This is a genomic window from Agrobacterium sp. 22-221-1, assembly GCF_053522445.1.
On the sequence record NZ_JBNWCL010000017.1, the window covers coordinates 1 to 57,671 of the forward strand.

Below are 57,671 nucleotides of genomic sequence, written 5' to 3' on the forward strand. Positions count from 1 at the left end.
TCGCAAACGCCATGCTCAGGGATAAAACCACATTCAGGACACCCTGAGAATAATATCCGCCAATACAGTTGCCAGCCGACGCGCGTCTGCGCGGCGAGACGACTCATTTCAGCCCAAGGACTTGGGCTGGCTGGATACCGGCTCAAGGCCGGTATGACGGCCGGGGGATGGAGGCCAGCCTTTACGCTTTCGGAGCCGGCCCCGTCGAGGCGCGCACCACAAGTTCCGCCTTCCAGAGTTCCTGATGCGGTTCCGTCTGGTTCAGCTTGATCCGGTTGATCAGGCGCTGGCCCACGCGCACCCCCGCCGCCCGGAGTGATGAGCGGGTGGTGGTGAGCGGCACGGAGAAATTATCGGGCTTCAAAAGCGGCAGCACGTCGTCATGGGCGATCAGCGAAATATCCTTGCCGGGTTTCAGCCCGCGCTGGTTGAGCGAGCGGATCGCGCCGAGCGCAAGCGCGGTACTGGCGCAGAGGATGGCGGTCGGCTTTTCCGGGCGTGACAGCAAGGCTTCCATGCCGAGATAACCTTCCTCATCGGTCATGCTGCTGTGTCTCTTGTTGTTCGCATGCAATGTCAGGCCATTTGCCGAAAGCGCCTTTTCCACCCCGAGACAGCGCCGATAGGTGAAATCATAACCCTCCGGGCCGTTCAGAAGTCCGATCCGCGTGTGGCCAAGCTGGAGGAGAAGCTGGGTCGCATCGCGGAAGGCGCCCTCGTTGTCCACGTCGAGATAGGGATAATCCTCCTCCACGCCGACGGAGCGGCCATGCACGAGGAAGGGCAGGGAGAGCGACTGCATCATGGCGATGCGCGGGTCGTTCTTCTTCATATAGGCGAGATAGATGCCATCGACGCTGCCGCTTGCGGCAAGCCCCCGCAGGGCTTCGCGTTCCTTTTCCGGCTCGGTCGGCATGATGACGAGATGAAAGCCGCTGCGCGATGCCTCCTCACCGAGGCCGCTCAGGAATTCGCCGAAATGCACGTCGGAACGGTGATGCTCGCCAATCGGCATGACAAGCCCGATGGAGCCGACCTTGCCCGTCGCCAGCCGCTGTGCCGCGGCATTCGGGCGGTATCCCGTCTTTTCGGCAGCCTCCATGACGCGGCGGCGCGTTTCGGCGCTGACTTCCGGATAGCCGTTGAGCGCCCTGCTGATGGTCGTCTGCGAAATGCCCAGCAGTTGCGACAACTGTTTCAGGTTCATGTCTCTCATTTCCTCCATGCGCGCGCCCGAGAATACGGCAAAGCCTCTCCTCAATTCCCAAAGCGCTTTAGATTTTTACCAGCCTCCACCGCATTTCTCAATCGAAAAGGATAGCCGCCTTCCGAATTAAATATGATTATTCATCAGGCACTGCAACGTTTCCGCAGAAAGAGCCTCTTGACTCCGTCTTGATGACAATGAGATGAATAGGCAGCCAAAGCGCTTTGATTGGAGAGGACGCTTTGAGCCTTTTATGTGATGGGAGGTAAATCACATGCAGAAGACTCTTTTGGCGACGGCTGCCGTCATGGCTTTGCTGTCCGGTGCGGCCTTTGCCGCCGACCTGAAGTTTGCACCCGGCGGCGACGCCAAGTTCAACTGGAAAAGCTACGAGGACTTCAAGACGGCTCATGCCGATCTGAAAGGCCAGACGCTGACGATTTTCGGCCCGTGGCGCGGCGAAGACGAGGCCCTGTTCCAGTCGGTGCTCGCCTATTTCGCCGATGCGACCGGCGTGAATGTCCGTTATTCCTCGTCGGAAAACTACGAGCAGCAGATCGTCATCGACACGCAGGCGGGCTCGCCGCCCAATATCGCCATTCTGCCGCAGCCCGGCCTTCTGGCCGATCTGGCCGCCAAGGGCTTCCTCGTGCCGCTCGGCGACAAGACCGCCGACTGGGTCAAGGAAAACTACGGCGCGGGCCAGTCCTGGGTCGATCTCGGCAGCTACAAGGGCAAGGACGGCAACAAGGCCTATTTCGCTTTCCCCTTCAAGGCGGACGTGAAGTCGCTCGTCTGGTACGTGCCTGAGAACTTCGAGGAAGCGGGCTATAAGGTGCCCGAGAGCATGGAAGACCTGTTCAAGCTGACGGACCAGATCGTTGCCGATGGCGGCACGCCCTGGTGCATCGGTCTCGGTTCCGGCGGGGCAACCGGCTGGCCGGCAACGGACTGGGTGGAAGACCTGATGCTGCGCACGCAGCCGCTCGACGTCTACCAGAAATGGACGACCAACGAGGTCAAATTCACCGATCCGGCCGTGGTCGAGGCGATCAACGAATTCGGCAAATTCGCCAAGAACGAAAAATATGTCAGCGGCGGCGTCGCGGCCGTGGCCTCCACCGACTTCCGCGACAGCCCCAAGGGCCTCTTCGACATTCCGCCGAAGTGCTACCTGCACCATCAGGCGTCGTTCATTCCGTCCTTCTTCCCGGAAGGCACCAAAGTGGGTACGGATGCGGATTTCTTCTACATGCCGACTTACGCGTCCAAGCCTGATCTCGGCAAGCCGGTTCTCGGTGCCGGCACGCTGGTCACCATCACCAAGGAAGCGCCTGCCGCCAAGGCTTTCGTCGAATTCCTGCAAACGCCGATCGCCCATGAAGTCTGGATGGCTCAGTCCAGCTTCCTGACCCCCTATAAGGGAGTGAATGTCGATGCCTATGCCAATGAGCAGATGAAGCGACAGGGCGAAATCCTGACGACCGCGACAAGCTTCGGCTTCGATGGTTCCGACCTGATGCCCGGCAAGATCGGCGCCGGCGCATTCTGGACCGGCATGATCGATTTCGTCGGTGGCAAGTCCGCCGATCAGGTCGCGAGCGATATCCAGAAGGCCTGGGACGGCCTGAAGTAAAGATATCGGATCAGGCCCGGCGGTTCGCTGTCGGGCCTTTACCAACGGCGCTGCCCCGACGACCGCATAAATCAGCGCGGCGCGGAGAGGATCAAGGGAGGGAACATGGCTCAACAACTCGTTTCGGCCATCGGCGTGATGGTGGCGGGGGTCTTTGCCTGCGCTGCCTATTACTGGCTATCCGACAAGGCGCTTCAGGCGATCTTTCCGGTCCGCGCGGGAGACGTTCTGCAGGCATCCCGCAACCTCAATCGCCGCGCGGCGGTCCGGCCTTGGCTGTTCATCGGCCCGGCTTTGATCCTCCTGCTGGTCTATCTGGTCTACCCCGTCATCGCCACGCTGATCCTGTCTTTCTATGACCGGACCGGCAGCGAATTCGTCGGCCTCGCCAATTATCGCTGGGCGTTTTTCGATGCCGGTTTCCGCCAGTCGATCTTCAACAATATCCTCTGGCTCGCCGTCGTGCCGGCCGCCTGCACCTTCTTCGGCCTCGTCATCGCCGTCATGACCGATCGCATCTGGTGGGGCAACATCGCCAAATCCATCGTCTTCATGCCGATGGCGATCTCCTTCGTCGGCGCCTCCGTCATCTGGAAATTCATCTATGAATACCGCGCCGAAGGCCAGGTGCAGATAGGCCTCTTGAACGCCATCGTCGAGTTTTTCGGCGGCAATCCCGAGGTCTGGATTTCCATGCCCTTCTGGAACAATTTCTTCCTGATGATCATCCTCATCTGGATCCAGACCGGTTTTGCCATGGTCATCCTGTCGGCAGCGCTGCGCGGTATCCCGGAAGAGACCATCGAAGCGGCCGTCATCGATGGCGCCAATGGCTGGCAGATCTTCTGGAAGATCATGGTTCCGCAGATCTGGGGCACCATCGCCGTCGTCTGGACGACGATCACCATTCTCGTGCTCAAGGTCTTCGACATCGTGCTGACCATGACCAACGGTCAATGGAACACCATGGTTCTCGCCAATCTCATGTTCGACTGGATGTTCCGCGGCGGCGGCGACAGCGGCCGAAGTGCGGTCATCGCGCTCATCATCATGGCGGCCGTCACCCCGATAATGGTCTGGAACATCCGCCAGGCGAACCGCGAGATGGAGGGCCGCTGAGATGAATATTTTCAAACGCCTTCGCCGTGTCGGCCTGCCGCGCCTCATCGTCCATGCCAGCGTTCTGGTCGTCGTGTTGCTGTGGCTCCTGCCAACCCTCGGCATTCTCGTCAGCTCGCTGCGCGACAAGGACCAGATCACGGTCTCCGGCTGGTGGACGGCCTTCTCCAGTTCCGAACAGACCTCGGCAGTGCGCCTCGCCGATGCTTCGGTGCAGAAGCAGGATGGCAGCCGCTACGTGATATCGGGCAATGTTTTCGAAAGCGGGCAGGGCGGCAAGGTTGCGGCCTTTGGCGTTCGCGTACAGGAACCCACGGCGTTCAAAGCCGGCGAGGCGGCCGATATCGGTGACGGCGAAACGCTGCTCGTCAATACGGACGGCACCTATGAATACAGCAAGGCCGCGAGCTTTGAAGGCTCTCGCGGCAAGCGCGTTTACATCTCCGTCGCGACGCCGCCCGTCTTCACGCTCGACAATTACCGGACGGTCCTGACCTCGGAAGGCATCGGCCAGTCCTTCGTCAACTCGCTGACCGTCGCCGTGCCGGCAACCGTCATCCCCATCCTCATTGCCGCCTTTGCCGCCTATGCGCTGTCATGGATGAGCTTTTCCGGACGCAATCTGCTGATTGCCATGGTGGTGGGCCTGATCGTTGTGCCGTTGCAGATGTCGCTCATTCCACTCCTGCGGCTCTATAATGAAATCGGCACCATCTTCGGCGTGCCGTCCAAGACCTATGCCGGTATCTGGCTGGCGCACACCGCCTTCGGCCTGCCGCTCGCCATCTATCTGCTGCGTAACTATATTTCCGGCCTGCCGAAGGAGATCATCGAAAGTGCCCGCGTCGATGGCGCGAGCGATTTCGAAATCTTCGTCAAGATCATTCTGCCGCTGTCTTTTCCGGCGCTCGCCTCCTTCGCCATCTTCCAGTTCCTGTGGACCTGGAACGACCTGCTCGTCGCCATGGTTTTCCTTGGTACGCAGAAGGACGAGCTGGTGCTGACCGGCGCGCTCAATGCGCTGCTCGGTTCGCGCGGCGGCAATTGGGAAATCCTCACCGCCTCGGCCTTCGTCACCATCGTTGTGCCGCTCTGCGTTTTCTTCGCCCTTCAACGTTATCTCGTGCGTGGCCTGCTCGCAGGCTCCGTCAAGGGAGGCTGATCATTCCATGAACGCCCATACCAGACAGGACACTTCCATGACCGCTTCGGTGACTTCCGCTTTGACGCCCAACAAGGACTGGTGGCGCGGCGCTGTTATCTATCAGATTTACCCGCGCTCCTATCAGGACTCCAATGGCGACGGCATCGGCGACCTCAAGGGCATCACCGACCGTCTGGCGCATATTGCCAATCTGGGTGCCGACGCGATCTGGATTTCGCCCTTCTTCACCTCGCCGATGAAGGATTTCGGTTACGACGTCTCGAATTATGTCGATGTCGATCCGATGTTCGGCACGCTTGCCGATTTCGACGGGCTGATCGCGGAGGCCCATCGCCTCGGTATCCGGGTCATGATCGACCTCGTCATGTCGCATACGTCAGACCAGCATCCGTGGTTCGTGGAAAGCCGTGCGAGCCGCAGCAATCCGAAATCGAACTGGTATGTCTGGTCGGACAGCAAGCCGGACGGCACCCCGCCCAATAACTGGCTGTCGATCTTCGGCGGTTCCGCCTGGCAGTGGGATCCGACCCGCATGCAATATTACATGCACAACTTCCTGACCTCGCAGCCGGACCTCAACCTGCATAACCCTGAAGTTCAGGAAGAGCTGCTGAACATCACCCGTTTCTGGCTGAAGCGCGGCGTCGATGGTTTCCGCCTCGACACCATCAACTTCTATTTCCACGACCTTGAGCTGCGCGACAACCCGGCGCTGGCGCCGGAGCGCCGCAACGCCTCGACGGCCCCGGCGGTCAACCCTTACAATTTCCAGGAGCATCTCTACGACAAGAACCGCCCGGAAAACATCGCCTTCCTGAAGCGCTTCCGCGCGGTGTTGGACGAGTTTCCGGACATCGCCGCCGTCGGCGAAGTCGGCGATAGCCAGCGCGGTCTCGAAATCGTCGGTGAATATACCTCCGGCGATGACAAGATGCAGATGTGCTACGCCTTCGAGTTCCTCGCACCCGATGCGCTCACCCCGCAGCGCGTCGCTGATGTGCAGGCGGATTTTGCGAAAGCCGCGCCGGAAGGCTGGGCCTGCTGGGCCTTCTCCAACCACGATGTCGTGCGCCATGTCAGCCGCTGGGGTGAGCATGTCGAGGACAAGGGCGCCTTCGCCAAGGTGCTTTCGGCGCTGCTGATGACACAGCGCGGCTCCGTCTGCATCTATGAGGGTGAAGAACTCGGCCTCACCGAAGCGGATATTGCTTTTGAAGATTTGCAGGATCCCTACGGCATCCAGTTCTGGCCGGAATTCAAGGGCCGCGACGGTTGCCGCACGCCGATGGTGTGGGATGCCGGACATGCGCAGGCCGGTTTCTCGACTGCCGACAAGACGTGGCTGCCCATCCCGACCGAGCACAAGCAGCGCGCCGTCAGCGCCCAGCAGGGCAACGAGGCGTCGGTGCTGGAACACTACCGCCGTTTCCTGAGCTTCCGCAAAAAGCATCCCGCTTTTGCCAAGGGCGGCATCGAATTCCAGCCGGTTGAGGGCGAAGTGCTGAGCTACACCCGCACACTCGGCAACGAAACCGTGCTTTGCCTCTTCAATCTGTCCGCAACGCCGGCAAAGGCGACGCTGCCGGAAGGGAACTGGGAGGTTCTCGAAGGCCACGGCTTTGCAGGCGGCCTTGAAGGCAGAAGCGTAGAACTTCCGGCATGGGGCGCATTCTTCGCCCGTTACGCCTGACAGATGAGGGAGGAACACCCATGACAAGTCTCGTTCTCAAGGATATCCGCAAATCATACGGGCAGGTGAAGGTCCTGCATGGCATCGATCTTCAGATCGAACAGGGCGAATTCATCGTTTTCGTCGGTCCCTCCGGATGCGGAAAATCGACGCTGCTGCGCATGATCGCCGGTCTGGAGGAAATCACCGGCGGCGAGATGTATATTGACGGCCAGCTCGTCAATGAAATCCCGCCCTCGCGGCGGGGTATCGCCATGGTGTTCCAGTCCTATGCGCTTTATCCGCATATGACGGTTTACGACAACATGGCCTTCGGGATGAAGATCGCGAAAGAGAACAAGCAGGAGATCGACCGCCGCGTTCGCGCTGCCGCTGAAATCCTGCAACTGACGCAATATCTGGAGCGTCTGCCCAAGGCGCTCTCTGGCGGCCAGCGCCAGCGCGTCGCCATCGGCCGCGCCATCTGCCGCAATCCGAAAGTCTTCCTGTTCGATGAGCCCTTGTCGAACCTCGATGCGGCGCTGCGCGTCGCCACCCGCATCGAGATCGCCAAGCTCAACGAGCAGATGGCCGATACCACGATGATCTACGTCACCCACGACCAGGTGGAGGCGATGACGCTGGCGGATCGTATCGTCGTTCTGAATGCGGGCCGTGTGGAACAGGTGGGTGCGCCGCTCGAACTTTACGAAAGACCGGCCAATCTCTTCGTGGCGCGCTTCATCGGCTCGCCGGCCATGAACATCATCGCTGCAAAGATCACCGGAACCGGCGAACGGACCTCCATCGAACTTGCCGGCGGCAAGGCGCTTGCCGTTTATGTTCCCACGCCCGCAACCGAAAAGGGCAAGGCGGCAAGCTTCGGTGTGCGGCCGGAAGATCTGAGCATCGTTACCGGGGAAGATTATCTTTTCGAGGGAAAAGTCGCGATCGTCGAAGCGCTCGGCGAAGTGACGCTGCTTTATCTCGAAGCGCCCAAGGGGCAGGAACCGATCATCGTCAAGGTGCCGGGCATCGTTTCCGTTGGCAAGGGCGAAACTCTGCGTTTTGCCGCACCGCAGGAAAAGCTTCATCTCTTCGACGCAGAGGGCAAGACTTATCGCAGCTAATCGCCGTCGATACCGAAACCGTGCCCCGGAACCTCCTCGTTCCGGGGTTTTTCCTGACCTTTTTGCCGCTGTGGAAAAATGTCGGAAATGTCCCGCTTCCGGTCTGTTTAAGCCTGCGCTGATATGAATTGTTAAAGACTATGACCTAGTCTCAATCCATTGATCGAGCATGGGAGTCTGGGCGTGCAGAGCGGTACGGGTGTCATCAGGAACCATTACCTGAGCAAGGAAGAATCCTTCATGTATGACCGCGAAAGCCGGTTTCGCATGGAAGATACCATGAACGCCGCGCGCATCGAATATACCGAAAAGGCCGTGATGCACATGGCGGCGCGCCGCTGCGATGTCATCCGCATCTCCCAGACCGAAGCGGTGCTGGCGCTGCTGACGAAATATAACCTGCCGAACCAGTTCTATCTCGATATTCCCGACGCCCGCATCACCAAGATCGGCTGCGTGATGTTGCGCGTCAACGCTAACAACACCATCCACGTCCGCTTCCTGCGCATGCTGACGCAGAAGGAACTGGACCGCATCTTCGTGTTCAGCACGCATCCGGCGCATAGAGACCGGAAGCTCGATATCCGGTCTTTCTGAAGTCCTCCCGATCATTGGCAAAAATGGTCTGACCGGTTGTTTTAACGGTTTGCGTTGTCGTGGCTGTCTCCTGTCGTTGCTAACTATTATCATCGGATGGTATAGGTGGAGGCAGAGAGGATATCGGCATGGCAAGCAGTGCAAATCTCGGCCGTCACCTTGAAGGCTATGTTTCCGATCTTGTGAAGTCGGGACGTTACAACTCGCGCAGTGAAGTACTGCGGGAGGGCGTTCGGCTGGTTGAAGAGCGTGAAAAGAGGCTGGCGGCTCTCGATTTAGCGATTGCGCGCGGTATCGCCGATGCAGATGCCGGACGGACTACACCAATAGACGATGTTGCCTCTCAACTCAGCGCCAAATACCGGAAGATGGCGGAAGAACGCGGACTGTGATCGTTGTTCTGACCAACGAAGCCAAGGCAGACCTGGAGCGTATCGGTGATTTTATCGCGGCCGATAATCCGCGACGGGCGGAAACATTCATCGCCGAACTGCTGGACCGCTGTCTGAGACTGGCGGAAATGCCGCAAGCCTATCCCCTGGTACCCCGTTATGAGCAAAGCGGCATTCGCCGTCGTCCCTATGAAAACTATCTTGTTTTCTATCGCGTCACCCAAACGCGCGTGGAGATTTTGCACATTCTGAATGGTGCTCAGGACTACGAATCCATTCTCTTCCCGCAGTCCTAATTCGTGCCGTACCCCCAAATCGTGGCATAACCGCGCGCGGCAATGAATCAGTCGTCTGTGGAACAGTGAAGAGGACTGCTACCGCCTGCGGCATATGCGACCTTAAGAAAGCCCGCCCAAAACCGTCTGCTTTAGCTTCACATCAGGCACTTCGGTGAACGCAAGGTCGCTGCGGCCGAAATAGGATTTCTGGTTGGTGGCGGACCAGTCGTTGCAGACCAGCTTGTAGCGCTCTTTGTTTTCCGGCTTTTCCGGCATGGCGTAGAGATAGTCGCCGGTGCGTGCGGCGAGCGGAATGTCGCCGTCCTGATTGCAGCGCTTGAGGATTTGGGCGAGAGCCTCGCTATCCACTTCCGCCACCATCAGCTTGCCGTCGAAACGCAGCGAGGCGTTGAAATCGTAGCGGCGAATATCGCCCTCGGGCAGGCCGGCACCAAACGAAGTGTGGCCGATGAAGCCGACATCCGCGCCGGTTTTTGCGGCGATGAGTTGCGCCACGCGGCGGCCGGCCTCATCGACGGTCATTGCCTTCGCCGATTTTCCGACGATTGCCTTTTCTTCGGCTGTGAGGTGCCTTTCAAGCGTCTGTTCGATCAGGGTCTTGAGAGCGGGGGAGGCGGGAGCGCTGCGATCGATCGTGACGGTCTCTATGGCCGCAGCCTTGCCGGGAGCCGCAATCGTCGCGACCGTCATGGAGGTGCACCATGAGCCGGTATGGACATAGCGGGTAGCGCCCTGTTCGTGCACAAAGTTCAGATGGTCATGGCCGCCGACCAAGAGGGTGCCATCCGGCAGCAGCGGCAGTATATCGCGGTCGGCGACGACGCCGGCGTGGCTGAGAACGATGTTGATCGCATCCGCTTTGACGATCCCCGGCAAATTGGCCTTCGCCCATTCGACCGGCTGCGGAATGTCCAGCATTTCGCGCGTAGCCTTCGGATAGGTGTTGATCGCATTGGTGGCGAGACCCGCCACAACGACCTTCCGCCCGCCGACGCTTACTTCGGCGCTGGCGGCCGCATAGGGTTTGCCGTTGCGCTTGTCGATGATGTTGGAAAGCACGGTGATGCCGAGCGCCTGCGCGCGGCTGACGAAATTGGCAAGGTCGTTGTCGATGTCGGACTCATGATTACCGATATTGACGACGGTGGGGGCGAGCTTTGCGAGCGCCGCCAGGAAGGTCCATTCGATCTCGCCGGCCGAACGGGCGGCCACCGCATTGCCGATCTCGAACAGGTCGCCGTTCAGCAAGATGATATGGGGCGCCTTGTCGGCGGCGATGCGGGTTTCGATGGCCGCGAGAAGCTGGCCGATACGCTCATAGGCCGAATGCAGGTCGGAGATGACGATTGCACGCAGCGCCACGTCCTGCGCCATAGCCGGCGTTGTCGCCGCCATCAGCGGCAGCAGGGCGGTGCCCGCCATGAGCTTCAGCACATCGCGGCGTTTGCTTGAGAATATCGTCATGTCAGGCCCCATCATCCGAAACTGCACCGCCGTCCCGCGGCCGGCTGAGAAGGCCCTAAAGGGCGATCATCACAGCCGCATGACAAGTCTGACGTTTAAGACATGGGAAATAAAGCGGTTTCTGCGCCAGCTCTCGGCGATGAGAGGTGCATTCAGGCGATGCCGCAAAGTGGGGTTGAAAGGCGAAAGCCGCATCCGGCCTTCGCCCATCAAAAATCAATGGAACAGAACGCTGGCGCCCTGATCGGCCGGACCGGCATTGCGGCGGAAGGGGGCGAAAAGCTCGCGGCCCATGCCCCATTCATTGCCGGAAAGATCGGCGCGCGCCGGTTCGCGTTTCGCGAGTTCAGCGGCGGAAACGAGCACTTCCAGCGTTCCCGAAATGGCGTCGAGACGGATGATGTCGCCATCGCGGATAAGCGAGATCGGGCCGCAGTCGGAGGCTTCCGGCGTGACATGGATGGCGGCCGGCACCTTGCCGGAAGCGCCGGACATGCGCCCGTCGGTCACCAGCGCCACCTTGAAGCCGCGATCCTGCAGTACGCCGAGCGGCGGCGTCAGACGGTGCAGTTCCGGCATGCCATTGGCCTTCGGTCCCTGGAAGCGGACGACGGCGATGAAGTCGCGGTTGAGCTTGCCGTCCTTGAACGCGTCCTGAAGCTCCTGCTGGTCGTGGAACACGATAGCCGGCGCTTCGATGATGTGGCGTTCCGGCTTGACGGCGGAAATCTTGATGACCGATTTGCCGAGATTGCCGGTCAGCATCTTCAGGCCGCCGGTCGGCTGGAACGGGGTCTCGATGCTGGAAAGCACCTTCGGGTCGTGGCTCTGCTCGGGGGAGGGCTGGCGGACAACCGCGCCTTTCTCGTCAAGCTTGGCATCCACGGTGTAAGCCTCGAGGCCCTGTCCGAAGACGGTGCGCACATCGTCATGCACGAAGCCCTGTTTCAAAAGCTGCTTGATGAGGAAACCCATGCCGCCGGCGGCGTGGAAATGGTTCACATCGGCAAGACCGTTGGGGTAAACGCGGGCGAGCAGCGGCACGATGTCAGAAAGATCGGAAATATCCTGCCAGGTGAGGATGATGCCGGCGGCGCGCGCCATGGCGATCAGATGCATGGTGTGGTTGGTGGAACCGCCCGTCGCATGCAGGCCGACGACGCCATTGACGACGGATCGTTCATCGATCATCTCGCCCGCCGGCGTGAATTCATTGCCCTGCGCGGTAATCGCCAGCGCCCGCTTCGTAGCCTCGCGCGTCAGCGCATCGCGCAGCGGCGTGCCGGGATTGATGAAGGAGGAACCGGGCATATGGAAGCCCATGATCTCCATCAGCATCTGGTTGGAATTGGCGGTGCCGTAGAAGGTGCAGGTGCCGGGGCCGTGATAGGATTTCGATTCCGCTTCCAGAAGCTCGGCGCGGCCGACCTTGCCTTCGGCGTAAAGCTGGCGGATGCGGGATTTCTCGTCATTCGGCAGGCCCGATGTCATCGGGCCGGCGGGAACGAAAACGGCGGGCAGGTGGCCGAAGGCGAGGGCGGCAATGACGAGGCCGGGCACGATCTTGTCGCAGACGCCGAGATAGACGGCGGCGTCGAACATGTTGTGCGACAGGCCGATGCCGGCGGCCATGGCGATGGCGTCGCGGGAAAACAGCGAAAGTTCCATGCCGGGCTGGCCTTGCGTTACGCCATCGCACATGGCGGGAACCGCACCTGCCACCTGCGCTATGCCGCCCGCTTCCTTGGCCGCATCGCGGATGATCGCCGGGAAGGTCTCATAGGGCTGGTGCGCCGAGAGCATGTCGTTATAGGCGGTGATGATGCCGAGATTGGGAACCCGGTCGCCGGCAAGGATGTCCTTGTCGGCGGGGGAACAGACCGCAAATCCATGCGCAAGATTGCCGCAGGAAAGCACGGAGCGGTGAACGCCTTTTGAGACCTGCAGCCGCAGCCGCTCGAGATAGGTCTCGCGGTAAGGCTTGGAACGTTCGACGATGCGGGCGGTGATGGCCTGAATGCGGGAATCGGCGGACATGGGCGTTCATCCTGTTCGTTGGTCGACAACCGGCGTTCCGGGAGGTGAGCGGCCGGTTGTCGTGTTTCGGTCTTCATGTCTTCGGGGCGCTTTGTCGCCGGGCCGCAATCGCGGCGGTGGCGTTTAGCTTATGGCGCCCAGTATATATCCACGGGCGTTTCAGCGCGATTCAGCACGGCGCGGATCGGCATTTCATCCTCATCCTCGCCCGACTGCGCCTTCTCCAGCGTCGCCTTCTTGGCAGCACCTTCGATATGCAGCACCAGAAACTCGGCATCGTGCAGGCTGGAGAAGTTGAAGGTCAACCGCTCCTCTCCCGCATTCTCCGCCGCCATGGTCAAAACGCCGCGCGGTTCATCGAGGTCCAGCGCTTCGTAGAGATTGTCTCCACCGGGGAAAAACGATGCCGTGTGGCCATCCGTTCCCATGCCGAGAATGACGACATCGAAGGGATCGCAGATCGCCTCGGTCTTGACGGTCGCAAGCGTCGCGGCATCCTCCGGCGAGGCCGCCGGCTGGAACAGCGGCACGAAATAAGCCGACTTCGCCTTGTCCTGCAAAAGGTTCTCGGCAACGAGGCGGTGGTTCGAACGGTCGCTTTCCGGCGGCACGAAACGTTCGTCCACCAGCGTCACGCTGATATTGGGCCAATCGAGATCGTGCTTGGAAAGCGCCTGAAAGAACAGCTTGGGCGTCGAACCGCCGGAGACGGCAATGCTTGCCGCACCGCGATCCTTCGTTGCCGCATCAAGGCGCTTGGCAACCTCCGCCGAAAGAGCGGTTGCCAGTTCGGCGGCGGTGTCGAAGACGTGGATCGTTTCGCTCATCGCCGGGCCCTCAATCGGCATCGTGCCAGGTGCGGCCGTCACGCTCGATCAGTGCGATCGAGCCGCTCGGACCCCAGGTGCCGGCGGTATAACCCTGCACGCCCTGTCCCAAATCTTCCCAGCTCTTGAGAATGGGGTCGATCCAGTCCCACGCGGCCTCGACCTCGTCGCGGCGCATGAACAGCGTTTGGTTGGAGCGGATCGTGTCCATCAACAGCCGCTCATAGGCATCCGGGCTGCGCACGTTGAAGGCTTCGGCAAAGCTCATGTCCAGCGAGACCTGACGCAGGCGCATACCGCCCGGGCCGGGGTCCTTGATAAGCAGGGACTGCTTGACGCCTTCATCCGGCTGCAGACGAATGACCAGCTTGTTGGCTTCGATCTTGCCGGCTGCATCGTCGAAGATCGAATGCGGGATCTGCTTGAAGGTGACGACGATTTCCGAAACGCGCGTCGCGAGGCGTTTTCCCGTGCGGATGTAGAAGGGAACGCCGGCCCAGCGCCAGTTGGCGATTTCAGCCTTGATGGCGACGAAGGTTTCGGTGTTGGAAACGCCGCCTTCCAGCTCTTCCAGATAGCCCTTGACCGGGCCACCGGCGGAAGCGCCGGCGCGGTACTGGCCGCGAACCGTCTGCTTCTCGACATTGCTGGTGTCGATGGGCTTCAGCGAGCGCAGAACCTTGAGCTTTTCGTCACGCACGGCTTCGGCATTCATCGATGCCGGCGGCTCCATGGCGACAAGGCAAAGCAGCTGAAGGATATGGTTCTGCACCATATCGCGCAGCGCGCCGGCCTTGTCGTAATAACCGGCGCGGCCTTCGAGACCGACCGCTTCGGCAACGGTGATTTGCACATGATCGATATGGGCGGAATTCCACAGCGGCTCGTAAAGAGCATTGGCGAAACGCAGCGCCATCAGGTTCTGCACCGTCTCCTTGCCGAGATAGTGGTCGATGCGGAAGATCTGCTCTTCCTTGAAGACGTGGCCGATGGTGTCGTTCAGTTCCTGCGCGGAAGCCAGATCGCGGCCAATCGGCTTTTCAACGACGATGCGGGTCGAGCGGGTGATGAGCTTGTGCTCGCGGATCTTGTCGGCAATATCGCCGAAAATGCCGGGCGCGACGGCCAGATAGAAGGCGCGCACGCGCTCCTTGCCCTCGTCCAGCAGCTTCTTCAGCACGTCCCAGCCATTATTACCCTTGGCATCGACTGGCACGTAGAAAAGCCTGTTCAGGAAGATGGCGACCTGCGCATCGTCATATTCGCCGGCCTTCAGGTGCTCCTTCAGCGCGTCCTGCGCGAATTTGCGATATTCCTCGTGGGTCATGACCGAGCGCGACGCGCCGATGATGCGGGTCGGCTCCGTGAACTGGCCTTCGACCTGCCGGTGATAAAGGGCCGGCAGAAGCTTGCGCTCGGCAAGATCGCCCGTGCCGCCGAAAACGACACAATCAAAAGGTTCAACAGGAATGATCTGACTGCTCATATCGATTCTCTCGATCTTCAAAGGTTGGGGCATCAATAATCTAATCGATTTAAAAATGCCAGACTCAGTTATGTGAAATTATGAATTTTGCTTCCGCCAACTCGTCCGTCGCCGGCAACAGTCTGTAAACATTGGCCTAAAACCTGTCTCGCAACGCGTACCAGGAGAGCGCGAGGAAAAGCAGCGGCGCACGCAGCGACGTCCCGCCGGGGAAAGAGGGCACCTTCAGTTGCGCGAAGGGCGCCAGCATGTCCTTTTTGCCGAGAACGAGATCGGCATAGAGCTTGCCGCAATAATTCGACAGCATCACCCCGTGGCCGGAATAACCGCCGATGGAGGTGACGCCGGGCATGACCTCGCGCACGAAGACTTTGCGCGGCAGGGTAATGCCGACGGAGCCGCCCCAGGAATGGCTAATCTCTATATCTTTCAGCGCAGGATAGATTTCCGCGATCTGCCTGCGGATGTGGCTTGAAATATCGCGCGGCGTATCGGCCGTATAGGCTTCGCGGCCGCCGAACAGCAGCCGGTTATCGGCCGTCTTGCGGAAATAGCGCACCACGAACCGCGAATCCGCCACGGCCTCCCGGTCGGGAATGATGTCGGGAAACGCATCCAGCGGCACGGTGGCGCCGATGAAGGAACGGATCGGCATGATATGGGCGGCCGTGACCGGTTCCAGATTGCCGATATAGGCATTGGTGGCGATCAGCACCCGCGGCGCGGTGATCGTACCGAAAGGCGTTTCGATGATGGTCTTGCCGCCCGCCTGGCGGATGGATTTCGCCGGCGTCATTTCATAAATGCCGGCACCCGCCGCTTTCGCAGCCTTCGCCAGCCCGACCAGCAGCTTCAACGGGTGGATATGGCCGGTGCCGGTATCGCGCGTGCCGCCGAAATAATGAGTGGAGCCAACGCGTTTGCGTGCTTCTGCGCGTTCCATGTAGGAAATATGCGGATAGCCATAACGGTTGTTCATCGCATCGACACTGCGGCGATAGTCGTCCTCGTAAGCGGCCTTGTGCGCCACATAGAGCTGCCCGGGAAGATATTCCATGTCGATGCCGCGGCTGACGGCGAAGCCGCGCAGGTAGTTTTTGGCGTCCTCGGCAATGTCGAAGAGCAGCTTTGATTGCTCGAAGCCGATCTCTTCTTCCATCTCGTCGGGGAAGGAACGCTGACCGGTGCCGAATTGCCCGCCATTGCGGCCGGAAGCGCCATCGCCGAAGCGATGTGCTTCGATGAGGGCGACGGAGACGCCGTTTTCGGCGAGGTTACAGGCGGCCTGAAGGCCGGTATAACCGCCGCCGATGATGGCCACGTCCACCTCTTTCGACCCGTCGAGAGCGGGATAGTCCGGCCGCTCGCCAACGGTTGCCTGATACCAGGAAATTCCCGGCGCAATCGGGCTTTGCCATGTCATGCTCGGGGTTCCTCACACGTTGAGAAGCAGGAATTCCCGCTCCCAGGGGCTGATGACCTGCATGAAGGTCTCGAACTCCCCGCGTTTCAGACCGGCATAGAGGCCCACGAATTCATGGCCGAACACCCGGTCGAACTGCTCCTCGCCTTCCAGCAGCGCCACGGCTTCCAGAAGACCGCGTGGCAATTCGATGGAGCCTTCATTGGCCGTATCGGCGGTGGGTTCGGTCGGCTCGATATTGTTGACGATGCCGAGCCAGCCGCAGCCGAGCGAGGCGGCAAGCGCGAGATAGGGATTGGCGTCTGAGCTCGGCAGGCGGTTTTCGACACGCCGCGCCTGCGGGCCGGAAATCGGCACGCGGAAGGCGGTCGTGCGGTTGTCGTAACCCCAGGCATTGTTGACCGGGCAGGCCATGTCGGGCGTCAGGCGGCGATAGGAATTCACGTAGGGCGCCAGCATGACGAGAGCGTTCGGAACATAACGCTGCATGCCGCCCACGAAGGAGAAGAATTCCTTCGAAGGGCTGCCATCGGCATTGGAGAAGATATTGCGGCCGCTGTCGATCTCCACCACCGACTGGTGGATATGCATGGCCGAACCCGGCTGGCCCTGCATGGGCTTGGCCATGAAGGTGGCGTAGATGCCGTGCTTCAGCGCCGCTTCGCGGATTGTGCGCTTGAACAGGAACACCTGGTCGGCGAGCTCGATCGGGTCGCCATGGCGCAGGTTGATCTCAAGTTGCGCCGGGCCTTCCTCGTGGATCAGCGTATCGATCTCGAGGCCCTGTTTTTCGGAGAAATGGTAGATGTCGTCGATCAGCTCGTCGAATTCGTTGATGCCGGCGATGGAATAGCTCTGCCCGCCGACGATGGAACGGCCGGACCGACCCTTCGGCGGATGCAGCGGATAATCCGGATCGTCATTCATGGCGACGAGGTAGAACTCGATTTCCGGCGCCACGACCGGCTTCCAGCCCTTTTCGGTATAGAGCGAAAGCACATTCTTCAGCACGTTGCGCGGCGTGTAGGGCACGAAATTGCCCTCGGCATCCACCACGTCGCAGATCACCTGCGCGGTCGGGTCCGTTTCCCAGGGCACCACGGAAAGGGTGGAAAGATCGGGCACCAGCTTCAGGTCGCTGTCGCGCGGCTCGTAACGGAAATTCGCTGTCTCATCGGGATATTCGCCGGAGATCGTATGGCGGTAGAGCGCGGATGGCAGGGCAAGCGAGGTGTCGCCCGTGAATTTCGCCGTCGGCATCATCTTGCCGCGCGGAACGCCGGCAAGGTCGGGCGTGATGCATTCTATGTCTTCGATCCCGCGCGCCCGCAGCCATTGCGCGGCTTCGCGCCAGGAGGAAACGCCACGGGGGGAGGAAAGGTCGAGGGGAGGTGTCTTTGCCATGGTTGCCTGTTTCTTCGGGCGGAGCATGGTTTTCTTGGCGGGCATGTATCACCGGGTCTGTGTTTCGACTGGCGCCATCATAACCGTAGTTTGGCAATTGGCGAGGGGGAAAGCGCCATTGACAAGCGGCGGCACTTCGAAAAGAGGAAAGGAAACGGATCGGATGGAATGATGACAGAGAAATGTGACGTGCTGATTTTGGGGGCGGGCGCCGCCGGCATGATGTGCGCCATCCGCGCCGGCCAGCGCGGCCGCTCCGTCGTCATTCTCGACCATGCGAAAGCGCCGGGCGAAAAGATCCGCATCTCTGGCGGCGGCCGCTGCAACTTCACCAATATCCATGCCGGGCCGAAGAATTATCTCTCCGCCAACCCGCATTTCGCCAAATCCGCGCTCGCCCGCTATACGCCGCGCGATTTCATCGCCCTTGTCGAAAAACACCGCATCGGCTGGCATGAAAAAACGCTCGGCCAACTCTTTTGCGATGACAGCGCCAAGGACATCATCCGTATGCTGCTTGGCGAAATGCAGGCGGTGAATGCGAAGCTGCGGCTCGAAACGTCAGTCTCGGCCGTCACCCATGATGGCGTCCGTTTCCGCGTCACGACATCCGCCGGCGTTATCGAGGCGGAAAGCCTCATTGTGGCGACGGGAGGCAAGTCCATCCCGAAAATGGGCGCGACCGGTTTCGCCTATCAGATCGCCGAACAGTTCGGCCTCAAGCTCATCGAGACTCGTCCGGGCCTCGTGCCGCTGACGCTTGATCCCGCCTCGCTGGAAAAGCTGAGCCCGCTTGCCGGCGTCGCGGTTCCGGCAGAAGTCTATCACGGCAAGACCTCGTTTGAGGAAGCGCTGCTCTTCACCCATCGCGGTTTGAGCGGACCCTCGATCCTGCAAATCTCATCCTACTGGCGCGAGGGTGATGTGGTTCGCCTGAAGCTCGAGCCGCATCGCGATATAGCCGCGCTGCTGAAGCAGGCGAAGCAGAAGAACGGGCGCCAGTCGCCTCAGACCGCTCTGTCGGAAATCCTGCCGAAACGGCTCGCCCAGCACGTCGTCGAACAATCCGGCCTCACCGGCCATCTGGCGGATATGTCCGACAAGGTGCTGGCAAAGCTGGCGGGCGAGGTGCAGGACTGGCAGATCAAGCCGGCCGGCTCTGAAGGTTATCGCACGGCGGAAGTCACGCTCGGCGGTGTGGACACGACCGGTCTCAATTCCCGCAGCATGGCTGCGAAATCCGTGCCCGGCCTCTATTTCATCGGCGAATGTGTCGATGTGACCGGCTGGCTCGGCGGTTATAATTTCCAGTGGGCATGGGCCTCCGGGCAGGCGGCCGGCGAATTCGCGTGATCGTCTCTGGCGGTGGAAAAGTTCGGACCTCTCTCCTTCGTCATGCCGGACTTGATCCGGCATCCAGCCACGGCGCGTCTGCGCCATGAAGAGTCTTTCGCGATCAAGGACTTGATCGCGCTGGACCCCGGAACCAGTCCGGGGTGACGGAGTGCGGATGTGACCTGTTCGCCAACTCAATTTCAGTTGGTAAAGTTGTGGCCCTTCCTCTCTCTTTTAATAATCTGTTAATGGGCGCGGAGTCATCCTGACCAAATGCCAGCAAAGCCGGATCGCTTAATGATCCCGCTGCACATGAAGTCGTGCTGGAGGCCTTAACAGGGCATGGGTCGGTTGAGTTTTTCGTCAGGAACCCGCGCATGAACAGATCTGCACATCGCCGCCCTCGCGCCATTGCCATCGCCCGCACCGACAACGATAGCCGTCAGCTGGCCTTTCGCCTGAGCCTCATCGCCGCCGGTGCTCTGGCAGCCCTGATCGCCCTCTTTTACTGATCGGCGACCCTTCGCTTTTATCAAGCTGATGAGCGCGCTGAAAAGGCGCCACGGCCGAGATGCCTCGGCCATATCGGCATAAAATTTCTCTTCCTGCAGAATGGCTTCGTGCCGTGTGCGCGGCTGCTGGTTTTCGATGATAATGCGGGCTGCAAAAATCGCGTGCATGTCGCTCTCCTTCTAATGCGGAGGGCCATGATGCGCGCCGTTTTTTGATTTATCTGCGCAAGAAAATGCGCTACGTTTTTCATCCATGAAAAACGTCACCTGGGATTCCTACCAGCTTTTCCTCGATGTGTCACGCAGCGGCGGCCTGACGGGTGCTGCGGCGCTGACGGGCTTGAGCCCCGCGACGGTGGGGCGGCGCATGGTCGAGCTGGAGGAGCGTATCGGCAAGGCGCTGTTCCAGCGCAGCCAGACGGGATACGCCTTGACGGCGGATGGCCGTACGCTGTTCGACCGGCTTCAGGCGATGGAGAATGCGGCAAGGGACATCGAGGGATGGCAGAAGGCGTCGTCGGCCTCGTCCGTCGTGCGCATCGCCGTCGGTACCTGGAACGCCTGGCTGCTGACCGGAAATTTCTCCGCCATCTGCACCGATCGCGACGATTTCCGCATCGATCTTTTCATTGCCGAACAGAGGGCGTCTCTGGCCCATCGCGAAAACGATATCGGCATTCGCGCTTTCGAACCGCAGGAAAAGAACCTTGCCGCCATCAGGACGGGGGAGGTGGCCTATGCGCCCTACAGGCTGCGCAACGCGGCCGTTTCCGTCGCCGACCGCTGGCTGGCGGTGGCGGAGGAAAACGCCATTTCAACCTATCTGCGCTGGCCGCATGAAAATCGTGACAACGAGATCGTGGTAACGGTGAACCGGCCGACGGCGCTTCTCGATCTGGTGCTGGCCGGGGCGGGGGTCGCGGTGCTCCCCTGTTTCGTGGGCGATGCGGATGCGCGGCTCGCTCGGGAAGGCGAAGAATTGGAGAGCCTTCGCCACAATCAATGGATCGTCATGAACAATGACGACCGCCACCGCCGCGATATCAGGGCGGTGGCGGATCGGATGACCCGTCTGATCAAGAGCCATTCCGATCTATATGCCGGACGTAAGAGCCGCCCCGCATAGGTGAAATTACTTTTGGTTGCATAAATAACTTTAAATAATTTATAGTTGCGTACGCGTCAAAATATCCATAGGTTGCCTCTTGTAAGTTTAACCCCTTTAGGTTGAGGCCGCCATGATAATTTCAGCATCATATGTAAGTGCGATGTCCGCAGCAGGAACGCCGGAAGAAGCAGCAAAGCTCTTTTATGCAGCAGTCAGCAAGGGTCTCGCGGCAGTCGTTGCCGATGCTCTTTCGCAATCTGTCACGGCAATTGCGCCGGGAGCCGCAGGCACCAAGATCGCAGGCTGGGAAAAGCTCGTGGGCGGTGTGGCGATGCATCTGGCGTGGGAATCGCCGGCCGTTCTGAACCCGATTCCACTGACGCAGCTTGCCTGCTTCGCTCCCTATGCGCCTCAACTCCAGGGTAACGTCGAGGCGATGGGCGTCAATGTAAGCATCGGCGTTTCCGTATCGGCGAGTTTCTGAGGCGGCCACTTCTGACGTTTGCATTGAAGACCGGAGCATCGATTATGATGTTCCGGTCTTTCGTTTCAGGCGGCGTCACGCCCCTGCGCGACGATGACGGGGATAAGCAGATCCCCCCAGTTGCCGCCGCCGCCATGGTGGCGGGCTGAGCGGACCAGCTCGACGGAAACGCCGGCCTCGACGGCTTTCATGACGGCCTGGTTGAGGCGGTGCAGATCGTTGGCCAGCATGCGGATGGCGGCCTGCTGATCCTGCGTCATGGCGGAGGACTGCTCCTCGGCGCGTTCCTTGACGTGGGTTTTGATGGGGTTATGGGCATTCATGGTATTTCTCCTCTCATTATTGGTTGGGGTTCTTGATCCGGTTTGCAAGCCCTTCCCGTCATCGGGAAGGGCAGTTTTTCGATTTTATTCGGCCGCCGGGCGGAATTGGTCGTGCTCGGTGGATTCCTTCATGGCGGTGGTCGAAGACGCGCCGCCGGAAATGGCGAGCGACACGGCGTCGAAATAGCCGGTGCCGACTTCGCGCTGGTGCTTGGTGGCGGTGTAACCATTGACCTCGGCTGCGAATTCCGCTTCCTGAAGCTCGGAATAGGCCGCCATCTGCCGGTCCTTGTAACCGCGCGCCAGTTCGAACATGCCGAAATTCAGCTGGTGGAAACCGGCAAGCGTGATGAACTGGAACTTGTAGCCCATCGCGCCCAGCTCGCGCTGGAACTTGGCAATCGTCGCGTCGTCGAGGTTCTTTTTCCAGTTGAACGACGGCGAGCAATTGTAAGCGAGCTTCTTGCCCGGATGCACCTTGTGCACGCCCTCGGCAAACCTGCGCGCCTGTTCGAGATCCGGCTTGGAGGTCTCGCACCAGATCAGGTCGCAATAGGGCGCATAGGCCACCGCGCGGGCGATGCAGGGCTCAAGACCGTTCTTGACCTGGTAGAAACCCTCGACGGTGCGGCCGGCATCGTAATCCACGAAGGGACGGTCGCGCTCATCGATATCGGAGGTCAGAAGCTTCGCGGCCTCCGCATCCGTGCGGGCGATAACCAGCGTCGGTACACCCATGACGTCAGCCGCGAGCCGCGCCGCCGTCAGGTTGCGGATATGCGCCGCCGTCGGGATCAGCACCTTGCCGCCGAGATGGCCGCATTTCTTTTCCGATGCCAGCTGGTCTTCATAATGAACACCCGCAGCACCTGCCTCGATAAAGGCCTTCATGATTTCGAAGGCATTGAGCGGCCCACCGAAACCGGCCTCGGCATCGGCGACGATCGGCGCGAACCAGGTGTCGACTGAAAGGCCCTTGCCCTCCGCCGTCTCGATCTGGTCGGCGCGCTGCAAAGTGCGGTTGATGCGCTTGGCAAGCTCCGGCGCCGCATTGGCCGGATAAAGCGACTGGTCCGGATACATGGCCGATGCCGTATTGGCATCCGCTGCAACCTGCCAGCCGGAAAGATAGATCGCCTTCAGCCCGGCGCGAACCATCTGCATGGCCTGGTTGCCGGAAAGCGCGCCGAGCGCGTTGACGAAATTTTCCTCGTTGATCAGCTTCCACAGCCGGTTCGCGCCCATTTCGGCCAGCGAATGGCGGATTTCGACGGAGCCGCGCAGCCGTTCCACGTCGGCGGCAGTGTAGGTGCGCTCGATGCCGTCGAAACGTCCCTGCGCAGCACCCGGAACAAGTTTGTAAAAATCCGTCATACTTCTCTCTCCCATGATAAATGCGGTTTCCGTAACGGGCCCTCTTCAACATCATATGGCGCCGTTTGATGTGACTACATTTACATTTTTCGAGATTTGAGTGCCAGAACAAACATAAAAACAGTGACTTGAAAGAGGTTATCCTGTAGAGTGCATGACAGGGTGGAGATGTAAAATTGTAAATTTTGTAAAATTCCTGCATCCCGCGAATTTGTAATAGATTTGTATGAGTCGCAGGCACGGGAGGCGAGGCGGTGTCGGAAAACAAGATTTTTGCAGGCCCGCGCGTGCGCCGCATTCGCAATGGTCTTGGGTTGACGCAGACGGCCATGGCCGAGGCGCTGGCGATTTCGCCGTCCTATCTCAACCTCATCGAGCGCAACCAGCGGCCGCTGACGGTGCAGCTGCTTTTGAAGCTTGCCTCCGTCTACAAGGTCGATCTGGACGACCTGCAGGGCGAAAGCGCCGGTTCCGCCGGGCAGCTGCGCGAGGTCTTCGCCGATCCGTTGCTTTCGGGTGAAGTGCCGTCGCCGCAGGAGCTGATCGAGGTTGCCGATGCCGCGCCCAATGCGGCAAGCGGTGTCCTCAAGCTTTACCGGGCCTATAGGGAGCAGGCGCAGCGCCTTTCCGATCTCTCCGATCTTCTGGCGCGGGAGGGGCACGAGACGGCGCTCTCCTCCACCCGCCTGCCGATCGACGAGGTGCGCCACGTCTTTGAAAATCGGCCGGCCTATTTCCATGCCATCGACGCGGCGGCGGAAGAACTCCACAAACACCTGTCGGCGGGCGACGATCTCGCCTCCGGCCTTCGTGCATGGCTTCAGAAAAACCACGGCATCGTGGTCCGCACCCTCCCGGTTCATGCCATGCCGAATCTCAGGCGGCGTTATGACCGCCATTCGATGCGGCTGTTTTTATCCGAACGCCTGTCGCAGCCTGACCAATTGCGGGAAATGGCGATGGAGACCTGTCTTCTGGCGCTTCGCGAAGAAATCGGCACGGAGCTTGAAGGGCTTGGCCTGAAAGGGGAGGAGGCAAGGCGCATCGCCCGTTTCGAACTGGCGCGTTACGCCGCCCATGCGTTGATGATGCCCTATGGCGCATTCCTCAGCGCCGCCCAGCGGGCGAAATACGATCTCGAGGTTTTGCGCTCGCGTTTCAACGTCTCTTTCGAACAGGCGGCCAACCGTCTTGTCAGCCTGCAACGGCCGTCAGCCGCGGCGATCCCGTTTTTCCTGATGGAGATCGACAATGCCGGCAACCGTTTCCGCCTTGCAGGGGCCAGCGGTTTTCCAAGGGCGCGGTTCGGCGGCCTCTGTCCGCGTCTCAATATTCATGCCGCTTTCGCCCAGCCGGCACAGGTGCTGGTGGAAGCGGTGGAGATGCCGGATGGCGACGCGTTCCTCACGGTGTCGCGCACACTGGAAGGCCCGCAGGCGGGTTTCGGCGAGAGGGTGAGGCGCACCGCCGTGCTTCTCGGCTGCGATCTCGCCCAGGCCGGAGAGACCGTCTATGGCCCCGCCGCCTCGGGTGCCGCGCCCGTCGCCGTCGGTCCTTCGTGCCGGCTGTGCGAAAGGCAGGGCTGTCTGTCGCGGGCGGAAGCGCCGCTGACGCGGCCGCTCGGGCTCGATGAAATGGTCACCGGTCTCAGTGTTTTCGACTTCCAGTAGGTGTTTCCATTCGCTTTTTTGTGGCCGGAACACATTTGGTTGAAAATGCTGTGCTGCACATTTCCCGCTTGCTCCCTTTTGTTTTCCTTTCTAGTCTCTCCCAAAAAAGGGGATCACGCTCCCATCGTGAGGATGCGTTAACAGGAGACATCATGAAAAACCGTTCTCTCCGCCTGACCTTGGCTCTCACCACCGCGCTCGTTGCAGCAGGCTCGGCAATGGCCCAGGAGAAGGTCGTCCACGTCTATAACTGGTCGGATTATATCGATGAATCGATCCTTGCCGATTTCACCAAGGAAACCGGCATCAAGGTCGTCTATGACGTTTTCGACAGCAACGAGCTTGTGGAAACCAAGCTTCTGGCCGGCAGCTCCGGTTATGATGTCGTGGTGCCGACCGGGCCCTTCCTCGCCCGCCAGATCAATGCCGGCGTGTTCCAGAAACTCGACAAGTCCAAGTTGCCGAATCTGAAGAACATGTGGCCCGAGGTTTCCGAGCGTCTGGCCAAATACGATCCCGGTAACGAATATGCCGTGAACTACATGTGGGGCACCACCGGCATCGGCTATAATGTCGCCAAGGTAAAGGCGGCGCTCGGCGATGTTCCGGTCGACAGCTGGGATATTCTCTTCAAGCCGGAAAATGCCGAAAAGCTGAAATCCTGCGGCATCAATATTCTCGATGCGTCCGACGAGACCTTTGCCATCGCCATGAACTATCTCGGCAAGAATCCGGATAGCAAGGAAACCGCCGATCTCGAGGCGGGCGGCGACGTCTATATGAAGATCCGCCCCTATGTGAAGACCTTCAATTCCTCCGCCTATATCGATGAACTGGCGAACGGCGACAGCTGCATCACCATCGGCTGGTCGGGCGATATCCTGCAGGCGAAGAGCCGCGCCGAGGAAGCCAAGAACGGCGTCGAGGTGAACTACGTCATTCCGAAGGAAGGCACCTATATGTGGTTCGACAACCTTGCCATCCCGGCGGATGCCAAGAATGTCGAGGAAGCCCACGCCTTCATCAACTATCTGATGCGGCCGGAAGTCATCGCCAAGGCCTCCAACTATGTTCAGTATGCCAATGGCAACCTCGCCTCGCAGGCGCTGATGGATGAGTCCGTCGCCAAGAACCCGGCGGTCTATCCCGATGCCGAGACGCTGAAGAAGCTCTTCACCATCTCGCCCTACGGACCGAAGGAACAGCGCGTCCTGAACCGCGTCTGGACGCAGATAAAGACCGGCAGCTGACACTTCCGCCCGCTGGTTGAGGAACGGCCGGCGGGCCTGTTTCTCTGATCCTTTGCCGGCAGGTTCCGTTACCTGCCGGCGTCGCCCGCCTCAAAGCATCGGACCGAAAGTCGGAAAATCCGATGCTCAAATCTACAAGACCAACGGGATTTGAGGGTAGGGTGAATGGCGAAAACTCTGGGGCCGGTCAAACGCAAATTTAGCCCTTGGGACAATCCCGATGCGGTACCCTTCATCCGCTTTGAAAACGTCACCAAACGTTTCGGCGATTTCGTCGCCGTCAACAATCTGACGCTCGATATCTATGAACGCGAGTTCTTCTCGCTGCTCGGTCCCTCCGGCTGCGGCAAGACCACGCTGATGCGCATGCTGGCCGGTTTCGAGGAGCCGACCGAAGGGCGCATCCTGCTGCAGGGCAAGGATATTTCCGGCGTGCCGCCCTATAAGCGCCCCACCAACATGATGTTCCAGTCCTACGCGCTTTTCCCGCATATGTCGGTGGAAAAGAACGTCGCTTTCGGTCTGGAGCAGGACGGTCTGCCCAAGGCGGATATCGCCGCGCGCGTCGAAGAAATGCTGCGGCTCGTCAAGCTCACGGAATTCGCAAGGCGCAAGCCAAGCCAGCTTTCCGGCGGCCAGCGGCAGCGCGTGGCGCTCGCCCGCTCACTTGCCAAGCGACCCAAGGTGCTTCTGCTGGATGAACCGCTCGGCGCGCTCGACAAGAAGCTGCGCGAGGAAACGCAATTCGAACTGATGGACATCCAGACCAATCTCGGTCTCACCTTCCTCATCGTCACCCACGACCAGGAAGAAGCGATGACGGTCTCGGACCGCATCGCTGTCATGGACAAGGGCAATGTCGTGCAGGTGGCGACGCCGGCCGAGATCTATGAAGCGCCGAACAGCCGCTACGTGGCGGATTTCATCGGCGATATCAATATTTTCGACGCCAATGTCGTCGCCAATGCTTCCGATATCGGCAAGCCCGGTCTGGTGACGCTGGATTGCGAAGGGCTGAAGGTGGCGGTGGAGCAGGAATGCGCCGCTGCGACCGGCAGCCAGGTGGCTTTCGCCATCCGCCCGGAAAAGGTCCGCATCTCGCTCGACCAGCCCGCCGACAGCAGCGTCAATTCCGCCTATGGCGAGGTCTGGGATATCGGTTATCTCGGCGACTTCTCCGTCTTCATCGTCAAGCTTGCCGATGGCCGCGTCATTCGCGCCGCGCAGGCGAATGTTTCGCGTCTCGTCGATCGCCCGATCACCTTCGGCGATATGGTGTGGCTGAACTGGAAGCCGGATTCCGGCCTCGTCCTGACGCGTTGAGGGAGGCTTCGATGGCGATCACCACTCCTGAAAACCGGCAAAGCCCCTGGCGCTGGCTGGTCGTCGCGGTTCCCTATTTCTGGCTGCTGCTATTCTTCGCAGCACCGTTTTTCATCATCTTCAAAATCTCGCTGTCGGATACGGCGATCTCCATGCCGCCCTATACGCCGGTCTTCGAAGGGTTTTCGAAGCTCGGCGCGTTCTTCTCCGAACTGGATTTCGAGAACTACCTCTTCCTGACGGAAGACCCGCTCTACATCGACGCCTATCTGTCATCGCTGCGCATCGCCTTCATCTCCACCTTTCTGCTGCTCCTGATCGGCTATCCCATGGCGCTCGCCATGGCGCGTGCGCCGTCTTCCATTCGCCCGACACTGGTGATGCTGGTGATCCTGCCGTTCTGGACCTCGTTCCTGATCCGCGTTTACGCCTGGATCGGCATTCTGAAGCCGGAAGGCCTGTTGACGGTGCTGTTCCAATGGCTCGGTTTTCTCGGACCGGACCAGCAGGTCAATATCTTCCGTACGGAAACGGCGATCTTCATCGGCATCGTTTATTCCTATCTGCCCTTCATGGTGCTGCCGCTCTATTCGGCGCTGGAAAAGCTCGACAATACGCTGCTGGAAGCGGCGGCCGATCTCGGCTGCCCGCCATGGAAGGCCTTCTGGAAGATCACCTTCCCGCTGTCGTTGCCGGGCGTCATTGCCGGCTCGATGATCTGCTTCATTCCGATAACAGGCGAATTCGTCATTCCCGATCTGCTCGGCGGCGCCCAGACGCTGATGATCGGCAAGACGCTGTGGACGGAATTCTTCGGCAACCGCGACTGGCCCCTGGCTTCCGCCGTGGCGGTGCTGCTGCTGCTGTTGCTGGTGGTGCCCATCGCCATCTTCCAGAACCAGCAGAAGAAGGTAGGGTGAAGCCATGAAGCGCGGAAAATTCGACATCACCGTCCTCACCCTCGGTTTTGCCTTTCTTTATATCCCGATCATCATCCTGATCGTTTATTCCTTCAATGCCTCGAAGCTCGTCACCGTCTGGGGCGGTTTCTCGCTGCAATGGTACCGCTCCATGTGGTCGAACCAGGGGCTGATGGATGCGGCCTGGGTGACGCTGCGCGTCGGCATCCTCAGCGCCACCATCGGCACCATCCTCGGAACGCTGGCGGCGCTGTCGCTGACACGGTTCGCGCGGTTTCCGGGCCGGGTGCTGTTTTCGGGCATGATCTATGCGCCGCTCGTCATGCCGGAAGTAATCACCGGCCTGTCGCTGCTGCTGCTCTTCGTGGCCGTCGGGGTGGATCGCGGTTTCTGGACGGTGGTTATCGCCCATACGACTTTCACCATGTGTTACGTGGCGATCGTCGTGCAGTCGCGGCTCCTGACCTTCGATCGCAGTCTCGAGGAAGCCGCGCTCGATCTCGGCTGCCCGCCGGTCAAGACCTTCTTCCGCATCACCCTGCCGCTCATCTTCCCCGCCGTCATCGCCGGCTGGATGCTGGCCTTCACCCTGTCGCTGGACGATCTGGTGATCGCCAGCTTCGCCACCGGCCCCGGTGCAACCACGCTGCCGATCAAGATCTATTCGCAGGTTCGCCTCGGTGTGACGCCGGAAATCAACGCCATCTGCACGATCCTGATCGGGCTTGTCACCATCGGCGTGATTGTCGCCTCCATCGCTTCCAAACGCACCGAATTGCAGCGGATGCGGGACGAACATGCGGCGGCGCGGAACTGATCGAATATCCTGCGTCGATTTTTACGCGTTACTGTTGAAATCGCGAGAAAAGTAGAAACTGTTAATTTAGTTTCGGCGCTTTACGGTCTCAGAATAGGAATTTTCGTCGGTAATTGATCGATTTTGGTTTTAACCGCTTGTTAATAGGAGTTGGCGGAAAGTAAACCCAACGCAGGGCCGTCAAATTTTTGATAGCCGGGACTGATAATTTCCATCTGGCGAGATTGTCCCCCTTTCTCTCGTTGAAAAGCACAACTCATCCAGGCGGCCGCAAGGCCGCCTTTCTTTTTACCGCAAAGGCCCGTGCCATTCAGCGGTTTTCCGGATGATCCATCGATTTCGAGACGAGAAGCACGGGAATAAGCCCGGCAATGATGATGATGATCGCCGGCACGGCCGCATCCTGCACCCTTGAGCGGGACGCATCCTCATAAACCAGCGTGGCCAGCGTGTTGAAACCGAAAGGCCGGAGCAGGATCGTGGCCGGAAGTTCCTTCATGGATTCGATCAGAACGAGCAGAAAAGCCGTCAGCGCCGCGGGCCGCATGTTGGGCAACAGCACCTTGAAAAGCGTCTGCGCCCGGTTGCGCCCAAGCGTCCGCGAGGCCATGTCGATATGCGGCGAGAGCTTCTGGAAACCGGCATCGAGCGTGCCTTCCGCCATGGTCATGAAGCGCACGGCGTGGGCGTAGATGATGGCGAAGGCGGTGCCGGAGAGCAGCAGCCCGGTGGAAAAACCGAAATGTGCGCGGATGAAGCCATCGACGCCATTGTCGAGGCTGGCCAGCGGAATGAGCACCCCGATGGCGAGCACGGTTCCCGGCACGCCATATCCCATGGAGCCGAAGCGGGCGGCCACCTTCGAGGTGCGCGAGCGCTCGGTGCGGATGGAATAGGAAAACACGAAAGCGGCTATCAGCGTCACGAAGGCGGCGGAAAGCGAGACTTCGAGACTGTGTCCGAGTGCTTTCAGAAGCTTCGGCGCAAACAGGGCATCGAGCCTCCTGGCGGCGTAACCGCCCAGCACGATGACGGGAATGAAAAAGCCGCTCGCCACGGGAACGAAGCAGAAAAGGCTCGCGCCCCAGCGCCGCCAGCCGTTGAGCGCTTTCAGCCGGTGACGCTGCGCCATGCTTGTCGCTTTCGGCGCGCCGAAGCGCTGTTTTTCCCGCGCATTGCGTTCGATGACGATCAGCGCACCGACGATGACGAGAATGACGGCGGCGATCTGCGTCGCATTGGCGAGATTGCCGCGATTGAGCCAGGTTTCGTAAATGGTGAAGGTCAGCGTCTGGACGCCGAGATACTCGACCGCGCCGATATCGTTCAGCGTCTCCATCAGGACCAGAGAAAGCCCGATGGCGATGGCCGGCCGGGCCATCGGCAATTGCACGGAGAAGAACACGTTCAGCGGTTTTGCGCCAAGCGTGCGGGCCGCTTCGGCCGCAAACCGCCCCTGCATGGAAAAGGCGGCGCGGGCCGAGAGATAAACGTAAGGATAGAGTACCGAACTCAGAACGATCACCGCGCCGCCGAGCGAGCGTATGTCCGGAAACCAGTAATCGCGGATGCTGTGATAACCGAAAGCGGCGCGCAACGCGCTTTGCACCGGGCCGGTAAAGTCGAGAAACTCGCCGAACGCATAGGCGGCGAGATAGGAGGGGATGGCGAGCGGCAGCACGAGTGCCGCGGACAATAACCGCCGCAGCGGAAATTCGAATGTGGTGACAAGCCAGGCGCAGACGATGCCGAAGAAAGCCGTCGTCGCGGCCGTCATCCCCAAGAGCAGGAAGGTGCGAAACCCGGCGCGCGGCAGGACATTGGCGAGAAGATGCTGCCATCCTTCCGTGCTCCCCGTCAGCGCCAGCCAGAAAATTGCCAGAATGGGCATGGCGGCAATGGCCGCGACGATGACCGCCGTGATGGGCAACACCGAGAAGCGTCTTGTTGCCGGAAGGGAAACCGTCATGGACATGCCAGTCTACTGTCGTGCAAAGGCCTCAACCGGCGACCATGGTGCCGGCGGCTTCCGCATTGCTACGCCCGCATGACCTCAGTTGGCAAGAACCCGTTGCGACGGAAAGGTGATTTCCACCAGCGTGCCTTCATTCGGTGTCGAGGTGATGGAGAAATTCGCCCGGTTGGCGTCCACCATGGCCTTGGTCAGCGGCAGGCCGAGCCCGGTGCCGTCGCCGCGCACGCGCTTGCCGGAGGAAGCCACCTGCCGGAACGGCTTCATGGCCTGTTCCAGTTCCGCCCGGGTCATGCCGATGCCGGTGTCGCGAATGCGCAGCGACACGCTGCCATTGGCCTCATAGGCGGTGGACACCACGATCTGGCCGCCGGACGGCGTGAAGCGGATGGCGTTCGACAGGATGTTCAGCACGATCTGCTTGATCGAGCGCAGGTCGGCGACGATCTGCGGCACGGATTGCGCAAGAGCGGTGCGGATGATGACGCGCTGGTTGTTGGCCTGCGGCTGCACCAGCGAGACCGCCTCGGCCACCGTTTCGTTGAGCGGCACGGCAACGAAATCCACATCCATCTGCCCGGCCTCGATCTTGGAGATATCGAGCAGATCGTTGACGATGTCGAGCACATGCCGGCCGGAACGGCCGATATCATTGGCATATTCCACATAACGCGGATGGCCGATCGGCCCGAAACGTTCGGTCGCCATCATGTCGGCAAAGCCAATGATGGCATTGAGCGGCGTGCGGATTTCATGGCTGACGCGCGCCAGGAAATCGGTCTTGTGGGCATTGGCGGTTTCCGCCGCCCGCTTGGCGTTGCGCAGTTCTTCTTCGGTGCGCTTCCACTGGGTGATGTCGCGGATAACCGCGCAATAGCCATGCGAGGATTTAAGTCGGCCGATGGTCATGAACAGCGGCAGGAAGCCGCCGGATGCTTCGCGGCCGATCACTTCGCGGCCGTCATTCAGCACGCTGGCGACACCGTTATTGGCGAGGCCGGAGAGATAATCCAGCACGGCGCGCTGGCTCTCATGGGCAAAGAGGGTGACGAAAGGCTTGCCGGCGATTTCACCATTGTCATAGTTGAACAGCGCGCTGGCGGAACGGTTGAGCGAGCGGATTTCGCCTTCGTCTCCCAGAAGCACCACCCCGTCGGTGGCCGTTTCCAGAATGGAATGCAGCTCCTCCACCTCGCCCTGCAACAGGGAGAGGCTGCCTGCTTCCGCATTTTCGGCATCGCCGGCAGCAATATTTTCGTTGGCGGCCGCAACCGTCGCCTGCTTTTCCTCAAGCGGCACCAGAGACAGCATCAGCGCCTTGGTTTCTTCCCAGCGGATGGATTGCAGCCGCGCCTTGACGGGAATGATGTCGTTGTCAGAGCTGACGACCACCATCCCGCCTTCGTTGTCCGGCATGTCCTCCAGCTCCTGCCGCTGCAGCAACGCCTCCAGACCGCCCACCTCTTCGAGTTCGGCGAGAGAGCCATAGCCCGTCAATCGCAGGAAATCCGGATTGGCGTGGATCAGCCTGTCGCCGGCATGCACCAGAAGCGCCACGGGCATCTGGTCCAGCGTCTCGGCCGTCAAGGCATTCGCGGGGCGAACGGACGGGCTGACCATGGCGGCGGCTATATCGGCAGCCGGCCGCTCGTCAGCCGCAGGCTCCTGCTTTTCGTCGGAACCGCTTTCATCCGCCGGCGCGCGAATGGCCGCAGGCTGCTCGCCACGAACATAGTCGGCGAAAAGATCGTCTTCCTCCGCCGGTTCGGTTTTCTTGTCGTCATTTTCCGTATCGGAGGGCGCGCTTTCCGAAGCATCCGCATCGATATCCTGCTGAATATCCTGCATGGTCGGCTCAGCGGAAATGGCCTCCGCATCCGTTTCCCGGTCTTCTTCGGAAGCAGCATCCGCCGGCGCAAGGGCGCGGCCGATTTCGCGGAAGGCGGCCTGCTCGCCTGCGGTCAGCCCCTCGCGGGAGCGCGAGCGGCGCTCCTCCAGATGGACGACCTTGTCGGAATAGGCCGGCTCCAGCGCGGGCGCCGCAACCGGCGCTTCGAATTCCGGCGGAGTATAATCACGGTGCTGTTCTTCAGCCGAAACCACGTCCGGTGCATCATCCGCCGCATCGGCCTCCGTTACCGGGACCTCATCTTCACCGATTGAGCCGGAATCTTCACCTGCCTCGCCATCCTCATCGATAAAGGCCAGCAATTCGTGGCTTTCATCCTCAATAGTGGGCTGCGGCAGGGCTTCCGTCGGATCGGCCTCTTCGCCGTTGAGGAAGGTCAGGCCGGTGGCATGCGGGTCTTCGGCGGCATCGGCAAGCCGCACGATGCCGAAACCGCGGAAACCGTCGAATTCGCGTGAGCGCGTATAGGTGGGCAGGGCGGCAAGATCGATCGGCACCATCAGCGATGTGCCTTCCACCGGCCAGTAGATCGTCTTGCCCGACCATGTGTCGCGACGGCCGAGAAGCTCGCGGATTTTGCCGTCGGGATCGAGATTGAACAGGGCCGCGACATCGGCAAAGCCCATGCCTTCCACGGCAGCCGCCTTGGCGCCCACAGCCTCTGCAAATTCATGCGAGATCGAACTGAAGCGTCCCTCCGCATCGATTTTCCAGACGAAACGGGAAGCGCGCGCACCGGCATTGAAAACAAAAGGCTGCGCTTCTGCGCCAGCGCCGATGTCCGTCTCCTCGGTCTCCGTTTCCGTCGTTTTCTCCTCATCCACCGCAGGAGCAGCTTCTGACGGCGCGGTTTCGACGATTTCATCGTCCGCGACTGCGTTTTCTTCGGCTCGGATCTCTTCGGCGGGAGCATCGGTGACTGCGCGCTCGGTTAAGGGAGCTTCTGCTTCATCCTCATCGAGTTCGAAAAGATCGGCGATGTCGTCGGTCATCGCCACATGCGCAGCGGCGTCGGCGTCCTGCGCGGATAGCGCCGCCGGGGTCTCCGCTCCGTTTTCCGGCAATGAGAGAAGGCTGTTCTCATCCTGCTGCGCTGCCACTTCTTCTTCGGGATCGGCCGGCAGTTCCTGAACCTCTTCCACATCCTCGATGCCAGCGACGGCATCGAGCACGGAATCGAAGGAGGTTGCAGCGGCAACAGGCGCGACCTCCGCAACCGGCAGGGCGGGCTCGGCGGCAGCTGGCGTTTCCTGCGGCCTGTCTTCTGCGAAACCGTTGACGGGATCGAGTGTGCCCAGCGCGGTTTCGACCACGAACATCAGGTTCAGTTCGGGCGATGCCGCAATCTGGCCGGTGGCGGCGGGCAGATAGCCCTTGCCGGTCGGCACCGGCCGCTTGACGAGATGGCCGGACTGTCCGGCTGCCATTTTCACCAGTGTCCGTGCGGTATGCGGTGTGATGCCGAGCGACGAAAAGCCGGGCGAGGCGGCGACAATCTCGTTCTCGCCGTTCAGAACCGCCATATGGATATCGGGGTCGTCGAAACCTTCGATCATGCGCCGGGCGCATTCCGCCGTGTCGGGTGCGACTTGGTCGGTGAGGGCGGAAAACAGGATGGCCGGCTGGCTGGGTTCGGCCTCGATGATTTCCGCGCGCGCCGTAACGGCAAGGCTGCGGAAACCCGACGTGATGCGAATGGTAAACGGCAGGCTGTCGCCCGCTTTGGAAAGCCGCGCCGCCGTGGCCGCCAATTGCCGAAAGGTCACGTCCTGCGGTTTCGGACCCTGTTCCAGAAAATCATAGACCATCGGCGTGCCGAACAGCGCCGCACCCCGGCCATTGGCCCAAAGGGCGTTTTTAAGGTCGAGCGAGAACAACGCCATGGCCGCGCCGCGCCCGAAACCTTCACGCACCCGTTCATGCACTGCGATATCGATAAAGGGATACTGGACGGCGGGCATGTCGAAACCTATTCTGGCACTACCGGACCTTGCGGGCTTTTCGGCTTCCTCATGAAGCTCTAAACGTAAACCCGCCGAGGCATCACGTTAACAGAATTTTAAATAACTTCACAGCGCGGTCCGGTCCACCATCCGCCGGATGAATCGCCAAATAGAGTTAACATCAACAGGCCGCTGCGGCCTCTTTATGTCAGCCCGGCCCATTGAAAAGCACTTGCCTTTCTCAGCCTTTTTTCGCAAAATTCGAAGAGGCACTTGCAAATGGGGAAAACACCTTTTATGTCACCCCCCGTGACGCCGCTTCGGCGTTTCATGTGCGGTTGTAGCTCAGTTGGTTAGAGCGCAGGTTTGTGGCACCTGAGGTCGGTGGTTCGACCCCACTCAACCGTACCATTCCCCTCTCCCGATAAGTCTATTTGTCACAGTGACTTACCGGGAGAGGGGAGTTTCCCCTGTATATCTGTTGTCCATGAGCTTCGTTGGGCTCGTCGCGAAGCGAGCAGAAATTCCGTTCCCGCATTGCCTCGCTGATCGGGTCCGTCACAGCGGCAGTGAATTCATCTCCGTCAACGCAACAGGGCCAATCGGCGCATCTGCCGTTCGATCAGCGTCTCGACTTCCTTCACGGCGAGCGCGCTCAGCGGTGCGCCTGGACGGCGCTGGGTCGCGCTGGCGATGGCGCCGCGTTTTGCTAGAACATGTTTTCGCACGGCAAGGCCGAGACCGGGCTGCTGTTCATAGCGCATCAGCGGTAGATAGGCATCGAACAAGTCCTGCGCTGCCTCGTATCTGCCCTCATTGCTGAGACGGACGACATCCACCATCATTTCCGGATAGGCGAAACCGGTCATGGCGCCATCGGCGCCGCGCTGCATTTCCTCGGTCAGGAAAACACCGGCATTGCCGCACAGGATGGAGGTGCGGCGACGGCCTTTGGCCTCCGCTTCGCGCAGGTCTGTGATCTTTTGCAGGCCCGGCCAATCCTCATGCTTGAGCATGACGATGCTGGGATGGGCCTCGAAGATGACGCCCAGGGTTTTTGCGCTTATCTGAACGCCGGTGGAGAGCGGGAAGTCCTGCAGCACCACAGGCACGTCGGCGCCGACAGTCTCGACGACGTTGCGATAATAGACGACGATCTGCTCATCGGTCCGCAGCGCGGGTGGCGGAGCGACCATGACGCCGGCGGCACCCAGATCCATGGCTGCCTTGGTCAGTTCGCCGATGGCGGCAAGGCCGGGTGCGGAGACGCCAACCACCACGGGTTTTCCTTCGGAACGCTTCAGCGTCAGCTTCGTGACTTCGATCGATTCCGCCAGGGTGAGCTTGGGTGCTTCCCCCATCATGCCGAGGATTGTCAGCCCGTCCGCGCCTTTTTCATAATAGAAGTCGACCATGCGGCCGATGCTTTCGCCATCGAGCGAACCGTCTTCGGCAAACGGTGTGCAGGCAATGACGAACACACCCTTGGTACTGGAATTTATGAGCGACATGACATGTTCCTATTTGAGCCGCCTGTGTTGCAAGGGTTCTGTTCCAACCCGTGGAATTGACCGCAGCGGAGTCGGGTCTGGGGGATGCCGGCCCTGCGCATGGGAGCGCTTTGGCCGGCAAGCCGTTTGCGTCAATTATTCGCCAGCATGTCCGGAACGATCGAAACGATTTCCGGGAAGACGGCGATGAGCAGGACAAAAGCGCACATGATGAAGAAGAACGGCATGGTCGCCCGGGTAATGCGGGCCATGCTGTCACCGGTCAGGCGCTGGATGACGGTGAGGTTGAAACCGACGGGCGGCGAGACCTGCGCCATCTCCACCACGATGACGATGAATATGCCGAACCAGACCTTGCTGTAACCGGCCGCCATGACCAGCGGCAGGGTGATCGGCAGCGTCATGACGATGCAGCCCAGCCCTTCCATCACCGTGCCGAGGATGATGTAGAAGATCAGGAGCACGATGATGAGCATGAATGGCGAAAGGCCCCAGCCCTCGATGATGCCGGCGATATAGCGCGGCATGCCGAGATAACCGATGACGGTCGACAGGAACATCGCGCCGACCATGATGAGGCCGATCATGGCGCAGGAATCGGCCGCCTGTTTCGCCGCCTGCATGAGGTTCGAAAGGTTCAGCGTCTTCTGGAAAGCGCCGATGAGGATTGCGCCGCCGACGCCGACCGCGGCTGCTTCCGTCGGCGAGGCGATCCCGCCATACATCGAGCCGACCACGCCGATGATGAGCAGCAGCAGCGGTCCCAGATCCTTCAACGCCACCAGCTTTTCGATGAAGGTGGTGGGCGCGAGGGCCTCACCGACAAGGGCCGGATTCATCAGCGCCCGGATGCCGATATAGCCCATATAGGATGCGGCCATCAGCAGGCCCGGCAGGATGCCCGCCATGAACAGCTTCAGGATCGATTCCTCCGCCATGACCCCATAGATGATCATGATCGTCGATGGCGGGATGAGAAAGCCCAGCGTTCCCGCCCCCGCAAGACTGCCGGTAATGAGGTCGCGGTTATAACCGCGCGAAATAAGTTCCTTTGCGGTGATGCGCCCGACCGTTGCCGTGGTGGCCGCGGATGAGCCGCAGACGGAGGCAAAGAGCGTGCAGCCGAGAACGGTGATATGGGCAAGCCGGCCGGGCACATGCCGAAGCCAGGGGGCGAGGCCGGAGAACAGCGCCTCTGAAATCTTCGTTCGGAACAGGATTTCCGCCATGAAGATGAAGAGCGGCAGGGCCAGCATTTCCGGCGAAACCAGCGTGTTCCAGGTTTGCTGGGCCAGCAGCTTGAAAAGCGGCAAAGCGGGGCGATAGAGTGCGGCCAGCGCCGCCCCGGTGCCGACGAGGCCAAGGCCGATCCAGACCCCCGTACCCAGAATGAGCGTCATCAGGCCGAGCAGGCTGAAGGTGATCTTTCCCATGATTTATTCCAGTCCCGGGCCGGTTGAAAGTGTTTCGCCGCGAAGAAGCCGCAGAAACTGCGCCAGCATCTGCAAATTCAGGATGATCGCGCCGATTGCGAGCGCGCTCTGCGGATAGACGAGCGGAATGCGGATGACCGATGAGGAGGTTGAACCGCGCAGCGCGGACAGGATCGCCATGTCCGTCAATGCGACCGAAAGCGCAACGCAGATAACAAGGCCGACAAGGCATGCCACCATATCCAGCCGCCTTGCGCCGGTTGAAGAAAGTGTCTCGCCTATTGCGGTGACGCGGACATGCGAACCGGATTTCAGCGCGCTGGCGCCGGCGAGCATGAAGCTCGTGGCCATCAGGTAAGCGGCGACATCCCAGGCGAATGGCAGGGAGTAGCCGGCAAGGTTTCTGAGAAGGATTTCGCAGGCGATGAGAATGAAAATGCCGAGGAGAGACAGGGCTGCAAGCACGTTTGCAGCCTCCGTCAACCGGTCGATCGGCGTTATGATGGCAGCGAATGCGGGACTGGCTGGATTTCTCATGATGTTTCTCCGGAGTGCGCAGAAGGAGGCGGACAGCCGGCCGGGATTGCCGGCTGCCCTTTCATTTCCGACGGGAGAAAGTCAGTTGCGCGCCTTCAGATAGGCTTCGACATAGGGCGCGGCATCGGGCACGCGCTTGAGAAAATCGTCCCACAACGGCTTGGCGCGCTCGATGAGGGCGGCCTTGAGTTCGGGAGAAGGCGACGTGACGGTAATGCCCTTTTCCTTCAGGGTGGCGAGCTTGGTTTCGTCCTCGGCCCGGCTGACCAGCCAGAATTCGCCTTCGAGTTTCTTCGATGCCTGTTCGATCGCCGCCTGATTTTCTGGCGACAGGGCATTCCAGGCATCGAGATTGACGGTGACGATGTTGGAAGATGCCTGCCAGTTGAAGGTGCTCATGTTTTTCATGAACTCCCAGAAAGCGCCGTCGACACCGGACGAAGAGGAGGTCGTGACACCGTTGATGGTGCCGGCGGCAAGCGACGGCACGACTTCGCCCCATGGCATCTGAACAGGAAGAGCGCCAAGGGCGTGGAAGAAATTATGGCCGTTGGCATCGACGACGCGGATCTTGAGGCCGTTGACGTCTTCAATTTTTTCGATCGGTTTCGGCGCATAGACGGCCTGTCCCGGCCAGGGCACCATGTAAAGCAGCTTCTGGTTCATCGAGGTTGCGACTTCCTCGATCTTGGGGCGGAAGAATTTGTGCAGCAGCGCAAGGTCAGGCATCGTCGGGGCCAGATATGGCAGCGTCTCGACACCCAGTACCGGTGCTTCACCCACCTGCTGGCTCATCAGAATATCGGCGATGGGAACGATGCCGTCGCGCACGGCGGTCATGCCTTCCGGGCCCTTGATGCCGAGTGACCCGCCGGAATGCACGGTGATGGCGACCTCGCCATTCGTGACGGTCTTTACGGTTTCAGCGAATTTTACCGCGTTCTTGGTGTGAAAATTACCTTCCGGCCAGACGACCGACATGTCCCAGGCCGTTTCGGCGGTTGCGGAGGTTGCAAAGCCGGCAATCGTCAAAGCCAGCCCGGCGAAAATTGCGTTTTTCATGGTTGTGATCCCCTCACTTATTGTGTCCGGCTCACCCTGTCCCTTGGCGACAGGACGGCGCGGTTATTTTCGGTATACAGCACGTACTCCGAATGAAGGGGACTATATGGGCGTTTTTTGAGCGGCGCAATAAGGTGATTAATCTTTGTTCGATTTCGAGCGGGTTCCTTGCCCACCAGCCTTTGCGGTGCTGGCAGTCAGTGGATTGCATTTCAGGGAAATTATCGAAAAGGAGCGGATCGGCAGGCAAGGGGTTGCCGCTGTGTGCCGAATAGGGGGCCAAGTGCGCGGAGCCGCCGGTGGTGCGGCGGCTCACTGAATGCGGGCTGAAAATCAGATCGCCGATGCGAGGCGGGTCTTTATGTAAAGCTCACGCAGTGTCTTCGAGACCGGGCCGGGCTTGCCGTCACCGATGATGGCTTCGTCGATCTTGACGACCGGCATGGCAAAATTTGTCGCCGATGTGATGAAGGCTTCGGCTGCATCCTTTGCCTCGTCCACCGTAAAGGCGCGCTGTTCGACGGCAATTCCGGCGCCCTGCGCAAGATCGAGAATGCTTCCGCGGGTGATGCCGTGCAGAAGTGCGTTGGAAAGTTCGCGCGTGACCAGCGTGCCGTCCTTTTTGACGATATGCGCATTGGCGGCGCTGCCTTCGGTCACGAAACCATCCTCCACCAGCCATGCATCGTCTGCACCGCGTTTCAGCGCCTCCATCTTGGCCATCGAGGGGTAGAGAAGCTGTACCGTCTTGATGTCGCGCCGCTCCCAGCGCCAGTCCGGCATGGTGGCGATGGCAATGCCGGTTTCCGTGCGCGGATTGTCCAGCACGGGTTTTGCCTGGGTGAACAGGGTTATCGTCGGCGTGGCATTGGCGGGAAAAGCGAAATCGCGATCCGCCACACCGCGGGAGATCTGCAGATAGATCAGGCCTTCGTCCATGTGGTTCAAGCGGACGATTTCACGGTGAACGGCCAGAAGTTCCTCCGCTTCGAGCGGGCAGGTCAAGCCGAGTTCGGCGAGCGAGCGCTGAAGGCGGGCGCTGTGGCCGGCATAATCGATCAGCTTCCCGCCGATCACGGCGGTGACTTCATAAATGGCGTCCGCGAACAGAAAGCCGCGGTCGAAAACGGAAACCTTGGCGTCGGCTTCGGCAAGCCAGTCGCCGTTCAGATATACAATGCGTGTCAATGGAACGTCCCCGGATCAGGTGTTTGGTGTGGCGAAAGGAGCAAATTGCAGCCCGTGTCGGGCGAGCGATGAACGAAGGGCGCGCGCCATATCCACGGCGCCGCGCGTATCGCCGTGAACGCAGATGGTGGCGGCTTCCACCGGTAGTTTTTTCCCGCCCGTTGTCGGGATTACGCCGTCGCAGACCATGGACAGAACCTGATCCACACTCTGGTTGGGATCGTGGATCACTGCACCCTGCATCTGCCGGGAGGTGAGCATTCCCGCATCGTCATAGGTGCGGTCGGCATAAACTTCGCAGGCAACGCGCAGCCCCGCTTTTTCGGCGGCCTTCATGGTTTCCGAATAGGGCAGCGTAATGAAGACCAGCGACGGATCCACCGCCTTGATGGCCCGGATGCAGACCTGCGCGAGATCTTGATCGACGGCAGCCATGTTGCCCAGAGCCCCATGGGTTTTGACATGGGTGATGGGCCAGGAAAGCGCAGCCGCCATGCCCTGCATCGCGGCGATCTGGTAGATCAGCTGGGCCTCCACATCCTCGGGGCGTTCGCCGGATATACGGCGGCGGCCGAAGCCGTAAATATCCATGAAAGACGGGTGGGCGCCAACCGCGATGCCCCTTGCCTTGGCGGCGAGAATGGTGTCGCGCATGACAACCGGATCGCCGGCATGAAAACCGCAGGCGATGTTTGCCGTGGTAATCAACTCCATCATGGCTTCGTCTTCGCCCATGGTCCAGGCCCCGAAGCTTTCTCCCATATCGCAGTTCAGATCGATCGTCGCCATAGCCCCTCTTTCCGGGCGAGACGTTGTCCGGTCCCGTCCAGTTTATACGCGTGATATCAGGCAGCACGCATTCATTGCATCTTTTCATTGACATACAATTGGTATACTGAAATAGCAAGGAAGGATTGGCGGGAGAATCGAATTCGCATGCGTGGACGTGAGGGAGTGTAATCGATGGGCGGCAAATTTCCGCGCATTCTTGCTTGTGGTGACAGCGCCCTGTCCGTTGAACTCGCCGATACCATCGATGAAACGGTGAGCGAGCGCATCATCGCGCTTGCGGCAAATCTCGCTGCAACGCCCGTGGAAGGCGTCGAGGAACTGGTGCCGACCTACCGGTCCCTCATGGTCATCTATGATCCGTCCGTCATTCGCGGCCATGCGCTTGACCGGGAGTTGCACCGGCGTCTGATGACGCTGACGGTGAACAGCGTTCCGGCCAGACGTTTCGATGTGCCTGTGGTTTATGGCGGATCGGTCGGGCTTGACCTGCAGGAACTGGCGGACATGAAGGAAATGACGCCTGCTGCCCTGATCGAGCTGCACGCATCCGCTGAATATCGTGTCTATATGATCGGTTTCGCGCCGGGTTTTGCCTATCTCGGCGGCCTGCCCGAACAATTGCATACGCCGCGTCTTGCCACGCCGCGTCAGCGGATCGAGGCAAGTGCGATTGGAATTGGCGGCAAGCAGGCAAGCATCAATTCCGTGCCGGGGCCAAGCGGATGGCGCTTCATCGGCCGCACGCCGCTTCGGCTTTTCGACCCGCATCGCCCGGAGCCGTTTCTGTTGCAGGCGGGAGACCGGGTTCGTTTTCGGCCGGTGAGCGAAGACGAGGCCGCAGAGCTCGACCGGGCGGTCGCCGCCGGCCAGCCCGTCATGGAGGCGCAGCTTTCATGAGTTTTCTCGTCATCCAGCAGATAGGGCCGATGGCCACCGTTCAGGATATCGGCCGCAGGGGATTGAGCCATGCCGGTGTTTCCGGTTCAGGCCCGATGGATATGCCTTCTTTTCGTATTGCGAACGCGCTGGTCGGCAATGTCGAAAACAGCGCGGCAATAGAATTTGGCGGCACCGGGGGCAGCTTTTCCGTTTTGCGGCCGGCACGCATCGCCGTGACCGGAGGCGCCGTCGATATCCGCCTCGGCAAACGAAAGCTGTCGCCATGGGAGAGCTATACTATTTTGCCGGATGAGGTGCTTTCGATCGGCGCCCTGCGCGATTGCGTCTGGGGCTATCTCGCCGTCTCCGGCGGCGTGGATACCGTGCCTGTGCTCGGTTCGCGTGCTACCCATGTGCGAACGGGTCTCGGCGGTTACGAAGGGCGTCGTTTGCAGGCGGGTGACCGTCTGCCGCTCGGCCGGGATAATCCCGGCGTCAATCTGGCGCTCCGGCAACTCTGGCGTCGGTCCGCCGGTCCCGTCCGAATTGTTCCCGGCCCACAGGACGACTATTTCTCTGACGAAACCCAGCGGGCTTTCCTGAAAGCCTCTTTCATCGTTTCTCCGGCCCGGGATCGCATGGCGCAGATGCTGGACGGACACGCCGTTCATGCCGAAGGCGGGCACGATATCGTCTCCGACGGAACCTGCGCGGGATCGATACAGGTCCCGGCGTCGGGACGGCCCATCGTGCTGATGGCGGAGCGTCAGACGACAGGCGGCTATCCGAAAATCGCAACGGTCGCCACCGTCGATCTGCCCCGGCTTGCGCAGGTTCCGAGCGGCCGACATGTCTCTTTCGCGGCCATTTCACGGGAAAAAGCCGAAGAGCTTCTGATTGCGGAGCGCACGGCCTTGCGCGAACGCCTGGCAAATCTGGTAGAAAAGCCGGAAACGGATGATGTTTCAGGAGGTATGCCATCATGAATCAGCCGCTCGCCAAGCAGGCTTATGGGAAGATCATCGAAATGATCCTGTCCGGTGCGCTGACGCCGGGTGACGCTTTGCAGGAAGCGAAACTGGGTGATCTGCTGGACATGTCCCGGACGCCCGTGCGTGAGGCGATCAAGCGGATCGAGGCCGAGGGTCTCGCCACGCAGGAAGGACGATTTCTCAAGATCCGCCGGCTGAAGGCGGAAGAGGTCGAAGAGATTTTCTTCCTTCGTCAGGTTCTGGAGACCCATTGCGCAAGACAGGCGGCGATGGCCCGGCCGGAGCTTGGCGAGCTGGAGGCCCGGATACGGCATTTGCAACAGCATGGCCCCGGCGAGGACGATGAGCAGCGCCGCGTGGACGATGCTTTCCACCGGACGCTCGCCCTTTCCACGGGCAGCGAGATGATGGTGAGCACGATCGAGGATTTGCGACGCCGTACCTGCATGTTCGACCATGCCCAGGTGCCGGATCGTTTTCTGAAAAGCTGCGACGAACATCTGGAGATGATTGCCGCCCTGCGCGCCGGCGACGGTGAACGGGCAGGCTCGCTCATGGCCCGCCATATCGTTCACGCCCGCGACGCCATTCTTGAAAAACTGGAACAATTTCCCGAAAGGAACAGGGACGCATGAAATGCCTTATTGTCCAGCCTATTCATGCCGACGGCCTCGCCCTTCTGCGTGAGGCGGGGGTTGAACCGGTTTTGTGTCCAAAACCGGACATGGCGACCGTGGCCGCAATGATCAAGGGTTGCGATGCCGTTATCACGCGCGATGCGGGCCTGTCCGCATCGGCCATCGAGGCCGGCGACAGACTGCGGGTCATCGCCGTTCACGGCACGGGCCATGATGCTGTCGACAAGGAAGCGGCGACGGCGAAGGGCGTTCTGGTCTGCAACACCCCCGGCGCCAATGCCCGCTCGGTTTCCGAGCTGGCGCTCGGTCTGGCACTGGCCGCCGCAAGACGTATTCCCGCTGCCGACCGCAGCGAAAGGGCCGGGGTCCATGGCTTTCGCGAGACGGAGAGTTTTTCCGAATTGTCCGGCAAGACGGCGCTTATCGTCGGCTGGGGGGCGATTGGCGCCGGGCTCGGCCGGATGCTGAAGGCCGCTCTGGATATGCGGGTGCTGGTCTATTCGCCGCGGGTCGCCGATCTCGATGGCTTCGAACGGGCTGACAGTCTTGAAGACGGGCTGAGGCAGGCCGATCTGATTTCCCTGCATACGCCGCTCCGTGCGGAAACACGCGGTCTGTTCGGAGAGCAGGCCATTTCAGCGGTGAAACCGGGCGCGATACTTATCAACACGGCACGGGCGGGACTGGTGGATGAGGCGGCTCTTGCCCGCGCCATCGAGACCGGCCGCATAGCCGCAGCCGGGCTCGATGTTTATTCGCCTGGTGCGCCGACCGGACCTCTGGCCGCCGGCGGCCGGGTGATTTTCACACCGCATCTCGGCGGCACGACGCTGGAAGCGCTTCGCCGCGTGGCTCTCGGCTCTGCAAGGCATGTTTTGACGGCGCTTGCGGGCGAACGCCCGGTCACTGCGCTCAATGCGTCGCAGGAGATAATGGCATGACGCAAACCGTGATCGCAGAGACGGTCAACCGTCTGCTGGACCGCATCAATGCCATTTCAGCGGAAGGCCCCGGTTTTACCCGGCCTTCCTACAGTGCGCTGGAAAGCGAAGCGCATCGGGTGATTACCGAAGAATGTGAAGCCCTTGGCCTCACTGTTACGCAAGATGCCGCACTGAACCTGTTTGCCCGGCTGCCCGGCAGAGACCGGCAGGCCACACCGCTTTATATCGGCTCGCATCTCGATACCGTGCCGATGGGCGGCGCTTATGATGGCACGGCAGGTGTGGTGGGCGCCATGGCACTTGTCACCGCATTCGTGAAAAGCGGACAGGCACCGCCGGCAGATATTGTCGTGACGGTGACGAGAGCGGAGGAGAGCGTCTGGTTTCCAGTCTCCTATATCGGGTCGCGTGCGGCGCTTGGCCGGCTCACGGCGCCGGAAATGCAGGCGCGCCGCATCGACAGCGGCAGAACACTCGCCGAGCACATGAAGGAACTCGGGGGCGACCCGGACGCCGTCCTGCGCGGGCCGGGATTGCCGCCGGCGCGTTTCGTGGAATTGCATATCGAGCAGGGGCCGGTGCTTGACAATGCCGGTGAGGCTTTCGGCGTCGTCGATGGCGTGCGCGGCGGCCTGCGTTACCGTGAAGCGCGGATTGAAGGGGTGTGGGCCCATTCCGGCGGCGCGCCGCGTGATGCCCGCTCGGATGCCGTTTTTGCCCTTGCGGATATCATCGTCGCCATGGACAGGGCCTGGGAAGGAATTCTGGCGGAAGGGCACGATCTTGCCGTTACCTTCGGCCGTGTGGATGCGGCAAGCAGTGAACATGCTTTCGCCAAGGTTCCGGGCCGGGTGGATTTCTGCATCGATATCCGCAGCGCCGACGATGCGGTGCTGGACCGGGTGGATGGCATTTTCCGACAGGAGATCGAGAAGATCGAAAAACGAAGGGGCGTGCGCGTCGTCACCGGCGTCCAGTCCCGCAGCAAGCCCACCCGTCTGTCCTCCGCGCTTGGCCGGCAGATAGTCGTTGCGGCCGAACGGACCGGCATCTCGCCCCGGCAGATGTTATCGGGCGGCGGGCATGATGCGGCGGCATTTGCCCAGGCGGGATGGGAATCGGTGATGGTCTTTCTGCGGAACTGGAACGGCAGCCATAACCCGGATGAGGCCATGGATCCGGCCGATCTGGCGCATGCCGTTGATATTCTGCGACAGACCTGGTCGGCTCGGTAAAGGGGAGAGAGCATGAGCGAAAAGGAAACTTTGACCCAGCAGGCCTATACGGATGTCAAACAACGCATTCTGGAGGGCAAGTTCAAAGCCGGTGACGTTCTGACGGAGAGAGCCCTGGCGCTCGAATCCGGCATTTCCCGCACGCCGTTGAGGGCGGCAATCTCCCGGCTTGAAAAAGAGGGCGTGATTTCGCGGCTCGCCAATGGCGCATTGATGGTTCGGCCCGTCACGGTGGAGCAGCTGCTGGAAATCGTGCAGATACGGCGCTTGCTGGAGAGCGCTGCGGCGGCACGCGCCGCTGAGCGTCCCTTTTCCGAGGCGCTCGAACATTCGCGGCAAATCATGCAGGCTTATGCGGATGGCAGGAACGTGGCCTTCGATCAGTTCTGGCTGGACGATGACCAGTTTCACGAGGCCGTGGCCGGTGCCGCCGGGCTTGAGCTTTTGCCTGCCATGCTGACCGAAATGCGCAGTATCGCCCGACGCTGCACCATCACCCGCACGCATGACCGTTTTGCCGAGCAGGCGCGCGAACATATTGCGGTTATCGACGCCATCGAGGCGCAGGATCCGCAGAAGGCTTCCGCCGCCATGGAGGCGCATTTCGAAAGCGTGAAAAGCCGTTTTCTGGGGTGGCTGAGCCGCCCCTGAAACCGGCAGCCGCCAGCGCTTTTTCTTTCTTCATTCCGGTCTTGAGACGCTTTTGCCAGCTTCTCATGCAAAAGCCGAGCACGACGATATGGACAGTTTCATGCAGGAATTCGCCGATTTGCAGGGGTGTGACGCCTCTTTCCCCAGGGAGGAGTTCGCCGCGAGGCAAGATCGTGCGCGCGCCGCCATCCGCAATGCGGGTCATGAAGCGCTCGTCGTCACCGGTCCTGAAAACATCTACTGGCTGACCGGGCGGCAGACGGCCGGATACTTTGCTTTCCAGGCGCTGATCATGCCGGTGAATGGACAGCCGACGCTTCTCGTCCGGCAGCTTGAACTGGCAGGATCCATCGCCAATACCTGGCTGGACGACGTCGTCGCCTATCAGGATGGCGGAAACCCGGCGGTCGCCCTGGTCGATCTCTTGAAAAAGCGGCATATCGAGCGGCCGGCCATAGAACTGGACGGCTGGTTTGTTTCTCCGGTACTTGCCGCAAAAATCGCGGAGCAGATGGGTGTTGCGTCCATTCCGGACGGTTCCTCCATTCTTTCGCCGCTGCGGACGATAAAGTCCGCAGCCGAGCTGGAGGCCATTCGGCTGGCGGCGGGTTATACCGAGGCGGGGCTTTCGGCCGGTATTGCCGCCTGCGCCGCCGGAACCGACGAAAACGCCATAGCCGCCGCCATGCTGGATGCCGCCACAAGGGCGGGCTCGGAGGTCATGGCCATGGAACCGCTCGTATCTTCCGGGCCGCGCAGCGGTTTGCCCCATATGACCTGGAGACGCCGCAAGCTTGAGAATGGCGATGCGGTTTTTCTGGAACTTGCCGCCTGCCATGCGCGCTATCACGCCGCGCTGATGCGTACCGTGTGGATCGGTTCTCCACCCGCCGAAGCCCGGCGAATGATGGATTGCGCGTTGAAAGCCCTCGATGCGGCGCTGGCCGCCATTCGGCCCGGTGTTTCATGTGCCGAACCCCATGAGGCCGCGCAACGTGTGATCGACGCGGCAGGTTACAATGCCGCCTTCCGCAAACGCATCGGTTATTCCATGGGAACCGCTTTCGCGCCGGACTGGGGCGAAGGTGCGCTGTTGAGCCTGTTTACCGGCGTCGACAGGATAATCGAACCCGGCATGGTGTTCCACCTGCCAGCCACCCTGCGCAGCTATGGCGTGTGGACGGTTGGCGCATCCGAAACGGTCATCGTGACAGAGACGGGGGCGGAACCTCTTTCCAGCCTGCCGCGTGACCTGACCATCCGCTGATGGCCCGATAGCGGCCATTTCCCTTTAAAAATTGAAAGGAGTCCGAAATGCGTTCACTTTTTCACCTTGCCTATCACGTCACCGACCTCGACGAAACGCGTCGCTTCTATGGCGGCGTTCTCGGCTGCGAGGAAGGCCGTTCCACCGATACCTGGGTGGATTTCGACTTTTTCGGCCACCAGATATCGATGCATCTGGGCAAACCGTTCGAGGTTACCCGGACCGGCAAGGTCGGCAATCACATGGTGATGATGCCGCATCTCGGTGTGGTCCTGCCTCTCGATGACTGGTTCGCACTTTCGAAGCGTCTGGAAGATGCCGGTGTGGCCTTCGATATCCCGCCGGTCGTGCGCTTTGAAGGCGAGCCGGGAGAACAGCGCACCATGTTCTTCTTCGATCCGAGCGGCAATCCGATCGAGGTGAAGGGCTTCAAGGATTTCGACGGCGTTTTCGCCCACTAAAACAAAAAACAAGGGGCGGCTGTCGGCCGCCCCTGATGGACTCTGTGCCCGCATGCCAGCGGTCGCCTTGCCGGAAACACTACCACCAGTGGCTGGGCGAACGGGTCAGAAGCTCGTTGCCGTCGCGCCCGACGATGATGATATCCTCATAAAAAGCCGCGCCGACACCATCGAGCGAAAGGAAGGATTCGATACCGAACACCATGTTTTCCTCGGCGATATCTTCAGGCTGCGACATGCTGGTTGAAATTCTCGGCTGTTCGAAGCCGAGACCGATGCTGTGACCATAAAACGGGAAGTTCTTCATGATGGCGGATACCGAGCCGCCGAAGGCCTGCGTCAGACGGTCGCCTTCAGCGGCAATATCGATGAGCTTCACGCCCGGCCGCATCATGTCGGAAAGACGATGAACGGTATTGGCCGCGGCTTCGATCAGCCGTCGCTGGTCCGCTGTTGGTTTGCCGCATATGCCGGTGCGGCCGGGGTCGAGATAATAGCCCTGAAAAAATGCCGCATGGATGGTGCCCGTGACGATGTCGCCGGGCTTTGGTGTGTCCGCGCTATAGCCGGTCAGTGGAAAACGCTGGTCGAAACCCAGCGTTTCGCCATGGTTGCAGCCGATCATCTGCAGCCGGCCGCCGCGCCGCACCACCTCACGGGCCGCCTCTCCCGCCGCTTCCTGCTCGGAAAGGCCGCCGGTCAGGCCTTCCATCAACCTGTTCAGGCCGGCCGTCGCGCCTTCGCCGGCGACGCGATAGCACTCCAGTTCCTTCAGGCTTTTGATGCGCCGGACGGAGCGGATCAGATCGTCCTCGGCTACCCACTCAATGTCTGGAGCGTCCTGAAGCAATTGCTGGTAATATTTGACGGGGATGAACTGCGTGCCGACGATTGCGACACGCCCTTTGATACCCCTTTCGACCAGGGCTTTCGCCACGCTTCGGAAAGGATGGCTGGAACAATGCGTATCGCGGATAGAGACGAGATCGGTGCGCACTTCCGGCTCATCGATATGAAGCTGCGGCTCGCGGCCCTGCTGTAGAATGATCCCGGAAAAGGACCGGGCGGTCCATATCAGGGAATCCATGCCGCCGCTGATGGCGTAGTGGTTGGAAAGATAGAGTATGTCACCGCAATTGTCCGTGGTGCCGCCACCGCGGCCGAAGACCACCGCTGTTTCATAGCCACGGCGCTGCATTTCCCGCAAAACCCGCTGCCAGCGGCTTTCATATTCCTCGATCGCAAAATACCGGATCACGCGTTCCACTCCATTCAATCTGCTGTTCTGCCGGGCGGTCTTCGCGCGCTGATCCACCGGAACCTGCGGCAAATTCGGGCAGCATTTCCATCAATGCGCGGTCCTCCCGGAGAAGCCCGCATTTGCGGATTGCGACCGGAAGACCGCCGGGTCGAATTTTTAGGTACACCAAACGTATCCCGTGATTGATGGCAGTGCAAGCGAATGATGCGGGAGGCATAAATGATGCAATTTTGTGCACTTTACTGCTCGTTTTATGGCTGATTAGCCTAATAAATTTGCTATAAATAGTTGAAAATCTTTATTGAATTCCGTTGGTATACTGAATATAAATTATTTCGACCGAGCGGTATCGATCCGGGTCTATTGCCTGCTTGCCGCCGTCTCACCGGTTTCAGCATTCCTTCCAACGGTGTCCGATGACTGAAAATGTGCAGAATTTATTGGCAGGTCATGGCGCAGCCTATCGCATGCTGGCCGGCGAGGTCGCCATCGTTACGAATTCCCACGGAAACCAGGTCGTGGATGCGTGGGCTGTTGCGGCAGGCGATCCATCCGAGATCAGCTCGATGGATCATACGCGCTCGGTAAACAGCAATATTTTCATCGAGCGCGGCATGGGTGTCTTCAGCAACCGCAGAAGAGCCATGATGACGCTGGTGAGCGACAGTGCCGCCCTGCGGCATGATACGCTGCTCTGCCCATGCAATGCGGATCTTTACCGGCAACTGGGATGCGAGGGTTTTCATCGCAGCTGTTCCGGAAATTTCCATGAGGCGCTGGCGGAGAAGGGTCTTGCCTTCGCCCAGACGCCGGCATCTCTCAACCTTTTCATGAATGTGGCGGTGAACGCCGATGGCAGTCTCGACCGTCGCCCGCCGGCGTCCGCGGCGGGTGACCATGTGGCGCTGAGGGCCGAGATGGATCTACTGCTCGTGCTGTCCGCCTGTCCGCAGGACATTACCGAGATCAACGGCGTGGACCGCACACCGAGGGATGTCGCGGTGCAGATCGTCGATGAATACAAGGAGACGACCCCATGACCGGACCGGTTTTGAACCTGCGGGATATCCGCAAGAGCTTCGGGGAAAACGAGGTTCTGAAAGGCGTCTCGCTCAGTGTCGAACCGGGTGAGGTGGTATCCATCATCGGCGCGAGCGGTTCGGGCAAGAGCACCTTCCTGCGTTCGATAAACGGTCTGGAAATGCCCCAGTCGGGTTATCTCGAATTCGAGAATCTGTCTTTCGATTTTCGGCCGGAATCGCGATTTTTCCCGACGCCCTCGCAGCTGCAGACCCTGCGCGCCCGCGTCGGCATGGTGTTTCAGAGTTACAATCTCTGGCCGCATATGACGGTTCTGGAAAATGTCATCCATGCTCCGGTCCGGCTGCTGAAACGACCCAAAAACCAGGCCGTCGAAGAGGCGGAGGCCCTGCTTTCCCGCATCGGCCTTTATGAGAAACGCCACAGCTATCCGGCACGCCTGTCCGGCGGCCAGCAGCAGCGCGTCGCCATTGCCCGGGCGCTCGCCATGAAACCGCGCCTGATGCTTTTCGATGAGGTGACCTCCGCGCTCGATCCCGAACTTGTCCATGAGGTGCTGGTGCTGATGGCTTCGCTGGCGGCGGACGGCATGACCATGCTGCTGGTGACCCATGAAATTGCCTTTGCCCGCGACGTTTCATCGCGTGTGCTCTTTTTCGACAAGGGTGTCATCGCCGAAACCGGCGCGCCCGACATTCTTCGCAATCCGCAGAGCGATCGCCTGCGGCAATTTCTTCACCGCATTTTGCATGAGCAGCTTGCCCCCAGCGGCGCAGCAGATGGCGCCGGGGGAGCGTGACGACGATGGCGAATTTTATCGACGAAGTGCAGCTTTACGGTCCGGGCTTTCTGCTGGCTGCCTGGACGGTGTTCTGGCTGACGATCCTGACCATTATCGTCAGCTGGGGCTGCGGCCTGCTTGCGGCGCTCAGCCATCGTTCGCCATGGCGCGCGGTGCGTGCCGCCTCCGCCTTCTATGTCTGGTTCGTTCGCGGCACGCCAACCCTGATCCAGGTCTTCATCATCTATTTCGGCCTGCCGCAATTCGGCGTGAAGCTCTCGCCCTTCACCGCCGGCGTGCTGGCGCTCGGCGTCAATAGCGGTGCCTATGTCGCGGAAATCATCCGGGGAGGCCTGTCCGCCATCCCGCGCGGGCAGACGGAATCGGCTCTGGCGCTGGGGTTCAGCCCGGCGGAAACCATGCGCAGCATTATCCTGCCGCAGGTATTCCGCATCATCCTGCCTTCGGTCACGAATGAAGCCATTTCGACGTTGAAGAATACATCGCTGCTATCGACGATCACTGTCGTGGAGCTGACGCTTTATGCCCAGACGCTGATTGCCGCAACATTCAGGCCTTTCGAGTTCTACATCGCCGTGGCCGTCATCTATCTCCTGCTTACGACGGTGCTGACACAGCTCGCAGCCTTGCTGGAACGCCGTTATGCCCTTTCAAGCTGAGGCCCCGACGGTCCTCAGCAATGCCTGAAATATCCGGCGGAGCGATCCGCAGGATCGACTGCGGGTGACGCCAATGCCGCCTGACGAACAGGAAAATGCAAAAAATCAATAAGGGAACGAGTCATGAAATTCAAATCTATCGCATTTGCCGTCGCCGCACTCGCTGCGACCATCACCAACGCTCCGGTCTTTGCCACAGAGCTTGAATTGCTGGAGCCCGGGAAGCTGCAGGTCGCAACGGAAGGAACCTTTTCGCCCTTCAGCATGCGTGCCCCGGATGGAACGCTCGACGGTCTGGAGATCCGCGTGATGAAGGAGGTGGCAAAGCGCCTCGACCTCACCTACACGCCGGTTCTGATCAAATGGGACTCGCTGCTGGTCGGTCTTCAGGCGGATCAGTACGATATCATCAGCGCTTCCATGGATGTAACCGAAGAGCGACAGAAGCGCGTTACCTTTGCCAATGGCTGGCTGGAATCGGGCGGCCGCATCGTCGTCCAGAAGGGCTCGGCCATCAAAAGCGCCGCTGATCTCAAAGGCAAGACCGTCGGTGCGCTCGTCTCTTCCACCTTCGCAAAAATCGCCGAGGAAAAGGGTGCCGTCGTCAAAGGATACAAGGCTGAATCGGACGCGATGCAGGACCTCGTCAACGGCAATATCGACGCGACCATTACCGATGCGATCGCCGGTGCATGGGCGATCAAGAATTCCGGCCTTCCCCTCGAAATGACGCCGGATTTCGTCAGCCACGTCCAGAAAGGTTTCGCCATCAAGAAGGGCAAGCCCGAGCTGGTGAAGGCGGTGAACAAGGCGCTCGCCGACATCGTGGCCGACGGCACCTATGCGAAACTGACCGTAGAGCTCGTGGGTTTCGATCCGGCGCCGAAAGACCCGATCAAGAGCCTCGAATAAGCGCCCGGTCGCTAAGACCGCCTCCCGGTTGGCCGGGGCGATGAGCGTTCAGGGTCGAACAGGCGAAGATAGTGTCGCCTGTTCGATGTGGCGTCTCCGATGCTTGGAACAGCGATTGCGATGAAACCGGACTTAGCCGTTTCGACGTCCTCGGCCCCAATACATTCCGGCTCTCGCAGTCAAAAGCATCACCGTTGCTCGCCGGAGGACGCCCAGATATTTTGAGAAAATGTCACGCATGGCTTTTCCTTTCTTCTTGTTTGATCGACCGGATATAGGCGCGCCACCCGCCAAGGCCTGTCACTTCCACAGCACCCTTGAGCGCATAGGGTTCGCACAGGAAGCCGGAGATTTGTGACCCGTCGTCCAGCGTCACCTTGCCGATGCCGAGGGGAGCGGGAATGTTCTGCACGAAACGTCCGAAGGCTTCGGGCGTCACCCTCCAGACCTCCACCTCCAGACCCGCGCCTTTAAAGCCGGGCTCCCGCAGCAGGCCGGGTTTCGGTGGAACGGTATTCGGCAAGACGAACAGCCGGTAGTCGCCGGCCGTGCGGCAGGATTTCATCAGCCGGCCGCCGGGGCCTGTGAGTTCGTGATTGAGCGGCATGCCGGTGAGATGGGCGCCGACGACGACAATCGGCACCAGCCCGTCATCGGTATCCGCCACTTTCGAAGCTTCCGGCAGGGCAGCCTTGCGGTCCTTGCCCATGCCCGGCTGCAATGCGCGGTGCAGCATATCGGCAAATGGCGCCAGCGCATCGTCGGAAAAGGCCGGGCCGAACAGGGTGACACCCGCCGGCAAATGATCCGCGGCATCGAAGCCGGCAGGAACAGCGATGGCCGCATAACCGAACAGATTGGCGAAATTGGTATATCGCCCGAAATGGCCGTTCTTCGCGATCGGATCTGCGCGCATCTCCTCCACCGTGTAGGTGGTCGGGGATGTCGGCAACATCAACACATCGGCTTTCGCCCATTCCACCGATGCCTTCTGGCGAAGCGTCTCAAGCCCGTATAGTCCCTCGAAGGCGTCGACGGCATCGTATCGCCTTGCCCCCTCGATGATTGCCCTTACGGTGGGATCGAAATCGCCGGCATTGGTCGCCAGGAAATGCTTCACCGCCGCCAGACGCTCGGCCACCCACGGGCCGTTATAGAGCAGCTCGGCGGCCTGACGGAACGGCGCATAGTCGAAGGGGACGATGTCTGCGCCGAGCATTTTCGCTTTTTCGATAGCCGCGTCATAAAGCGCCTCGAAAGCGGCATTGCCGAAAAATTCCCGTTCCCCGGGCTCAAGCACACCAATGCGCATCCCGGCAGCGGGTAGGGTGGCCGGCTTTGCCCTGCGCGAGAAGGGATCGCCGGGGTCATAACCCTCCATGACCCGGCGCACAGCCACACCGTCGCCCACCGTGGCGGAAAAAACGGTCACGACGTCCACCGAGCGGCATGCGGGTACGACGCCGACATTCGGCACCAGTCCGGGTGTTGGTTTGATGCCGACAATATTGTTGAAGGCCGCGGGCACGCGGCCGGAGCCCGCCGTATCCGTGCCGAGCGCGAAACTGGCAAGGCCAGACGCCACCGCTACGGCGGAGCCGGAGGACGAGCCTCCCGACACATAGGCCCTGTCGAACACCGATCGCGGCGCGCCGTGAGGCGAGCGTGTGCCATTCAGCCCGGTGGCGAACTGGTCGAGATTGGTCTTGCCGATGACGATTGCACCTGCGGCCTTCAGCCGGGCGATGACGGTCGCATCCTGTTGCGGCCGGTAGGCAAAGGCCGGGCAGGCGGCCGTCGTCGGCAGGTCGGCCACGTCGATATTGTCCTTGACGGCAAAAGGCACGCCCCACAGCGGCAGGCTGTTGGCCCTGGGGGCGCGGGCCAGGAGGTCGCGGGCGGCGGCGCGCAGATCCTCGTCCGGCGTCTTCGTTATGAAGATCGCCGGATCGTCCGACGCCTTGATGCGAAGAATTATCGCCTCGACGAGATCGAGCGGGCTCAGCCCTTTTGCATAGGCGGCTTTCAGCGAGGCGATATCGAGAATGATCGGCAACATTACATGGCCTCCAGAACGACCAGCACGTCGCCGGCCCTGACATTGCGGCCCGGCCCGGCGCGGAGATCGCGCACCTTGCCCGCGGCGTGCGCGTTGACGGTGATTTCCATCTTCATGGATTCGATGATGGCGAGCGTTTCTCCTGCCGCCACCTTCTGCCCTTTTTCCACCAACACCTTCCAGACATTGCCCGGCACGGCACTTTCAATGCCGAAGCAGCCGTCGGGAATATCGCCCCCGAGGCCGGGACCGACACCTTCATCGACAACGAAACTGTCGAGCCCCTGATCTTTCCAGCGTTGGCGTTCCGCCTCGAAGGCGGCCTGCTGGCCCGCCTTGAATGCGCCGATTGCGGCGGCATTCTTCCGAAGCTCCGCCTCGTAATCCGCATAGGAAAACTCGCCCTCTTCGATACGGACGGGATAACCCCCATGGGGAAAGGCGGCGCGGGCTTCGGTCAATTCGCCGTGGCTGACGGGAAAGAAACGGACCTGATCGAAGAAATCGAGCAGCCAGGGTTTGTCCTTGCCGAAGACCGGCGTTTGCCGCCACGTATTCCACATCTGGATGGTGCGCCCGAAGAGCTGATAACCGCCCGGTCCCTCCATGCCGTAGATGCACATATAGGCGCCGCCGATGCCGACGGCGTTTTCCGGCGTCCAGGTGCGCGCCGGATTATATTTCGTCGTGACGAGGCGATGGCGCGGGTCGAGAGGAGTGGCAACCGGGGCGCCGAGATAGACATCGCCAAGCCCCATGACGAGATAAGAGGCGTCGAAGATTTTGTCTTTTACCGCCTGTTCGTCACCCAGACCGTTGATGCGGCGGATGAATTCAATGTTCGAGGGGCACCAGGGCGCATTGGGGCGCACCAGCTCCTGATATTTGCGCATCGCCAGCGCCGCATCCGGATCGTCCCACGACAGCGGCAACCAGACGGTGCGGCTCGGCACCTTCACCGAGTGAACGGAAGGCATGCCGCTTTCGATTTCGGAAAGAAGGCCGAGCAACCGGCCACGCGTCACATGCGATCCATCGTAGTGAATCTGCAGCGAGCGGATGCCGGGGGTCAGGTCTATCAGGCCGGGAACGCCGGCTTCCCGCACCGCCTGCATCAAAAGATGGCTGCGCAGGCGCAGGCTGACGTCGAGCTGCATCGGCCCATATTCGACAAGCAAGTTGTCATCGCCCTGCCGGCGATAAACGACCGGAACCTCGCCGTCATCGCGATGGCCGAGAATGGGAGAGCCGGCATTGTCGCCAATGCGTTTGACGATGGGGCCGGCAATGGGATCTTCCGCCCGCGCAACCGGATGAAAGCGGATTTTGTCGCCCGGTTTGAACTGCCCCATCTTCCATTGCTCATCCGCGGCAATCACCGCCGGGCAAACGAAGCCGCCGAGGGACGGGCCGTCCGGCCCGAGAATGATCGGCATGTCGCCCGTAAAATCGATGGCGCCGATGGCATAGGCATTGTCATGGAGGTTCGAGGGGTGAAGCCCGGCTTCCCCGCCGTCCTGGCGCGCCCATTTCGGCGCAGGACCGATGAGGCGTACACCCGTGCGGGCAGAATTGAAATGTACCTCATATTCGGTCGCAAACAGGGTCTCGATATCGTCCTCAAGGAAAAAATCCGGCGCGCCATGGGGCCCGTAGAGCACGCCCACCGACCATTCGCGGGTCAGGTCGGCAGGTTCGGAGGCGGCTTTCGCATCGGCCTGGGGGGCGCGGGCGAGGCGAAGAACGTGGCCGGCGCGCAAGGTGCCGGTGGCGTTGCCGCCGAACTGACCAAGCCCGAAAGTGGCGCGCGAACTCAGCACGATGGGCGCATCGAAACCGCCGGCCACCGCCAGATAGGCCCGCTGCCCCGCACCGCCGATCTGGCCGATGGTAAGCGTCTGCCCGGCCCTGACCGTGATCGGGGTGTTATGCGGAACGGGTTCGCCGTCGCACGTCATCGGCATTTCCGCGCCGGCAAGCGCCACCGTCACATCCGCAAAGAACTTGAGTACCGGCCCGGAAACGGTGATTTCCAGAGCCGCGGTGTGGTCGTGATTGCCGACCAGCCGGTTCGCATGACGGAAGGAACGTTCGTCCATCGGTCCGCTCGGCGGCACCCCGACATGCCACAGGCCGAGACGGCCGGGCAATTCCTGAAGGCTCGATTGCGCTCCCGGTGCAATGACCTCGACGACATCCGGCACGAAGGGAAAATCCTTCAGCGCCGTGGTCGCGACATTCCCGGTCCGAAAAAGGCTGGAGCCGGCAATCGCCCTGAGATAGTCGAGATTGGTCTCGATGCCTGAAATCGCGGTGTGCGACAGGGCGGCGCCGAGACTGGCGATCGCCGCGTTGCGATCCGCCCCCGTGACGATGATCTTCGCCAGCATGGGATCGTAAAAAGGCGTTACCTCCGTGCCGGTCTCTATCCAGCCGTCGACCCGGACATCTTCGGGAAAAACCACCTCGGTCAGAAGACCGGCGCTCGGGCGAAAATCGGCATGCGGCATTTCCGCATAGACACGCGTCTCGATGGCCGCCCCCTTCGGTAT

At 60.6% G+C, this 57,671-nt stretch carries 49 protein-coding genes and 1 tRNA gene (1 of these 50 running past the window's edge); 30 read left to right on the forward strand and 20 right to left on the reverse strand.

Translation table 11 applies throughout. The features are described from left to right. Positions 1–181: 181 nt before the first annotated feature. Positions 182–1,207, reverse strand: a complete 1,026-nt coding sequence (locus tag ACQZ5N_RS20980; RefSeq protein ID WP_065654439.1) for a LacI family DNA-binding transcriptional regulator — start codon at positions 1,205–1,207, stop codon at positions 182–184. A 274-nt stretch (positions 1,208–1,481) separates the two neighbouring features. Between ACQZ5N_RS20980 and ACQZ5N_RS20985 the strand changes: the two genes are divergently transcribed. From ACQZ5N_RS20985 to ACQZ5N_RS21020, 8 genes are all read left to right on the forward strand, one after another. Next, positions 1,482–2,843, forward strand: coding sequence for an ABC transporter substrate-binding protein (locus ACQZ5N_RS20985; RefSeq protein WP_269828185.1), 1,362 nt, complete (start codon positions 1,482–1,484; stop codon positions 2,841–2,843). Positions 2,844–2,948: 105 nt separating this feature from the next. Next, on the forward strand, positions 2,949–3,962 hold the full coding sequence (locus ACQZ5N_RS20990) for a carbohydrate ABC transporter permease (RefSeq protein WP_448733996.1): 1,014 nt from the start codon (positions 2,949–2,951) through the stop codon (positions 3,960–3,962). 1 nt (position 3,963) lies between these two features. After that, entirely contained in the window at positions 3,964–5,124 is a 1,161-nt protein-coding gene (locus ACQZ5N_RS20995) for a carbohydrate ABC transporter permease (RefSeq protein WP_142172954.1), read from the forward strand. A 37-nt stretch (positions 5,125–5,161) separates the two neighbouring features. Beyond that, complete coding sequence (bglA, locus tag ACQZ5N_RS21000; RefSeq protein WP_448733997.1) at positions 5,162–6,817, forward strand: beta-galactosidase BglA; 1,656 nt, start codon at positions 5,162–5,164, stop codon at positions 6,815–6,817. Between the two features lie 20 nt (positions 6,818–6,837). Beyond that, complete coding sequence (locus ACQZ5N_RS21005) at positions 6,838–7,926, forward strand: ABC transporter ATP-binding protein (RefSeq protein WP_448733998.1); 1,089 nt, start codon at positions 6,838–6,840, stop codon at positions 7,924–7,926. 240 nt (positions 7,927–8,166) lie between these two features. After that, positions 8,167–8,523, forward strand: a complete 357-nt coding sequence (locus ACQZ5N_RS21010) for a hypothetical protein (protein ID WP_035236048.1) — start codon at positions 8,167–8,169, stop codon at positions 8,521–8,523. Between the two features lie 128 nt (positions 8,524–8,651). Continuing rightward, a complete protein-coding gene (locus ACQZ5N_RS21015) occupies positions 8,652–8,915 on the forward strand; it encodes a type II toxin-antitoxin system ParD family antitoxin (protein WP_059760587.1) in 264 nt (87 codons plus the stop codon). Beyond that, positions 8,912–9,211: a type II toxin-antitoxin system RelE/ParE family toxin gene (locus tag ACQZ5N_RS21020; RefSeq protein WP_269830460.1), complete on the forward strand. Its 300-nt coding sequence runs from the start codon at positions 8,912–8,914 to the stop codon at positions 9,209–9,211. Before ACQZ5N_RS21015 ends, ACQZ5N_RS21020 begins: the two co-directional genes overlap by 4 nt. A gap of 102 nt (positions 9,212–9,313) precedes the next feature. Here ACQZ5N_RS21020 and ACQZ5N_RS21025 read toward each other — a convergent pair whose 3' ends face one another. The 6 genes from ACQZ5N_RS21025 to ACQZ5N_RS21050 form a co-directional block, all read right to left on the reverse strand. After that, a complete protein-coding gene (locus ACQZ5N_RS21025) occupies positions 9,314–10,678 on the reverse strand; it encodes a metallophosphoesterase (protein ID WP_448733999.1) in 1,365 nt (454 codons plus the stop codon). 216 nt (positions 10,679–10,894) lie between these two features. Beyond that, positions 10,895–12,715: a phosphogluconate dehydratase gene (gene edd / locus ACQZ5N_RS21030; RefSeq protein WP_269830458.1), complete on the reverse strand. Its 1,821-nt coding sequence runs from the start codon at positions 12,713–12,715 to the stop codon at positions 10,895–10,897. Positions 12,716–12,843: 128 nt separating this feature from the next. Next, positions 12,844–13,542: a 6-phosphogluconolactonase gene (pgl, locus tag ACQZ5N_RS21035; RefSeq protein ID WP_020812896.1), complete on the reverse strand. Its 699-nt coding sequence runs from the start codon at positions 13,540–13,542 to the stop codon at positions 12,844–12,846. A gap of 10 nt (positions 13,543–13,552) precedes the next feature. Continuing rightward, the gene (gene zwf, locus ACQZ5N_RS21040; RefSeq protein WP_035260679.1) at positions 13,553–15,028 is read right to left on the reverse strand and encodes a glucose-6-phosphate dehydrogenase; all 1,476 of its coding nucleotides are present in this window, start codon (positions 15,026–15,028) and stop codon (positions 13,553–13,555) included. A 136-nt stretch (positions 15,029–15,164) separates the two neighbouring features. Then, on the reverse strand, positions 15,165–16,451 hold the full coding sequence (locus tag ACQZ5N_RS21045; RefSeq protein ID WP_448734000.1) for an NAD(P)/FAD-dependent oxidoreductase: 1,287 nt from the start codon (positions 16,449–16,451) through the stop codon (positions 15,165–15,167). Positions 16,452–16,463: 12 nt separating this feature from the next. Beyond that, the gene (locus ACQZ5N_RS21050) at positions 16,464–17,900 is read right to left on the reverse strand and encodes a glutamine synthetase family protein (RefSeq protein WP_035260676.1); all 1,437 of its coding nucleotides are present in this window, start codon (positions 17,898–17,900) and stop codon (positions 16,464–16,466) included. Between the two features lie 123 nt (positions 17,901–18,023). Here ACQZ5N_RS21050 and ACQZ5N_RS21055 point away from each other — a divergent pair, with 123 nt between their 5' ends. The 4 genes from ACQZ5N_RS21055 (at position 18,024) to ACQZ5N_RS21070 (ending at position 21,294) form a co-directional block, all read left to right on the forward strand. Beyond that, positions 18,024–19,208, forward strand: coding sequence for an NAD(P)/FAD-dependent oxidoreductase (locus tag ACQZ5N_RS21055; protein WP_448734001.1), 1,185 nt, complete (start codon positions 18,024–18,026; stop codon positions 19,206–19,208). Positions 19,209–19,567: 359 nt separating this feature from the next. Then, positions 19,568–19,702 (forward strand): hypothetical protein, encoded by a 135-nt coding sequence (locus tag ACQZ5N_RS21060; RefSeq protein ID WP_425647847.1) that lies wholly within the window; start codon positions 19,568–19,570, stop codon positions 19,700–19,702. A 253-nt stretch (positions 19,703–19,955) separates the two neighbouring features. After that, a complete protein-coding gene (locus ACQZ5N_RS21065; RefSeq protein ID WP_448734002.1) occupies positions 19,956–20,828 on the forward strand; it encodes a LysR family transcriptional regulator in 873 nt (290 codons plus the stop codon). A 142-nt stretch (positions 20,829–20,970) separates the two neighbouring features. Continuing rightward, on the forward strand, positions 20,971–21,294 hold the full coding sequence (locus ACQZ5N_RS21070) for a hypothetical protein (protein WP_059760601.1): 324 nt from the start codon (positions 20,971–20,973) through the stop codon (positions 21,292–21,294). Between the two features lie 65 nt (positions 21,295–21,359). On the opposite strand, the gene ACQZ5N_RS21075 is transcribed toward ACQZ5N_RS21070, so the two are convergent. Both ACQZ5N_RS21075 and aceA read right to left on the reverse strand, forming a co-directional pair. Continuing rightward, positions 21,360–21,617 (reverse strand): SMc00767 family acetate metabolism repressor, encoded by a 258-nt coding sequence (locus ACQZ5N_RS21075; protein ID WP_004432604.1) that lies wholly within the window; start codon positions 21,615–21,617, stop codon positions 21,360–21,362. A gap of 84 nt (positions 21,618–21,701) precedes the next feature. Then, the gene (gene aceA, locus ACQZ5N_RS21080; RefSeq protein ID WP_448734003.1) at positions 21,702–22,991 is read right to left on the reverse strand and encodes an isocitrate lyase; all 1,290 of its coding nucleotides are present in this window, start codon (positions 22,989–22,991) and stop codon (positions 21,702–21,704) included. Between the two features lie 254 nt (positions 22,992–23,245). Between aceA and ACQZ5N_RS21085 the strand changes: the two genes are divergently transcribed. The 5 genes from ACQZ5N_RS21085 to ACQZ5N_RS21105 all read left to right on the forward strand — a co-directional run bounded on the left by ACQZ5N_RS21085 (position 23,246) and on the right by ACQZ5N_RS21105 (position 28,971). Then, the gene (locus ACQZ5N_RS21085) at positions 23,246–24,661 is read left to right on the forward strand and encodes a helix-turn-helix domain-containing protein (protein ID WP_448734004.1); all 1,416 of its coding nucleotides are present in this window, start codon (positions 23,246–23,248) and stop codon (positions 24,659–24,661) included. A 152-nt stretch (positions 24,662–24,813) separates the two neighbouring features. Next, on the forward strand, positions 24,814–25,911 hold the full coding sequence (locus tag ACQZ5N_RS21090; protein WP_004432613.1) for a polyamine ABC transporter substrate-binding protein: 1,098 nt from the start codon (positions 24,814–24,816) through the stop codon (positions 25,909–25,911). A 165-nt stretch (positions 25,912–26,076) separates the two neighbouring features. Then, positions 26,077–27,234 carry an ABC transporter ATP-binding protein gene (locus tag ACQZ5N_RS21095; protein WP_142778697.1) on the forward strand — a complete coding sequence of 386 codons (1,158 nt, stop codon included), beginning with the start codon at positions 26,077–26,079 and terminating at the stop codon, positions 27,232–27,234. Between the two features lie 11 nt (positions 27,235–27,245). Next, positions 27,246–28,154: an ABC transporter permease subunit gene (locus tag ACQZ5N_RS21100; protein ID WP_142778698.1), complete on the forward strand. Its 909-nt coding sequence runs from the start codon at positions 27,246–27,248 to the stop codon at positions 28,152–28,154. Positions 28,155–28,158: 4 nt separating this feature from the next. Further along, entirely contained in the window at positions 28,159–28,971 is an 813-nt protein-coding gene (locus tag ACQZ5N_RS21105) for an ABC transporter permease (protein ID WP_004432617.1), read from the forward strand. Positions 28,972–29,281: 310 nt separating this feature from the next. Here ACQZ5N_RS21105 and ACQZ5N_RS21110 read toward each other — a convergent pair whose 3' ends face one another. Continuing rightward, on the reverse strand, positions 29,282–30,946 hold the full coding sequence (locus ACQZ5N_RS21110; protein WP_448734005.1) for an ABC transporter permease: 1,665 nt from the start codon (positions 30,944–30,946) through the stop codon (positions 29,282–29,284). Positions 30,947–31,024: 78 nt separating this feature from the next. Continuing rightward, entirely contained in the window at positions 31,025–34,813 is a 3,789-nt protein-coding gene (locus tag ACQZ5N_RS21115; protein ID WP_448734006.1) for an ATP-binding protein, read from the reverse strand. Positions 34,814–35,129: 316 nt separating this feature from the next. On the opposite strand from ACQZ5N_RS21115, the gene ACQZ5N_RS21120 reads away from it, so the two are divergent. Continuing rightward, positions 35,130–35,206 (forward strand) — tRNA-His (locus tag ACQZ5N_RS21120). Positions 35,207–35,379: 173 nt separating this feature from the next. On the opposite strand, the gene ACQZ5N_RS21125 is transcribed toward ACQZ5N_RS21120, so the two are convergent. The 6 genes from ACQZ5N_RS21125 to ACQZ5N_RS21150 all read right to left on the reverse strand — a co-directional run bounded on the left by ACQZ5N_RS21125 (position 35,380) and on the right by ACQZ5N_RS21150 (position 41,315). Then, complete coding sequence (locus ACQZ5N_RS21125; RefSeq protein ID WP_448734007.1) at positions 35,380–36,306, reverse strand: dihydrodipicolinate synthase family protein; 927 nt, start codon at positions 36,304–36,306, stop codon at positions 35,380–35,382. A gap of 131 nt (positions 36,307–36,437) precedes the next feature. After that, positions 36,438–37,739 (reverse strand): TRAP transporter large permease, encoded by a 1,302-nt coding sequence (locus tag ACQZ5N_RS21130; RefSeq protein WP_059760613.1) that lies wholly within the window; start codon positions 37,737–37,739, stop codon positions 36,438–36,440. A 3-nt stretch (positions 37,740–37,742) separates the two neighbouring features. Further along, a complete protein-coding gene (locus ACQZ5N_RS21135; RefSeq protein ID WP_448734008.1) occupies positions 37,743–38,276 on the reverse strand; it encodes a TRAP transporter small permease subunit in 534 nt (177 codons plus the stop codon). A gap of 81 nt (positions 38,277–38,357) precedes the next feature. Further along, entirely contained in the window at positions 38,358–39,338 is a 981-nt protein-coding gene (locus tag ACQZ5N_RS21140) for a TRAP transporter substrate-binding protein (protein ID WP_448734009.1), read from the reverse strand. Between the two features lie 333 nt (positions 39,339–39,671). Beyond that, entirely contained in the window at positions 39,672–40,526 is an 855-nt protein-coding gene (locus tag ACQZ5N_RS21145) for a D-amino-acid transaminase (protein ID WP_035263057.1), read from the reverse strand. 15 nt (positions 40,527–40,541) lie between these two features. Continuing rightward, a complete protein-coding gene (locus ACQZ5N_RS21150) occupies positions 40,542–41,315 on the reverse strand; it encodes a LamB/YcsF family protein (protein ID WP_059760618.1) in 774 nt (257 codons plus the stop codon). Between the two features lie 174 nt (positions 41,316–41,489). Here ACQZ5N_RS21150 and pxpB point away from each other — a divergent pair, with 174 nt between their 5' ends. The 8 genes from pxpB (at position 41,490) to ACQZ5N_RS21190 (ending at position 48,385) form a co-directional block, all read left to right on the forward strand. Continuing rightward, on the forward strand, positions 41,490–42,215 hold the full coding sequence (gene pxpB / locus ACQZ5N_RS21155) for a 5-oxoprolinase subunit PxpB (protein ID WP_004432633.1): 726 nt from the start codon (positions 41,490–41,492) through the stop codon (positions 42,213–42,215). Continuing rightward, positions 42,212–43,183, forward strand: a complete 972-nt coding sequence (locus ACQZ5N_RS21160) for a 5-oxoprolinase subunit C family protein (RefSeq protein ID WP_448734010.1) — start codon at positions 42,212–42,214, stop codon at positions 43,181–43,183. Before pxpB ends, ACQZ5N_RS21160 begins: the two co-directional genes overlap by 4 nt. Beyond that, entirely contained in the window at positions 43,180–43,824 is a 645-nt protein-coding gene (locus tag ACQZ5N_RS21165) for a GntR family transcriptional regulator (protein ID WP_004432638.1), read from the forward strand. The genes ACQZ5N_RS21160 and ACQZ5N_RS21165 overlap by 4 nt, the downstream gene beginning before the upstream one ends. After that, positions 43,821–44,768, forward strand: a complete 948-nt coding sequence (locus ACQZ5N_RS21170) for a hydroxyacid dehydrogenase (RefSeq protein ID WP_448734011.1) — start codon at positions 43,821–43,823, stop codon at positions 44,766–44,768. Before ACQZ5N_RS21165 ends, ACQZ5N_RS21170 begins: the two co-directional genes overlap by 4 nt. Further along, the gene (locus ACQZ5N_RS21175; RefSeq protein WP_448734012.1) at positions 44,765–46,006 is read left to right on the forward strand and encodes a hydantoinase/carbamoylase family amidase; all 1,242 of its coding nucleotides are present in this window, start codon (positions 44,765–44,767) and stop codon (positions 46,004–46,006) included. The genes ACQZ5N_RS21170 and ACQZ5N_RS21175 overlap by 4 nt, the downstream gene beginning before the upstream one ends. Before the next feature lie 12 nt (positions 46,007–46,018). Continuing rightward, entirely contained in the window at positions 46,019–46,657 is a 639-nt protein-coding gene (locus ACQZ5N_RS21180; protein ID WP_448734013.1) for a GntR family transcriptional regulator, read from the forward strand. 100 nt (positions 46,658–46,757) lie between these two features. Further along, the gene (locus ACQZ5N_RS21185) at positions 46,758–47,924 is read left to right on the forward strand and encodes a M24 family metallopeptidase (RefSeq protein ID WP_155272840.1); all 1,167 of its coding nucleotides are present in this window, start codon (positions 46,758–46,760) and stop codon (positions 47,922–47,924) included. 47 nt (positions 47,925–47,971) lie between these two features. Then, entirely contained in the window at positions 47,972–48,385 is a 414-nt protein-coding gene (locus ACQZ5N_RS21190; RefSeq protein WP_004432652.1) for a VOC family protein, read from the forward strand. Positions 48,386–48,464: 79 nt separating this feature from the next. On the opposite strand, the gene ACQZ5N_RS21195 is transcribed toward ACQZ5N_RS21190, so the two are convergent. After that, positions 48,465–49,643, reverse strand: a complete 1,179-nt coding sequence (locus ACQZ5N_RS21195; RefSeq protein ID WP_448734014.1) for a M24 family metallopeptidase — start codon at positions 49,641–49,643, stop codon at positions 48,465–48,467. A gap of 419 nt (positions 49,644–50,062) precedes the next feature. Here ACQZ5N_RS21195 and ACQZ5N_RS21200 point away from each other — a divergent pair, with 419 nt between their 5' ends. The 4 genes from ACQZ5N_RS21200 (at position 50,063) to ACQZ5N_RS21215 (ending at position 53,060) form a co-directional block, all read left to right on the forward strand. After that, complete coding sequence (locus tag ACQZ5N_RS21200) at positions 50,063–50,686, forward strand: DUF1989 domain-containing protein (RefSeq protein WP_448734015.1); 624 nt, start codon at positions 50,063–50,065, stop codon at positions 50,684–50,686. Beyond that, positions 50,683–51,486, forward strand: coding sequence for an amino acid ABC transporter ATP-binding protein (locus ACQZ5N_RS21205; protein WP_448734016.1), 804 nt, complete (start codon positions 50,683–50,685; stop codon positions 51,484–51,486). Before ACQZ5N_RS21200 ends, ACQZ5N_RS21205 begins: the two co-directional genes overlap by 4 nt. A gap of 5 nt (positions 51,487–51,491) precedes the next feature. After that, complete coding sequence (locus ACQZ5N_RS21210; RefSeq protein ID WP_142778715.1) at positions 51,492–52,148, forward strand: amino acid ABC transporter permease; 657 nt, start codon at positions 51,492–51,494, stop codon at positions 52,146–52,148. A 123-nt stretch (positions 52,149–52,271) separates the two neighbouring features. After that, complete coding sequence (locus ACQZ5N_RS21215) at positions 52,272–53,060, forward strand: transporter substrate-binding domain-containing protein (protein ID WP_448734017.1); 789 nt, start codon at positions 52,272–52,274, stop codon at positions 53,058–53,060. A 232-nt stretch (positions 53,061–53,292) separates the two neighbouring features. On the opposite strand, the gene atzF is transcribed toward ACQZ5N_RS21215, so the two are convergent. Together atzF and uca are read right to left on the reverse strand one after the other, a co-directional pair. After that, positions 53,293–55,119 carry an allophanate hydrolase gene (gene atzF / locus ACQZ5N_RS21220; RefSeq protein ID WP_448734018.1) on the reverse strand — a complete coding sequence of 609 codons (1,827 nt, stop codon included), beginning with the start codon at positions 55,117–55,119 and terminating at the stop codon, positions 53,293–53,295. After that, positions 55,119–57,671 carry the 3' portion of an urea carboxylase gene (gene uca / locus ACQZ5N_RS21225; protein ID WP_448734019.1) on the reverse strand. The gene runs 984 nt beyond the window's last position, so the window shows 2,553 of its 3,537 coding nt (coding positions 985–3,537); the start codon falls outside the window, past its right edge; it ends in the stop codon at positions 55,119–55,121. Before uca ends, atzF begins: the two co-directional genes overlap by 1 nt.

Excerpts from the sequence above, each read along its gene's own strand:
- ACQZ5N_RS21005 (WP_448733998.1), top strand. The coding sequence starts at position 6,838 with ATGACAAGTCTCGTTCTCAAGGATATCCGCAAATCATACGGGCAGGTG.
- ACQZ5N_RS21215 (WP_448734017.1), top strand. The coding sequence starts at position 52,272 with ATGAAATTCAAATCTATCGCATTTGCCGTCGCCGCACTCGCTGCGACC.
- ACQZ5N_RS21115 (WP_448734006.1), bottom strand. The coding sequence starts at position 34,813 with ATGCCCGCCGTCCAGTATCCCTTTATCGATATCGCAGTGCATGAACGG.
- ACQZ5N_RS21160 (WP_448734010.1), top strand. The coding sequence starts at position 42,212 with ATGAGTTTTCTCGTCATCCAGCAGATAGGGCCGATGGCCACCGTTCAG.
- ACQZ5N_RS21150 (WP_059760618.1), bottom strand. The coding sequence starts at position 41,315 with ATGGCGACGATCGATCTGAACTGCGATATGGGAGAAAGCTTCGGGGCC.
- ACQZ5N_RS21125 (WP_448734007.1), bottom strand. The coding sequence starts at position 36,306 with ATGTCGCTCATAAATTCCAGTACCAAGGGTGTGTTCGTCATTGCCTGC.
- ACQZ5N_RS21095 (WP_142778697.1), top strand. The coding sequence starts at position 26,077 with ATGGCGAAAACTCTGGGGCCGGTCAAACGCAAATTTAGCCCTTGGGAC.
- ACQZ5N_RS21055 (WP_448734001.1), top strand. The coding sequence starts at position 18,024 with ATGATGACAGAGAAATGTGACGTGCTGATTTTGGGGGCGGGCGCCGCC.
- pgl (WP_020812896.1), bottom strand. The coding sequence starts at position 13,542 with ATGAGCGAAACGATCCACGTCTTCGACACCGCCGCCGAACTGGCAACC.
- ACQZ5N_RS21175 (WP_448734012.1), top strand. The coding sequence starts at position 44,765 with ATGACGCAAACCGTGATCGCAGAGACGGTCAACCGTCTGCTGGACCGC.
- ACQZ5N_RS21060 (WP_425647847.1), top strand. The coding sequence starts at position 19,568 with ATGAACAGATCTGCACATCGCCGCCCTCGCGCCATTGCCATCGCCCGC.
- ACQZ5N_RS21065 (WP_448734002.1), top strand. The coding sequence starts at position 19,956 with ATGAAAAACGTCACCTGGGATTCCTACCAGCTTTTCCTCGATGTGTCA.
- ACQZ5N_RS21210 (WP_142778715.1), top strand. The coding sequence starts at position 51,492 with ATGGCGAATTTTATCGACGAAGTGCAGCTTTACGGTCCGGGCTTTCTG.
- bglA (WP_448733997.1), top strand. The coding sequence starts at position 5,162 with ATGACCGCTTCGGTGACTTCCGCTTTGACGCCCAACAAGGACTGGTGG.
- ACQZ5N_RS21130 (WP_059760613.1), bottom strand. The coding sequence starts at position 37,739 with ATGGGAAAGATCACCTTCAGCCTGCTCGGCCTGATGACGCTCATTCTG.
- ACQZ5N_RS21090 (WP_004432613.1), top strand. The coding sequence starts at position 24,814 with ATGAAAAACCGTTCTCTCCGCCTGACCTTGGCTCTCACCACCGCGCTC.
- zwf (WP_035260679.1), bottom strand. The coding sequence starts at position 15,028 with ATGAGCAGTCAGATCATTCCTGTTGAACCTTTTGATTGTGTCGTTTTC.
- ACQZ5N_RS21110 (WP_448734005.1), bottom strand. The coding sequence starts at position 30,946 with ATGTCCATGACGGTTTCCCTTCCGGCAACAAGACGCTTCTCGGTGTTG.
- ACQZ5N_RS21025 (WP_448733999.1), bottom strand. The coding sequence starts at position 10,678 with ATGACGATATTCTCAAGCAAACGCCGCGATGTGCTGAAGCTCATGGCG.
- ACQZ5N_RS20990 (WP_448733996.1), top strand. The coding sequence starts at position 2,949 with ATGGCTCAACAACTCGTTTCGGCCATCGGCGTGATGGTGGCGGGGGTC.
- ACQZ5N_RS21185 (WP_155272840.1), top strand. The coding sequence starts at position 46,758 with ATGCAGGAATTCGCCGATTTGCAGGGGTGTGACGCCTCTTTCCCCAGG.
- pxpB (WP_004432633.1), top strand. The coding sequence starts at position 41,490 with ATGGGCGGCAAATTTCCGCGCATTCTTGCTTGTGGTGACAGCGCCCTG.
- ACQZ5N_RS21105 (WP_004432617.1), top strand. The coding sequence starts at position 28,159 with ATGAAGCGCGGAAAATTCGACATCACCGTCCTCACCCTCGGTTTTGCC.
- ACQZ5N_RS21070 (WP_059760601.1), top strand. The coding sequence starts at position 20,971 with ATGTCCGCAGCAGGAACGCCGGAAGAAGCAGCAAAGCTCTTTTATGCA.
- edd (WP_269830458.1), bottom strand. The coding sequence starts at position 12,715 with ATGTCCGCCGATTCCCGCATTCAGGCCATCACCGCCCGCATCGTCGAA.
- ACQZ5N_RS21170 (WP_448734011.1), top strand. The coding sequence starts at position 43,821 with ATGAAATGCCTTATTGTCCAGCCTATTCATGCCGACGGCCTCGCCCTT.
- ACQZ5N_RS21200 (WP_448734015.1), top strand. The coding sequence starts at position 50,063 with ATGACTGAAAATGTGCAGAATTTATTGGCAGGTCATGGCGCAGCCTAT.
- ACQZ5N_RS21015 (WP_059760587.1), top strand. The coding sequence starts at position 8,652 with ATGGCAAGCAGTGCAAATCTCGGCCGTCACCTTGAAGGCTATGTTTCC.
- ACQZ5N_RS21075 (WP_004432604.1), bottom strand. The coding sequence starts at position 21,617 with ATGAATGCCCATAACCCCATCAAAACCCACGTCAAGGAACGCGCCGAG.
- ACQZ5N_RS21140 (WP_448734009.1), bottom strand. The coding sequence starts at position 39,338 with ATGAAAAACGCAATTTTCGCCGGGCTGGCTTTGACGATTGCCGGCTTT.
- ACQZ5N_RS20995 (WP_142172954.1), top strand. The coding sequence starts at position 3,964 with ATGAATATTTTCAAACGCCTTCGCCGTGTCGGCCTGCCGCGCCTCATC.
- ACQZ5N_RS21190 (WP_004432652.1), top strand. The coding sequence starts at position 47,972 with ATGCGTTCACTTTTTCACCTTGCCTATCACGTCACCGACCTCGACGAA.
- aceA (WP_448734003.1), bottom strand. The coding sequence starts at position 22,991 with ATGACGGATTTTTACAAACTTGTTCCGGGTGCTGCGCAGGGACGTTTC.
- ACQZ5N_RS21165 (WP_004432638.1), top strand. The coding sequence starts at position 43,180 with ATGAATCAGCCGCTCGCCAAGCAGGCTTATGGGAAGATCATCGAAATG.
- ACQZ5N_RS20980 (WP_065654439.1), bottom strand. The coding sequence starts at position 1,207 with ATGAACCTGAAACAGTTGTCGCAACTGCTGGGCATTTCGCAGACGACC.
- ACQZ5N_RS21050 (WP_035260676.1), bottom strand. The coding sequence starts at position 17,900 with ATGCCCGCCAAGAAAACCATGCTCCGCCCGAAGAAACAGGCAACCATG.
- ACQZ5N_RS21010 (WP_035236048.1), top strand. The coding sequence starts at position 8,167 with ATGTATGACCGCGAAAGCCGGTTTCGCATGGAAGATACCATGAACGCC.
- ACQZ5N_RS21045 (WP_448734000.1), bottom strand. The coding sequence starts at position 16,451 with ATGACATGGCAAAGCCCGATTGCGCCGGGAATTTCCTGGTATCAGGCA.
- ACQZ5N_RS21205 (WP_448734016.1), top strand. The coding sequence starts at position 50,683 with ATGACCGGACCGGTTTTGAACCTGCGGGATATCCGCAAGAGCTTCGGG.
- ACQZ5N_RS20985 (WP_269828185.1), top strand. The coding sequence starts at position 1,482 with ATGCAGAAGACTCTTTTGGCGACGGCTGCCGTCATGGCTTTGCTGTCC.
- ACQZ5N_RS21135 (WP_448734008.1), bottom strand. The coding sequence starts at position 38,276 with ATGAGAAATCCAGCCAGTCCCGCATTCGCTGCCATCATAACGCCGATC.
- atzF (WP_448734018.1), bottom strand. The coding sequence starts at position 55,119 with ATGTTGCCGATCATTCTCGATATCGCCTCGCTGAAAGCCGCCTATGCA.
- ACQZ5N_RS21100 (WP_142778698.1), top strand. The coding sequence starts at position 27,246 with ATGGCGATCACCACTCCTGAAAACCGGCAAAGCCCCTGGCGCTGGCTG.
- ACQZ5N_RS21180 (WP_448734013.1), top strand. The coding sequence starts at position 46,019 with ATGAGCGAAAAGGAAACTTTGACCCAGCAGGCCTATACGGATGTCAAA.